Genomic DNA, 57237 nt, shown 5'->3' with positions numbered 1-57237 from the left:
CGGCGGTGGCATGGGGCTGGTCTGGCGCGCCCGCGACAACGCCCTGCACCGTGAGGTGGCGCTCAAGGAGGTCCGCGCGCTCGACCCCGCGACGGAGGCCGCCGACCCGACGGCGGCGCGCGAGACCCGCGAGCGGGTGCTGCGCGAGGCGCGCGCCCTCGCCCGGCTGCAGCACCCGAACGTCGCGGTCATCCACCACATCGTGGACAGCGCCGAGCACGCCCACCCCTGGCTGGTGATGGAGCTGGTGACCGGCGGCAGCCTCGCCGACCGGCTGGCCCAGGGGCCGCTCGGCGTGCCGGAGGCGGCCAGGACGGGCCGCGGCGTACTGGCCGCCCTGCGCGCCGCGCACGCCGCGGGCATCCAGCACCGCGACGTGAAGCCCGCCAACGTCCTGCTGCGCACCGACGGCACCCCCGTACTGACCGACTTCGGCATCGCGGCGATGCACGACGCGACCGCGCTGACCGCGACGGGTTCGCTGATCGGCTCGCCGGAGTACATCGCCCCCGAACGGATCCGCGGCGAGGAGGGCAACCCGGCCTCCGACCTGTGGTCGCTCGGGATGATGCTCTACGTGGCCGTCGAGGGCCACCACCCGCTGCGCCGGGCCACCTCGCTGGCCACCCTCGCGGCGGTGCTGGACGAGCCGCTGCCGCCACCGGTCAACTCCGGGCAGTTGGGCGGGCTGCTCTCCGCCATGCTCGCCAGGAACCCCGCGCAACGGCCGGACGCCGGGACGATCGACCGGATCCTCGCCGCGGCCGAGTCCGGCACGCCGGCCCCGGGCACCCCGGTCGCGGGCTTCGGCGGCGCACCGGCACCGGTCGAGACCCCGCAGTACTTCACCGGACCGCTCACCCCCGCACACCCCCACCCCGGCGGGCAGCCCGGCGGGGCGTACCCCGCCCAGCCGGGCCAGCCCTACGCCGGCGCGCCCGGCGGCGCGCCCTACGACAGCGGGGCCCACGACGTCCGGCCGTACGACGCGGGCCCGTACGGTGCCCGGCCGTTCGACACCGGGCCCACCGCGGGCCACCCGTACGGGAACAACCCGTACGCGGGCCCGCCGCACGACCTCGTGCCGGAGGGGCCGACCGGGCCCGGACGGCCGCCGGTGCCCGCCCGCCGGCGCCGCCGCGGCGCGGTCGTGACCCTCTCGGTCGTCGCGGTCTGCCTGACCGGCGTGCTGGCCTGGACGATGCGGCCGGGCACGATCAACCACGCCTCGCCCCGCAACACGGCCCCCGCCAACACCGCCTCGGGTACGCCGGGCACCGGAACCTCGCCCACCGCCGCCACCGACAGCACCCCCACGCCCACCGGCCAGCCCGCGGCCCCGCCGGCCGGCAAGCAGAACCTGCTCACCCCGGACGGCGTCCGGGCCACCATCGACGCGATCCGCCCGCTGATGTCCGGCACCAAGATCAAGCGGCTGGTCGTCTACCCCGAGTACGCCATCGCGGAGGCCCCCACCGCCTCGGACCCCAAGGTCTACGACCGGATCACCTACCGTGACGGGAAGACGACCCGCACCCCGGGCGCCACGCTGACCTCCCGTGACAAGCTGGCCGACCTGCAGCTCTACAACTGGGACATCCTGCCGGACCTGATCAAGAAGGCCGAGCAGACCCTGAACGTGGCCAACCCGACCAGCCGCTACCTGATCATCGGACCGGAGATCATCGAGGAGAAGCCGTCGATCGCCGTCTACCTGTCCGACGACTACGGCGGCGGCTACCTCTCGGCCGACGTCAAGGGCGGCATCATCCGCACCGTCCCGCGCGGCGCCTGACGGCCTGCCCCCGAAGGGCGGCGCCCCTGACACGGCTTGACGACCCGTCGGGACCGGCGGCGCCCACCCCCTGGGGGACCGACGGACGGCGCCCCCCGGGGGGCGGAGCGGGGTCGCGACCCTGGCCGCCCGAGGGCACCTGACCGTGGCGCGCCGCGTCGCCCTGCCGACGGGCCGTCAGTACGTCGGCCGAGAGGTGCGGTCGGCCGTCGGCCGCTCCTTCGACCAGGTCCGTCCGGGGCGGCCGCAGGAGCGGGACGACCTGCTTCTGGTGGTCAGCGAGCCGGTCACGAACGCCGTCCGGCACGCGGGCGGAGCCGGCACGCTGGATCTCGCCCTGCTGCCGGACGCCGTCGACATCGCGGTCTCCGACCCCAGCCGCACCCTTCCGCTGCCCCGGCTCCCCGATCCGGGCGCGGGCACCGGCGGCCTGGGACTGCACCTGGTGGCCACGCTCTGCGGGCCGGTCCGGGTCACGCTCGACCCGGGCAGCGGCAAGACCGTCCACGCCCGGCTCCCGTACCGCCGGCCCCCGGCCCCCGAGGCCGCGCCCGCGACCGCGCCCACGCCCCGCCGGCGGTGCTGGTGAGGCCGGGCTACAGCCAGTCGCGTCGCTTGAAGACCACGTACAGCCCCGCGCAGACCAGCCCCATCAACCCGATCGCGAAGGGGTAGCCGAAGACCCATCGCAGTTCCGGCATGGTCTCGAAGTTCATCCCGTAGACGGTGCCGATCAGGGTCGGCGCGAACAGGATGGCCGCCCAGGCGGAGATCTTCTTGATCTCGTCGTTCTGGGCGTGCCCGGCCTCGGCGAGCTGCTTCATCTCCTCGTTCTGGGCCTGCGAGACCAGGGTGGCGTTGACGGTGAGGATGTTCTGCAGCATCTGCCGGAAGCCGTCCACCCGCTCGGCGGCGTAGGTGGCGTGGTCCGCGACGTCGCGCAGGTAGCGCTGGAGCTCCCCGTCGGTGCCGTACTTGCCGAAACCGGCCTCCAGGTTCTTCATGATGTCCAGCAGCGGCCGGGTGGCCCGCTGGAACTCGATGACCTCGCGTGAGAGTTCGTAGATGCGCCGGGAGACCTTGGGGTCGCCGCCGAAGACCTCCGTCTCGATCTCGTCGATGTCGTGCTGGAGCCCGGCGATCACCGGCGCGTAGCCGTCGACCACGGCGTCCAGGACGGCGTACAGGACGGCCTCGGGCCCGAGGGCGAGCAGTTCGGGGTCGTCCTCCAGCCGCCGGCGCACCGCGGACAGGTCCGGGGACTGGGAGTGGCGGACGGTCAGCACGAAGTCGGGCCCGACGAAGAGGTGGATCTCCCCGAAGTCCACCTCCTCGACGTCGTCGAGGTAGCGGGCGGCGCGCAGGACGACGAACAGGGTGTCGCCGTAGCGCTCCAGCTTGGGACGCTGGTGGGCCACGATGGCGTCCTCGACGGCCAGCTCGTGCAGGCCGAACCGCTCCGCGGCCTCCAGCAGTTGGGCGTCCGCCGGGCGGAACAGGCCGATCCAGGCCATGGTGCCGGGCTTGCCGGGCAACTCACGGTAGATGTCCGCCAGGGTGGCCGGGATCCCGGTCCGGCGGCCGGCCCGGTAGACGGCGGCGTCCACCACGGAGCGCTCCAGCGAGACGGTGTCCGCCTTGGGCTCCGGCCTCGGGTCCATCGAGTGCTCAGGTGCGGGCGCGGGTGGCCCGCCGGCCTCCCCGGCGGCGGGGCGGGAGAACGGTCGCTTGCTCGCGCGCACGGCGCGCACACGCCAGTCGGACATGGCGGGAACCTCCACAGGTGGGTGTCCGCCGGGAACCCGGGCACGGCCCGCCCTGCGGCAGACGGCGCCGGACACCGGCGGGGCAGCGCCGCCACCGTCCGGCGCCCGCCCGGGCACCCTCCGCCGGCCGGGCGCGGTCAGCGCCGGACGGTGCGGGAGGGCCGGAGGGCGGACGGGGACGGGCGCGCGATGCGGGGCGGAACGGTGCACGTGCCGGGGCGGGGCCGACTTCGGCCCGGACTACTGGACTCCACCGCTCTCACCTCCCTGCCGTCGGGCACTGTCACGGGGTGCCGGAGCGAGGCTCTCAGGGGAGGCCCCGCCGCCCGCGCGCACAGGTGCGCCGGGAGACGGGCCGGCACCCCTGAACTCGTCAGAGCTTTGGCACGCCACGGCGTAGCACCCGAGCGGTGCAGCCACTTGGGGTCACCCCTTAGGCCGGGGAGACCTGTCCTGAACCTGGGCGTCTCTCGACGTCGTGGGGTCAGTGGCCTGTGTCCGTGGCGACGCCTCACCGAACGAGGTGCCTTCACAACTTCGCCCAGCTTAGCCCCGCCGGGCGCCGACGGGGTGCAGGAGGGCGCGCGGCCGCCGCCCCGGCGCCCCCGCACCGCCTGCCTGCTTGCCCCGGACCGGAGCCTTCGCACCGGGCACACCGCCGGCGACGGCACGGGCGACGGCACGGGCGACGGCACGGGCGGGGGCACGGGCGCCCGAGATCGGCGGCCCCGAAGGAAGCGGAACCACCCGGGACGCCCGTTTCGTCTTCCCAGGTACAGCGACCCGGACCAGCGGCAGCCCCGCCCGCGATCCGTCGCCGCTGCCCGGAGGTGACCGTGCAGATGAAGGTCCTCGAACGCGTCCTGGGCGGCTGGCGGTCCCTCCCCCTAGCCCACCGGGTCGGCGCCGTCCTGCTCGCCGGGGCGGCCGTCGCCCTGGCGGTGGTGCTCACCCTGGCCGGCGGCCCGTCACCACTCCCGGCGGGCACCGGCCCACCAGCTGTTCCCACCGGCCCGCCCGACACCTCCGCACCACCCGGCACCTCCTCGGCGTCGCCCGGCCCGGGGGCCTCCGGAGCAGCGGTCTCGCCGCTGACCGGGCTCCCCGGCGGGACGGGCCGGATCATCGCCGTGAAGATCGACAACATCGTGAACGCGCGCCCGCAGACCGGCCTGAACGCGGCGGACGTGGTCTACGCGATCGAGGTCGAGGGCGGCATCTCGCGGTTCCTGGCGGTCTACGACTCCGGCCACCTGCCACCGGGCGACACCGTCGGCCCGGTCCGCAGCGCCCGGGAGAGCGACCTCGAACTGCTCCAGCAGTACGGGAGGGCGGCCTTCGTGTACTCCGGGGCGCAGAGCAGGTTCCTGCCGGTGCTCGACCGCGCCGACGTCCTCAACCGATCCCCGCAGCAGAACGGCTCCTTCTTCCGCGGCACGTCCAGGCCCGCGCCCTACAACGAGTACGTGGTGCCCTCCGGCATCCTGCGCGCCTCGCCGGACGCGGCCACGGCCCGGGACATCGGCTTCCGGTTCGGCGACCCGCCGGCCGGCGGCGTGCCGGCCGACAGCTTCACCGCGCGGATGCCGGCCGCCTCGTTCACCTTCAGCTGGTCCGCGGCCACCGGCAGGTACCTGGTGGCGCTGGACGGCCGACCGGCCCGGACGACGGACGGCGGGCAGGCGGGGGCGCCGACCGTCGTGGTGCAGCGGGTGGACGTACGCCCCTCGCCGCTCGGGCTCCGGGACTCCGCCGGCCGCCTGGTGCCCTTCTCCCCGACGGTGGGCAGCGGCGAGGCGGTGGTCCTCCGGGACGGCCGGGCCTACCAGAGCACCTGGTCCCGGCCCGGCCCGGACACCGGCACCACGTTCTCGTACGCCGGGCAGCCGATGACCTTCCACCCGGGCCAGGTGTGGGTCGTGCTGGAACCAGGCTGAACCCGGTCCGGCCCTTTCGGACCTCGGCCGATGAACGTCCGGCCCTTTCGGACCTCAGCCGATGAACCCGAGCGCGCCCAGCGCGGCGACCCCGCCCAGCCCCATGAAGACCGGCATCAGGACCTTCATCTCCACCCAGCTGCCGGCCCGGAAGCGCATCCCCTTCGGCGGGCCGATCGGGTACCAGCGCTTGCGTCCGATCGGGATCGGCCACAGGACCGGGCAGCCGGAGACGGTGAGCGCGTCGCCGAGGCAGTGCACCAGCGCGCCCAGCACGATCGGCAGGCCGATCCACAGGTACTGCTGACCGGGCTCGGTGAACAGCCAGCCGGAGCCGTTGCCGGGCTTGTCGAGGGTCTCGGCGAGCATCCAGGCGCTGACCGCGCCGAGCAGCCAGACCAGCACGTCGCTGGAGGCCCGGGCGTGCCGCCAGAGCAGGCCCTCGATGGCCAGCACCATGTGGACGAAGAGCACCGCGAGCACGCCCCAGCGGCCCCCGTACACGGCGACAGCCGCGGCGCCGGCCCCGCAGAGCACGGCCCAGACCCAGGTGTGGGTCAGCGTGCGGTGCCCGCCGTTGCGCCGGGGGTCGCCCTTCCCCCTGGTCGACTTGTAGGCCGCGTACGACAGCTTGTCGACCACCTCGCACAATGTGCGCGACACGGGCCCGAAGGCCCGCGATATGGTCGCGGCCTTGTGGTCCAGGTCAGGGGCCAGTGCCGCTCCGGCGCAGATCAGCGCGCCCGCGAGTAGCACGGGCCAAGGCATCGGCCGGTCCAGCGCGGCCGATGCCGCCCCCGCCATCAGCCAGGCCGCTGCGCCGGACAGCGCGTGCGCCGGTCCCATCATGGCGTTCTCCACCCCTCAAGTAGGTCGCAGGGGCCGATCGGCACCTGACGGTGCGGCAGCCTATCCCTCCGTGATCATCCTCGGCACACGCCCCCGGCCGGCCGGCTTCCCCTCCCGCGCCGGGCCCGCCCCGCTACCGCGCCGACGCCGTCAGGTCGGCCGCGCCGAACCCCACCGAGAAGCGCGCGCACCAGATCACCGCACTGCGCACGCGGGTGAGATCGGTGCCGGACGGCACCGCGTAGTTCTGGTTGCCGAGGTTCCCCTTCAGCCGCCCGAGTTCGACCGGGGCGTCGCCCAGCGTGTCCAGCTTCGACCGGGCCGCCGGCGCGGCCGACAGGTAGACCCGCACGTCGGGGCCCTCGGAGGTCCGCAGGTCCTCCAGGCGCAGCACCGTACTGCCGTCGGCGAGACGGACCAGCCGGGCGGTCCCGGTGGTGGGGTGCTCGCCGGACTGGAAGGCCCCGGCGGCCCCCTCGGCCGGCCCGGGCCCGGCCGGGGACGGCGAGGGCGGCGAGGGCGGCAGCGCGGCGCCGCCGGCGGGGGTGCCCGCGGCCGGCGTGGCGAGGGGTGCGGCGGCGGCCGGCGTGGCGAGGGGTGCGGCGGCGGCCGGCGGCGCCTCGTCGACCCTGGTGCTGGTGAACGCCTTCCAGGGCTCGAAGAGGTACAGGCCGAAGCCGCCGGCCAGCAGCACGAGGACGGCGACCGGAACCGTCCACCGGCGACGACGACGGCGGGCGGACGGCGACGGGCGAGCGGACATCTCAGCCTCCAGGAGCAGGCAGCCCTATGCTGCCTCCGCCCCTGGATACACCGCGCACGGCGGCCGCCGGGGCCGCCGTGCGTCGCCGTAATGATTCGGCAATGCCTGACCGTCAGGCCGTCCGGGCCTCCGCCGCCGCTGGTGGTCCCACCCCGGCGCGCGAGCCCCCGCGGGTGCCGGTCAGCCGCCCACGGACGCCGCCGGCAGCACGTGGTCACCGACCTTGTCGGTACTGAGGCAGAGCGAGCAGACCACCGCGTCGTGGGTGAGGCAGGCCGCGAGGTCCGGCCGCTCGAACTCCTGCCGGCAGACGTGGCACTCGTACGTCGCGGCACTGGGGTTGCCGTCGGCGTCCAGGTGCGGTGCGTCGATCCCGTCGGTGGTGCGCCGCAGGTAGTAGCGGCCCCCGGTCAGGGCGGCCGTCAGCGGGGTGAGGACGAAGGCGATCAGCGCCGCCGCGACCGGAGAGTACGGCTGGAGGGTGTCCCCCAGGGCGTGGAAGTACATGGCGATCGAGAGTCCGGAGGCGGCGACGAAGGAGACCAGCCCCACCGGGTTGACCGGGTGGAGCATGCCCCGGCGGAACTCGGGTGCCTGCGGGGAGAGTTTCAGCAGGTACTTGTTGACCATGATGTCGGTGGCCACCGTGACGATCCAGGCGATGGCGCAGTTGGAGTAGAAGCCGAGGATGCTGTTCAGGAAGCTGAACATGTCGGCCTCCATCAGGATCAGCGCGAAGGCCAGGTTGACCAGGACGAACACCATCCGGCCGGGGTAGTGCCTGGTGACCCGGGTGAAGGAGTTGGTCCACGCCAGCGAGCCAGAGTAGGCGTTGGTCACGTTGATCTTGATCTGACTGATCACCACCAGGGCCACCGCCAGCGGGACGACCAGCCAGGACGGCATCATCGCGTCGAAGGCCCCGGTGAACTGCCGGATCGGCTCGGTGGCCGCCGTCGGCCCGGCCTCGGCCAGGACGTAGACCGCGAGGAACACCCCGATCGCCTGCTTCAGCGCGCCCAGCACCACCCAGCCGGGGCCGGCCATCACCACGGCCGTCCACCAGGCGCGCCGGTTGGCCGCGGTCTTCGGCGGCATGAAGCGCAGGTAGTCGATCTGCTCCCCGATCTGCGCGATCAGCGACAGGCACACCCCCGCACCCAGCAGCACCTGACCGGTGCTCATCCCGCCGCCGCCGCCGTCCGAGCCCCCGTAGGAGAGGAAGCGGTCCACCGTGCCCGGGTCCGAGGCGACCAGGTACACCAGCGGGCCGACCATCAGCAGCAACCAGACCGGCGTCGTCCACACCTGGAGCTTGCTCAGCGCCTTCATCCCGTAGACCACCAGCGGGATCACCATCAGGGTGGAGACCAGGTACCCCAGCCAGAGCGGCAGCCCGAGCCCCAGCTTCAGCCCCTGCGCCATGATCGAGCCTTCGAGGGCGAAGAAGATGAAGGTGAAGCTGGCGAAGATCACACTGGTCAGGACCGAGCCGTAGTAGCCGAACCCGGACCCCCGGGTGATCAGATCGAGGTCGATGTTGTAACGGGCGCCGTAGTAGGCGAGCGGGAACCCGGTGACGAAGATGACCACCGCCGCCACCAGGATCGCCGCCAGCGCGTTCCCGGTGCCGTGGGTGAGGCCGATGCCCGCGCCGATCGAGAAGTCGGCCATGTACGCGATGCCGCCCAGGGCGGTGGTGGCCACCACCATGGGCGTCCAGCGGCGGTAGCTGCGGGGCGCGAAGCGCAGGGTGTAGTCCTCCAGCGTTTCGTCGGCGGCCGCCCCGGCCCGCTCGGCCGGCCGGCCGCCGTCGGTGGTGGTGGTCGGTGGTGGCTCGGTGCGCATGCCAGGCCTCCTGAGGTGCCGTGGGTCGTCTGCTGCGGACTGTGCGGGGCCGCGCGGCCGGCGCGGGCCGGTTCCATGATCAGGTGCGGCCGGGCCCCGGGCGGGGACGCGGCGCCGGGCCGTCCGTACGCCGTACCGGTGGCCGGCCCCGGGCCCCGGCGGCCCCTCCTCGGCACGCCTCCCCGCGCCGCCCCCGGGGCCGTCCGTACGCGGCCCGCACTGCTGGCGGGAACGCTAGGCAGCGGGTGTTTCCGGCCGGTCCCCCCGGCATGAAGGGAAGGTTTCGGCGTTTCGGCCCGCCGGCCGGGGACTTGATGCAGCGTCGGCGGCGGGCACGGCTCGACGGACCTCTCGCCGGAGCGTCGGCGCGCAGCGGTCGGCGCGGATCGGGCTGCAGATGAGCACGGCCACCGTCTACGCCCACCGGTCCGACGCGCCCAACGACGAGGCCACCGGCCTGATCGGCGGCACCGAGCCGGACGCCCCGGCCCACTGGGCGAACAGCATCCGCATCGCCGAGGCCTGGGAGCGGACCCAGGAGCTGGCCGCCACCCCGCACACCCGCAAGGTCGCTCTGCGCACCGGCATGGTGATGAGCCCGGACCGGGGCGGCGCCTTCGACTCGCTGCTGCGGCTGGCGCGATCCGGCCTCGGCGGACCGCTCGCGGGCGGCGGCCAGTACATGTCGTGGATCCACACGAGAGCGACTTCGTCCGCGCCGTCGAGTTCCTGACGGACCGGGAGGACCTCACCGGGCCGGTCGACGTCACCGCGCCCACGCCCCTGCCGCAGCGCGAGTTCATGCGGGCGATCCGCGTGGCCCGGGGCATCTCGGTGGGCCTGCCCGCCACCCGGTGGATGGCCGAGATCGGGGCCTTCGTCCTGCGTTCGGACACCGAGCTCCTGCTGAAGAGCCGCCGGGTGACCCCCGGCCGGCTGCTCGAAGCGGGCTTCGGCTTCTCGTACCCCGAGTGGCCGGCGGCCGCCGCCGACCTGGTGCGGCGGGCGCGGCACGGCGGGGCGCCCTTGCCCCGGGGGTGGGACGGGGACGGCGCCGCGGCCCGGGCGGGGCTGTTGACGGAAATTCTCACAAGGGGGTGACCCGCCGGTAACTTGGCCCTAGGCTCCTCACCATGGACCTTGTACACGAGCGCCGGGGCGACGGCCCCCCGCTGCTGCTCCTGCACGGCATCGGACACCGCCACCAGGGCTGGAAGCCGGTGCTCGACCTGCTCGCCCGCGAGCGTGAGGTGATCGCCGTCGACCTGCCCGGCTTCGGCGCCTCCCCACCGCTGCCGGCCGGGATGCCCTACACCGTCGACAGCGCCATGACGGTGCTCGGCGACTTCCTGGCGTCGATCGGGGTCGAGCGGCCGCACGTGGCCGGGAACTCGCTCGGCGGGCTCTTCACCCTGCACGCCGTGCGGCACGGGCTGGCCTCCTCGGCCACCGCGCTGTCACCCGCCGGGTTCTTCCACCGCGCCGGCTTCCTGTACGCCTCCGGGGTGCTCAACCTGCACCGGCTGGCCGCCCGGACGCCCGAACCGCTGCGCGCCGGGCTCGCCCGGCACCCGCTCGGCCGGAAGGCCATGTTCGGCATGATCTACGGCCGGCCCGAGCTGCTCGACCCGCACGAGCTGATGCTGGACACCCGGGCGCTGCTGGAGGCCCCGGGCTTCCGGCAGACCCTGCACGCCGGCGGCGGCGAGCTGGCCTCCCGGTTCCCGGCCGACCTCCCGCCGGAGGTCCCGGTGACCATCGCCTGGGGCACCCGGGACCGCCTGCTGCTCAACGGCCAGGGCCGCCGGGCCCGCCTGCTGCCGCCGGCGGCACGCTTCGTGCCGCTGGTGAACTGCGGTCACGTCCCGATGGGCGACGACCCCGAACTGGTGGCCCGGGTCATGCTGGCCGGCAGCGACTCACCACTGCTGGCCCCGGCCGCCGGACCGGGAACGGGACCGAAGACCGTCCACTGAACCGGCCGGCCGGGCCGGACGCCCCCGGCGGGTGCCCGCGGGCGTCCGGCGCCCGGTCACGCCCCGGCGGCCGCCAGGGCCTCGCGGTCGTGCGCGGCGTTCCAGTCGGGCAGCGCCGCACCCGGGCGGGCGAAGGTGGCGAAGTCCGTGGTGCCGGCGAAGGCCGGCCGCTGGTAGAGGTCCCGGGCGTAGGCCCAGAGGTTCGGGTAGGCGTCCAGGGCCGGCCCGATCGCGCGGCCGGCGTTGGACGCCACGTCGTAGCGGGCCAGGGTCACCCAGAGCCGCACGTCCGCCTCGGTGAGCCGCTCGCCGAGCAGGTGGCGCTGCTGCCCGAGCAGCTTGTCCAGTTCGGCGAAGGCCGCCAGCAGCTCGGCCCGGGCCGCCTCGGCGGCGGGGCCCTCGCCGGCGGCGGCGCCCACCCCGCGGTTGACCGCCGGGCCGAGCCAGGAGTCGAGCTCCTCGATCCGCGGGCGCAGCTCGGCCGGGTAGTGGTCCGCGCCGTTGCTCCACCCGCCGAACTCGGTGGCGAGGTCGATCCCGATCCCGGCGAAGTCGTTGCTGACGATCCGCCCGGTCTCCCGGTCCCACAGCGTCGGCACCGATATGTGCCCGTCGAACCCGGGCTCGGTCGCCTCGTAGGCCTCCCGGAGCAGGGTGAAGCCGTTCACCGGGTCCGGTCCGTGGGTCTCGCGGAAGGCCCAGCCGCGACCGTCCCGCGCGCCGTCCACGTACGAGACGGAGACCACGTCCTCCAGGCCGTTCAGCGCCAGCTGGATGGTGACCCGCTGGGCCCAGGGGCAGAACCAGCCCGCGTAGACGTGGTAGCGGCCGGGTTCGGCGCGGAACCCGCTGCTCCCGTCCGCGGTGATCCGCCCGGTGAAGCGGTAGAGCGGCCGCTCGTCCCCCGGGGTCCGGTTGATCCGGTACTCACCGTGGGTGGTGGTGTCGACGGCGTCGGCGTAGCGCGGTGTCAGGCTCATCGGTGTGCTCCTCGTCTTGGGCTGTTCAGGTGGTGGTCGGTGGCCGGCTCGGGTGCCGCCCGGGTCAGCCGGTGGGCGTGCCGGGGACTCTGACGGCGAGGAAGTTGGTGTCGCGGCGCAGCCGGAAGCCCAGGGACTCGTACAGCCGGATCGCGTTGGTGTTGCTCGCGGCCGCGTGCAGGAAGGGCGTCTCGCCGCGGGCCCGGATGCCGGCCGCGACGGCGTGCACGAGCCGGGTGGCCAGCCCCTCGCCCCGGTGCTCGGCGTCCGTGCAGACGGCGCTGATCTCGGTCCAGCCCGGCGGGTGCAGGCGCTCGCCGGCCATCGCGACCAGCCGTCCGCCGCGCCGGATGCCGAGGTAGCTGCCGAGTTCGACGGTGCGGGGCAGGAACGGGCCGGGCTGGGTGCGCGCCACCAGGTCCAGCATCTCGGGCACGTCGGCGTACCCGAGGGGCACGGCCTCGGCATCGGGGGCGGCGGCCACGCCCTCGTCCACCAGTTGGACCCCGCCTCCGTCCATCAGGACCTCCCAGTCCGGCGGCGGGGTGCTGCGGACCCCGGTGACCACGGCGACGGTGCCCGGGCCGAGCAGGGTCGCGACGTCCCGCCAGACCGACTCGTCGGAGTGCTCGGGCAGGGCGATGAACGGCGAGACGTCGGCCGGGTAGCGCAGCACCTGGCCCTGCCGCTCCGCGAGGTGCGCGTGCGGGCCGAGCAGGGCGGCCCGCACGGCGTTGTCCAGCGGATGGGTCCCGGTGCCGTTCCGGGGGCGGGACGGGGGGACGGCCCCGTCGGACGGCAGGGGCCCGGACGACGGCGGACCGGCGACGAGCGCGTCAGGGACGAGAGCATCGGGAACAGGCATGCGGACTTCTTCCTCGATCTGGTGCGGGCGCCGGTTCCGGGGCGCCGTGGGCCCGGCGACCCGGTCCGACGACGCGGCCTGCGCCGCCGGACCGGAGGCGGACGGGACGGTCGGGGGAGGCGGGCCGCGGCGCGCCGGGGCGTGGCGGCCCGGCGGAACCGGCGGTGTTCGCTAGCGGGGTGTCCCGGCGAAGAGGTGACGGGGGGTCACGGGCGACAGAGGCCGGTCGGTGAGCCGACCCCGTCGATCCAGCGCCGGCGCACGAGCGCCGTCCCCCCGGTGGAGCGGCGGGGACGGGCAGCCGGACGACCGTTCGCGGCGTGCGGCAGCGGCGGGTGCCCGAAGGGGGCCCGCTCGGAGCGCTGTGCGCGAGTTCGCATGGTCGACCTGTCTCAACTGCCGTGACGACGAAGGTCCAGAGTACATCGCGGCCCCGGCCGGGGGCAGTTCCCGATGATGAACAGGGCGTGGCAGATCCACCGGGCCGGCCGGGTCCACGAACCCCGGCGGGTCGACGCCCAGACTGGTCGACGCCCCGGCCGGCCCGGGGCTGGCCGGGCGGGTCAATGCCGCCCGGCCGTCCTCACCTGATCGTGTGGCAGGTCCGGCAAGGCGTTCCGGCGGAGGCCCGGCGCTCCCTACGGTGACGGTGTCCGACCACACTCCCGTACGAGGGCGGAACAGATGTCCATCTCATCCGACCAGTTGTCCGCGGCGGCCGCCGACCACCCGGAGCCGGGGCCGGCAACGGCGCCCGGCGCGGAGCCAGGGCCGGTGCTCCCCGCGACCCGGACCTCCCCGGCCGGACCGTACCGTGCCGGGATCGGCCTGCACCTGGTGATCGTCGACGACGGCCTGGTCCTGCTCGGCCGCCGCCGCAACTCCTCCTTCGCCGACGGCTGCTGGCACCTGCCCGCCGGCCATCTGGAGCCGGGCGAGAGCATCACGGCCGGCACGGCGCGCGAGGCCCGGGAGGAGCTGGGGATCGGGATCGACCCCGCCGGCCTGGAGCTCCTGCACGTGCTGCACCAGCTGGACGCCGACGACACCGAGGGCCGGCTCCAGTTGTTCTTCCGCCCGGTGGTGTACACCGGGCAGGTGAGCAACCGCGAGCCGGAGAAATGCCACGAACTGCGCTGGTGGCCGCTGGACGGGCTGCCGGAGCAGGTCGTCCCGTACACCGCCCGGGCCCTCGGCGAGATCGCCCTCGGCCGCGGGCTCTCGACGCCCGGGTGGCCGGGGTGAGCGACCGGCCCGCCGGAGGTCCCGCCGACCGGACGGAGGCGGGGCCCCGGTCCGCCTTCGACCCCGTCGCGTACCGGGAGCGGGCCCGGTCGGGGCCCTGCTTCATCTGCGCGATGCTCGCCGGCGAGCCGGGCTACGAGCACCGGATCGTCTACGACGACGGCACCCATGTCGCCTTCCTCGACCGGTACCCCACGCTGCCCGGCAAGCTGCTGGTCGTGCCCCGGGCGCATGTCGAGGACGCCGTCCGCGGCTTCAGCGAGGAGGCCTACCTGGCCCTCCAGGCGGCCGTCCACCGGGTCGCGTCCGCGCTGGCCCGCGTGGTCCCGGCCGAGCGCCTCTACCTCCTGAGCCTGGGCAGCAACCAGGGGTACGCGCACGTGCACTGGCACGTCGCGGCGCTGCCGCCCGGCGTCCCGTACGAGCGGCAGGAGTACTACGCCTTGATGACCGGGACGCAGGGCGTGCTGGCCGTCGACGAGGAGGAGGCCGACCGGCTCGCGGCGGCGCTGCGCCACCGGTTGGGCCGGGCGGCCGACGGAGCGGCCCGGCCGGCCCGCGGGGGTGGCTGACCCGCCGTGGCGTCCGGTACCGGCCCCGGACGGCACGCGGCGGGGCACGGACGACCGGTCAGGACGGCGGGCCGACGGGCCGGCCGGTCGCCGGGGTCAGCAGCACCAGCGAGTCGCCCGGCCCGGGCAGCGGCCGCTGCGCCTCCGTCACCGGGTCCAGCCGGCCGTTGCGCCGCACCACGAACAGCACGTCCCACCCGTCGGGCACCTCGGGACCGGCCGGCCTGGTCACCACCACCGCCCCGGCCTCGTGCCGCCGCATCAGCGCCGAGGCCGTCAGGCCGGCGCCGAACAGCACCTCGCCGCCGATGAACGGCGCCACCACGCCGAGGCTGTCGCGCGGGGCGCCGACGCGGTGCACGGAGGCCTCGACGCCCGCCCGCAGGACGGCGGTGGCCAGGGCGTTGAAGTCGTCCTCGGTGGTCAGCAGGTAGACCGCGGTGATGCCCTCCAGCTCGGCGCCCTCCCCGGTGGCCGCGGCCAGCAGCTCCCCCGGCGCGAGCTCCAGGCCGGCCCGCCCGATGCGTTCGCGCTGCTGCTCCAGGCCCGCCCACATCAGCACCTCCAGACCGGCCGAGCGCAGCGCCAGCCCGAGGTCGACCACCCACGGGTCGCCGCCGACCAGCAGCGGGCGCGACCGGGACGGCCGGACGACCCGCAGCCGGCGCGCGACGGGCGAGGCGGTCAGACCGTACAGCGTGACGGTCGCGACGATCACCACGAAGGTCGCCGGGAGGATCCGCTGGGCGCCGCCGATCCCCTTGGCCACCAGTCCGGCGGAGAACGTCGAGGCCGTCGCCGCGGCGACGATGCCGCGCGGTGCCATCCAGCCGACGAAGGCCCGCTCGGCGCCCGGCAGGTCGGTGCCGAGGGTCGACAGGAACGCCACCATCGGCCGCGCCACCACCACCAGCACCACGGCCAGGAGCAGCGCCGGGAACGCGACGTCCCGCAGCGAGTCCGGGGTGACGGTGGCCGAGATCGAGATGAAGAGCAGCCCGAGGATCAGGCTGACCAGCGTCTCGAAGAACGGCCGCCGGGCCGGGCCGTCGAAGGCCCTGATGTTGGCCACGGCCAGGCCCATCACCACCGCGGTGATCAGCCCGGTGTCGTCGCGCAGGACGTCGCTGACGGCCGCCACCCCGATCACGGCGGCGAGCTGCGCCGTGGTGCCGAGCACCTCGCCCAGCCTCAGCACCCGCAGCAGCACCCAGAGCAGGGCGGCCCCGGCGATCCCGCCGGCCAGCCCGGTCCCCACGCTGGCCAGGAACTGCAGCGCGCCGGTCCGGAACCGGACGCCCGACCCGGTGGCGACCACGTGGAAGACGAGGGCGCCGAGGATACCGCCGACCGGGTCGATCAGGGAGCCCTCCCAGACCAGGATGTGCTGCAGCCGGTCCTTGGGGCGGACGAAGGCGAGCAGCGGCCCGACCACGGTGGGCCCGGACACCACCAGGATCGCCCCGAGCATGAAGGCGGACCGCCGGTCCAGGCCGAGCAGCGGCATCGCGACCGCCGTCCCGATCAGCCAGGTGACCAGCACGCCGACCCAGATCAGCCGGACGACGACCCGCGGGATGTGTCCCTTCAGCTTTCTGAGGTCCAGGCCGAGGCCGGCGTCGTAGAGGATCACCGCGACGGCCAGCGAGACCAGCGGTGAGAAGGCGGTGCCCAGCAGCCGCTGCGGGTCCAGGTCGTCGAACAGGGCGCCGGCGGCGAACCCCACCGGGAGCAGCACCACCAGAGCGGGGACCCGCAGCCGGCCGGCCAGGATCTGCGACCCGACGGCCAGCGCCAGGGTCAGGCCCACACCGATGAGGACCTCGTCGGTGGTCACGTAGGGCCTCCGCGCGCCCGCGTGGTCGGACGAACCGGCCGGGACGGACGCGGGCCCGGCCCGGCGGTGGCCCGGCCCGGCCCGGACGCCTTCTCCGGAGCGTGCGGGCCCGGGTCGGCCGAGTCAAGGAGGACACGTCGGTACGGCAGGATTACCCGGCCTGCCCGGCCTGCACGGGCCCGGCCGATGGGTCGAACGGGTGACGGGCAGGCCCCTCGGCCGGGCGGGCCGAGAACTGCGGCCCGGGCCGGCCGGGAGTTACGGGCCGACCCGGCCGCGGGCTACGGGCCGGTCGTCCGGCGGCGCGGTTGTCGGGCCGCTCGGCCCGGTCGTCCCGGGCCGGGTGCGGGCCGGGTGCGGGCCGGGTGCGGGCAGGGTGCGGGCAGGTCAGGCGTACTCGGTGAGGTCGATCGCGTGCACCTGCAGCGGGTGGCCGGACTCGGGGTCCCTGGTCTCGGAGACCAGTTCCATGCCCAGCTTGGCGACGACGCTGCGGGAGGCCTCGTCGCCGGAGCGGACCACGGCGAAGACCCGGTCCAGGCCCCGGTCCTCCAGGGCGAACTCCAGCGCGGCGTGCGCCGCCTCCGAGGCGTAGCCCTGCCCCCAGAACTGCCGGCCGAGCCGCCAGCTGAGCTCCACCACGGACCCCAGCTCGGGCAGGCGGTCGGGCACCGAGAGGCCGGTGAAGCCGGCCAGTTCGCCCGAGGCCAGCAGCTCGACGGCGAACAGGCCGAAGCCCTCCTCGTCCCACTCCTCCTCCCAGCGCTCGATCGCCTCCGCCGTCCGCTCCAGGTCGTACCCCGAGCCGTCGCCGATCCAGCGCATGACCTCCGGGTCCGCGTTGATCTCCGCCATGGGTACGAGGTCGTCGTCGGTCCAGCGGCGGAGGACGAGCCGGGGGGTGTGGATCTCGGTCATGACCCCATCCTGTCGACTGCCGGGCGGATCCGGTAATCCGGACCCGCCGCCGCGGCCGCTTACCGGGCGACGGCCCGGTGGGACCGGGCCACGAGGGGCCGGCCCGGGGCCGGCGGCCCGGGGCCGGGCACGCGGGCCCAAGGCGAAGGCCCGGCTCTCCGGCCGGGCCTCCAACCCCTCCGCCCCCGGCGGAGATGGTTCACGGGGCCGTGACAGCGGTCCCTGCCGGAGCTGCGGGCTCCCGCCCTGGATGTCCGGCGCGGCTCCGCCTCGGCGGAGCTCCTGCTCTTCTGCTTCGGGCCTGCTCTGCTGTGTCAGGCCTTCAAAATACTTCTGTTTCAGGCCTTCAGGAACTTCGTAACCTTCAGAACTTCGAGAAATTTCGTACTTTCACCTGGACCTCGACGGCCGCGCTCTCGGCCGGCCACCGGGTCGGCTCCGTCCTCGCGGAGCGCGCTGATCAGCTCCCTCCACCATCTCTCCGCCCGCCGGATCACGCAAGCACCCGGCCCGGGAACCCCCGGCCCGCCGCGAGCGCCGCGGCGCTCCCCCGGCCGCCTGCCGGCCCGAGGACGCCGGCCCGAGACGTGCGACCCGAGACGTCCGACCCGAGACGTCCGACCTGATCGGCGGCGCCCCGGCTGCGGCGCGGCGCGCCGGGATCCCGAGGCCTGTTGATCACACTGGTCACGACGGTGGGAGCAGCAGTCTCCCCGGCCCCGCTCGACCCGGGAGTACGTGTGCAGATCGATCTGGCCGGCCGGACCGCGGTCGTCTCCGGCTCCTCCCAGGGCATCGGCCTGGCCATCGCGACCGGGCTGGCCGGGGCCGGGGCGCGGGTGGTGCTCACCGGGCGCTCCGAGGCACGGCTGCGCCGGGCGGAGGAGCGGCTGCGCGATACCGTCCCGGCGGCGGCGGTGTCCGCCGTGGCGGGCGACCTGACCCTCGCCGAGGGCGCCGAGCAGCTGTGCGAGGCCGTCCCGCAGGCCGACATCCTGGTCAACAGCCTGGGCATCTTCGGCCCCACGCCCGCCCTGGACATCGACGACGGCCTGTGGCGCGAGTACTTCGAGACCAATGTGCTGAGCGCCGTCCGGCTGATCCGCGCCTACCTGCCGGGGATGACGGAACGGGGCTGGGGCCGGATCCAGAACATCGCCAGCGACTCCGCCGTGGTGATCCCCACCGAGATGATCCACTACGGCATGTCGAAGACCGCCCTCCTCGCGGTGTCGCGAGGCTTCGCGAAGGCGGCGGCCGGCAGCGGGGTGACGGTGAACTCCGTGATCGCCGGCCCCGCCCGCACCGAGGGCATCGAGGACTTCGTGTACTCGCTGGTCGACCGGGACCTGCCCTGGGAGCGGGCGCAGCGCGAGTTCATGCGGGAGTACCGTCCGCAGTCGCTGCTGGGCCGGCTGATCGAACCGGCGGAGATCGCCAACCTGGTGGTCTACCTCAGTTCGCCGCAGGCGTCGGCGACCACCGGCGCGGCGGTCCGGGTCGACGGCGGGTACGTGGACGCCATCCTGCCGTGACCGACGGCCGGGCCGGCGGCGAGCGGGCCGGTCCTCCGGGGTGGGCGTACCCGGGCGTGCCGGCACCGAGGTGGCTAGCCTGGCCGGATGGCGCTGCAGGGTTTCGGGACGACGCAGTTCCAGCTGGTGCTGCTGCGGCGGATGGCCGACTTCAACCCCGGGCTGGTCGAGGAGGCGGTACGCCGGCTCGGCTGCTCCCGGGCCGAGCTGCGGGAGGCGAACAGGCGCTGGCAGGCGATGACCCGCGCGCCCCGCTTCCCGCGCGGGGCGCGCCGTTTCGCGCTGGTGCTCGGTCCGGCGGAGTCGAGCCGCCCGCTGCGGATCGGTGACCTCGCGTACACGGCCCGGCAGTGGCTGCTCCCGCTCTGGCCGGACTTGCGCTTCGAGGTGCTGCTGGGCCCGGGGAGCCCCGGCGGCGGGGTCGGCCCGGTCCTGAACGAATGGCTGGTCCGGGCCGGCGGCTCGGCCCCGCCCGGACTGCGGACCGTCGCCGACCTGACCCCGTGGAGTTGCGTGGTGTCGGACGTGGCCGGGGCCTTCCCGCCCGCCGTGCCACGTGAGGGCAGCGCGCCGACGCGGTGGCGGCTGGACTTCACCGCCCCCGGTCCGACGGGCGCCCCGCGCACCCTGACGGCGGACTTCACCTGGGGCCTGCTGCAGGAGGTCCGGCCCGCCGACGGGTCGTGAGGCGGGGCCGGGGACGCGGGCGGCGGCCGGGGCGCCGGGCCGGGCGAGCGGCGGCCGACCGGGGTGGCGGGCGGGCTCCAAGGCCGGCCCGCCGGACCGGGGACAACCGGGGCCCGGTTCTGTACGATGCCGTGCAGCATGGTTACCCACCAGTAACTCCGTGGGCGCCGTGCTGCCCGCCACGCCCCGGACCGAGGAGCAGTCATGCCCACGCTCGACCGTCAGGACGGCGTCTTCGTCCTGGACATCGGAGACACCGAGAACCGCTTCCACCCGGACTGGCTCGCCGCCGTCAACGCGCTGCTGGACGAGGTCGAGAAGGCGGAGGGGCCGCGCGCCCTGGTGACCGCCGCGAGCGGCAAGTTCTTCTCCAACGGACTGGACCTGGAGTGGCTGTTCGCCAACGCCGACCGGGCCGACGAGTACGTCGGCGGCGTGCAGGCCCTGCTCGCGCGGGTGCTGACCCTCCCGATGGTCACCGTGGCGGCCCTGCAGGGGCACACCTTCGCCGCCGGGGCCATGCTCTCGCTCGCCCACGACTTCCGGGTGATGCGAGGCGACCGGGGCTTCTGGTGCCTGCCCGAGGCCGAGATCAACATCCCGTTCACGGCCGGCATGTCGGCGCTGATCCAGGCCCGGCTGGCCCCGCGGACCGCACACGAGGCGATGGTCACCGCCCGCCGCTACGGCGGCCATGACGCCCTGGCCGCCGGGGTGGTCGACCGCACCGCCGAGGAGGACGCGGTACGCCGGACGGCCGTCGAGCTCGCCGCCGCGCACACCGCCAAGGCCGGCCCGACCGTCGGCACCATCAAGACCCGGATGTACGCCCGGGCGCTGGAGGCGTTGCAGGAGAAGGAGTTCACGCTCAACTGAGCCCGGACCCCGGCCACCCCCGCCCGGCCACCCCGGCCCGGACCGCCCGGCCACCCCGGCCCGGACCGCCCCGCCACCCCGGCCCGGACCGCCGCGCCACCCCGCGCCCGGACCGCCGCGCCACCGCGCGCCCCGATCGGCGCAAGGCTCTGGCCAACACCGGCGCGGCCCTGATAGGACGGCGGCATGCACACGGCACCCGAGCTCCCGTCCCGCTCCTCCTACGACGTGGTGATCGTCGGGGGCGGGCACAACGGCCTGGTGGCCGCCGCCTACCTGGCCGGCGCCGGGCGCAGCGTGCTCCTGCTGGAGCGGCTCGGCCGGACCGGCGGGGCGGCGGTCTCCACCCTGGCCTTCCCCGGCGTGCCGGCCCGGCTGTCCCAGTACTCGTACCTGGTGAGCCTGCTGCCACGAAAGATCGTCACCGAGCTGGGGCTGAAGGTCGAGCTGCGCCGGCGGCGGATCTCCTCGTACACCCCGACCACCCGCGACGGGCGCCCCACCGGGCTGCTGGTCGATGTCGGGGACGACGCCAGGACGGCCGCCGCCTTCCGCGGACTCACCGGCTCGGACCGCGCGTTCGAAGCCTGGCAGGCCTTCTACGGGATGACCGGGCAGGTCGCCGAGCGGGTCTTCCCGACCCTCACCGAGCCGCTCCCGTCGCGCGCGGAGCTGCGTGCGCGGGTGGGCGACCCGGCGGCCTGGGAGGCACTGTTCGAGCGCCCGATCGGTGAGGCCGTGGAGCGGTGGTTCGCCGACGACCTGGTCCGCGGGGTGGTCCTCACCGACGCCCTGATCGGCACCTTCAGCCAGGCCCACGACCCTTCGCTGCGCCAGAACCGTTGCTTCCTCTACCACGTGATCGGCGGCGGCACCGGCGACTGGGACGTGCCGGTGGGCGGGATGGGCGCGCTGACCGGCGCGCTGGACGAGGCGGCGCGTTCGGCCGGCGCCGAACTGCGCACCGGCTGCGAGGTGACGGCGGTCGCCACCGACGGGAGGAGCGCCGAGGTCAGCTTCCGGTCCGGCGACGCCGACCACACCGTCGGCGCGGGCCAGGTGCTCTGCGGCGCCGCTCCGCAGGTACTCGCCCGGCTGCTCGGCGAGGCGCCCGCCGGCCCGGCCCCGGAGGGGGCGCAGCTGAAGGTCAACATGTTGCTGCGCCGCCTCCCCCGGCTGCGCGACCGCGCCGTGGACCCGCGCGAGGCCTTCGCCGGGACCTTCCACATCGCCGAGTCCTACAGCCAGTTGGAGGCGGCGTACCGGGAGGCCGCGGCCGGCCGCGTCCCGGCTGCAGCGCCGTCCGAGATCTACTGCCACTCGCTCACCGACCCGTCGATCCTCGGCCCGGAACTGGTCGCCCAGGGCTACCACACGCTGACCCTGTTCGGCCTGCACCTGCCCGCCCGGCTGTTCCCGGACGACGGGGACGCCGCTCAGCAGGCGGCCCGGCGGGAGGCCGCCCTGCGGGCCGTCCTGGCGCCGCTGGAGGCCCACCTCGACGAGCCGCTCGCCGACTGCCTGGCCACCGACGAGCACGGGCGGCCCTGCATCGAGGCGAAGACGCCGCTGGACCTGGAACGCGAACTGGGCCTGCCGGGCGGCAACATCTTCCACCGGGACCTGAGCTTCCCCTACGGCGAGGACCCGTCGGACCGCTGGGGCGTCGCCACCGCCCACCGCAACGTGCTGCTGTGCGGGGCCGGCGCGACCCGGGGCGGTGGCGTCAGCGGCATCCCCGGCCACAACGCGGCGATGGCGGCGCTCGGCCGCTGAACACCCCGGGCGGGCCCGCCGGGCCGGCGCCCGGCCGCCGAACGACCAGGCGGGCAGCGCGTCCGGACGGAGCGTCAGCCGGATTCAATTGGGGTGCGCGCCCGTCCCCCGGCTGCCTACACTCGCCGACGAAGCACGCACCGCCGGGAACCCCGCGGTGCGCACCCGTGACGAGTGAGGGGAGAGCGGCCGTGCGCCACCGCACCGCTGTCGTCGTCCCCCCGTCCCGGTTCGAGGTGATCCTGGTGTCTTCGTGCGCCCGGTGCCGGCTGCGCGGCCGGTACCGGAAGTCCGCGACGAACACCTGACCCCTGCCCGGCCGTTGCCGGGCCCGCCCGACCCACCGCGAACGGCCCCGGCCGAACGGTGGCCGGCCGGGCCGCACCGCAGCAGGGGTCCGACCGGCCTGCGCCCCAGGCCGTTTCGTCCGGGAATCGCGCCGCCCCCTCCCCGGAACATCCCGAAAGGCCATCGGCCATGCGCACCGAACCGCAGACCCGTTCCACCGGCACCCGTCCCACCGGCACCCGGACGACCACCGGCACCCTGAGCACCGGCGCCCTGAGCACCGTCCGCAACCTGGGCATCCTCGCCCACGTCGACGCCGGGAAGACCACCGTCACCGAACGGATCCTCTACCTCGCCGGCGCCACCCACAAGCGCGGCGAGGTCCACCACGGCACCACCGTCACCGACTTCGACCCGCAGGAACGCGACCGGGGCATCACCATCTTCGCCGCCGCCGTCAGCTGCGACTGGGACGGCCACCGGATCAACCTGATCGACACCCCGGGTCACGTCGACTTCTCCGACGAGGTGGAGCGCTCCCTGCGGGTGCTCGACGGAGCCGTCGCGGTGTTCGACGCCGTCGCCGGGGTGGAGCCGCAGAGCGAGTCGGTGTGGCGCAAGGCCGACCGGCACGGCGTGCCGCGGATCGCCTTCGTCAACAAGCTGGACCGGGCGGGCGCGGACCTCGACTCGGCGGTCGGCTCCATCCGCCGCCGGCTGCACCCGGCCCCGCTCGTGGTGCAGTTGCCGATCGGTCAGGAGGACGGTTTCACCGGTGTCGTGGACCTGCTCCGGATGCGGGCGCTGACCTGGGCCGACGGGCAAGGCGGCGCGGTGGAGGGCCCGGTGCCGGCGGAGCTGGCGGAGGAGGCGCGGCGGCGCCGGCGCCTCCTGGAGGAGGCGGTGGCCGAACTGCACCCCGGCGCGCTGGAGGAGTTCTGCGAGCACTCCGCGCTCTCGGCGGCGACGCTGGCCACGGCCCTGCGCGACCTCACCCGTACCGGTGAGGGCCTGGTGGTGCTCTGCGGCTCCGCCTACCGCAACCGGGGCATCGAACCGCTGCTGGCGGCCGTGGTCGCCTACCTGCCCTCCCCGCTGGACGTGCCCCCGGTACGCGGCACCCACGGCGGCGGCGAGCAGCGGCGGGCCGCCGACCCGGCGGCGCCGTTCGCGGCGCTGGTCTTCAAGGTGAACTCCACCGCCACCGGGCGGCTGACCTACCTGCGGGTGTACTCGGGCACGATCGAGAAGGGAGCGGCGGTGCTGGACGCCGGCGCTCGGCGGACCGAGCGGATCAGCCGGATCCTGCGGGTCCAGGCCGACCGGCACACGGAGGTGGACCGGGCGGTGGCCGGGGACATCGTCGCGGTGATCGGGCCGAAGGCCGCCCGCGCCGGGGCCACCCTCTGCCTGCCCGCCGCCCCGCTGCTCCTCGAACCGCCCTCGGTGGCCGACCCGGTCGTCTCGGTGGCGGTCGAGGCCCGGCGGGGCACCGACACCGACCGGCTGGCCGCCGCGCTGGCCCGGCTGGTGGAGGAGGATCCCTCGCTGGTGCTGCGGACCGACCCGGAGACCGGCCAGACGGTGCTGTCGGGGATGGGCGAACTGCACCTGGAGGTCGCGGTGGAGAAGATCCGCCGCGCCCAGGGGCTGGAGGTCGGCGTCGGCCGGCCGAAGGTCTCCTACCGGGAGACGGTCACCCGCGCGGTGTCCGGGCTGCTCTACCGGCACGTCAAGCAGGAGGGGGGCGCCGGTCAGTTCGCCCATGTCGTGCTGGACGTGGACCCGCTGGCGGCGGCCGCCGCCGGGAGCGCGGGCGGTGCCGACGGCGGCGCGGACGGCGGGACGCTCTTCGAGTTCCGGTCGGCCGTGGTCGGCGGACGGGTGCCGCAGGAGTACGTCCGGGCGGTCGAGGCCGGCTGCCGGGACGCCCTCGCCGAGGGCCCCCTCGGGGGTCACCCGGTCACCGGGCTGCGGGTCACCCTGACCGACGGGGCCACCCATCCCAAGGACTCCTCGGAGATGGCGTTCCGCACGGCCGGCCGGCTCGCCCTGCGGGAGGCACTGCGGGCCACCGCGACGGCGCTCCTGGAACCCGTGGTCGAACTGACCGCGACGGTGCCCGAGGACGCCGTGGGCGGTGTGCTCGGGGACCTGGCGGCCCGGCGCGGCCGGGTCTCCGGCTCGACCACCCGGGGCGGCACCGCGGTGATCACCGCGACCGTGCCGCTGGCCGAACTGTTCGGCTACGCGAACCGGTTGCGCGGCCGCACCCAGGGCCGGGGGACCTTCACCACCCGGCCCACGGGCTACGCCCCGGCGCCGGCCCCGCAGCCGGGCACGGCAGCGGGCACGCCCGCCCGGTAGCGCCGGAGCGCGACCGTCGGGCCCCGCGGAGCCGGGCCGACCGCTGCCCGTCCGAGCGGGCGGGCGGCGGCCGGCCGGCCGGCTACGGAGGTGGTCCCGGCCGGGGTGCGGCGGGAGGGAGCGGTGGGGCCGGGCCGGGAGGACCCGGCCGCACCTCCGGGTGGGACGGGCGACGCTCTCGCGGCGCCCCTCCCCCCGTCCGCCCGTCATCCGTCAGCCGTCAGCCGTCAGCCGTCAGCCGTCAGTTGCACTGGCCCGAGTGCGGCCCGTCCACCGTGTTGCCCGACTGCCGCAGCCCTGGCTCGTTGCCCTCGCACGTCACCGGACCGGTCACCCGGTTGCCCTCGAAGGCCGGCTCGGCCGGAAACGGCGGCAGCAGGCCGCCGCTGTTGCCGGTGATCCGCACCGGCCCGGTCACGGTGTTGGCGGAGACCTGGACGCCCCCGGTGTTGCCGTCCACGGTGAGCGGGCCCTTGGCCGTGTTGCCGCCGCAGGCCGCCGCACCGTCCTGGGCCGAGCCGATCAGCACGGAGCCGCTGCTGTGCCGGACGGTCACCGGGCCGGTGAGGCTCGCGGCGCAGATCTCCACCCCGAGGGCGCCGTCGGCGGAGACCGGCCCGGTGATCCCCGCCCCCGACACGGCCAGGGCACCGCCGGAGCGTACGGTGAGCGGACCGGTCTGGCTGCCGCCGGGGCCGATGCAGAGCGACTCACCGGCGGCCACGGTGAGCGGCCCGAGGTGCGCGCTCGTGACGCACGGCCGGCTGAAGCCGACGATGACCGGGGCCGGCTCCGCCGTCGCGCTCGGCCCGAAGGCCGGCTCGCCGCCGTACGTGGCGGTGATCGCGTGCGCACCGGGGCGCAGTCCGGTGGTGCTGAGGACGGCCCGGCCGGCCGTCAGCGGGACGCTCGCCAGCACCGTCGCGCCGTCCGAGAAGGTGACCGTCCCGCCCGGGACGCCGACGGCCGGGTCGGCCGCGCCGACGGTGGCGGTGAAGCTGACGGCGTGCCCGAACAACGGGGTGGCACTGCCGGCCGCGAGCGAGAGCGACGTCCCGTGGCGGAAGGAGACGACCGCCTTGCCGTCGCCGTGGTTCACCCCGGGGAGAAGGGCGACGCCGGTGGCCGCCGGGGCCGCGAAGCTGCTCCCCCCGCCGCCGCCCGCGCCGTAGAGGTTGCCGGGGTTCCCGCCGCCGGAGCCGCCCGCGCCGCCGAACCAGCCGCCACCTCCACCGCCGCCGCCGTTCCCGCCCCGGCCGCCGTTGCCACCGGGCCCGCCGCTGCCGGGGTTGGCCAGGCCGGTGTTGGGGTCGATGTCCCCGCCGGCCACACCCGGGCCGCCGAGTGCCGAGTTGGGACTGCCGAGACCGTACGCCGACTGGGTCCCGCCGCCGCCGGCGACACCGGACCCCTCGGGGCCGCCGCCCTGGCCGCCGGGTTCCGCGACCGGGCCGCCGCCGTTGCCGCCGCGCAGCAGGGGCCCGCCGTTGCCCGCCCCTCCGCCGCCGCCCGCCACCAGGACCCGGTCGCCGGGGCCGAAGTCGCCGGCGCGGACGTCCGAACCGCCGCCGCCGGATCCGCCGCCGCCGTGCGCCCCGCCGCCGCCGGCCCCGTGCCCGGTGCCGCCCGGCCGGGCGAACTCGCCGTGCCGGGAACTGCCGGAGCTGCCGGCCGCGCCCACGGTGATCTGCAGGCGCTGCCCCGCCCCGACCGCCAGGGTGGCCCGGGTCTCGCCGCCGAGCCCGCCGGGCGCCCCCGTGTTCGGCGGGTTCGGGGCGACGAAGCCGGCGGCGCCGCCGCCCTCGGCGCCGAACAGGTCGACGCTCACCGCGGTCACCCCGGCCGGGACGGTGAAGGTGTCCGTCCCGGCCGTGCTCCAGGTGCAGGTCGGCGGCGCGGCGGTGAAGACGCCACCGGCGCCGCAGGGGCCGGCCCCGCCCGCCGTCGCCGCCGGGGTGGGTGCGGTCCCGGTGGTCGCCGGGTCGGCCGAGGCGGTCATGGGCGTCATCAGGGCCGCCAGCAGTCCGGCCGTGCCGGCCACCGTCATCGTCCGGGATCCGGCCCTGCCGGTCCGGGCGTTCTCGCTGTGCTGCATGGGAGTCGACTCTGCCTCTCCGGGCCGGCGAGGGGCCGGCCCGCGGTGGTCCGCAGTGGTACGGGGTGGGGTGGGGGGAGAGCGGGGTTGGCGTCCGCCGGGCGGGCGGGACGGGCTTGCTCGGCGCCCGTCACGTCCGCCCGGATGTCACGTCCGCCCGGGTGTCACGTCCGGCCGGTGCCGGATCAGACCCCGTCGTCGGCGCAGAGCGCCCAGACGTCGGAGTAGGTGGCGGGCGAACTCGCGCCGCCGGTGTGGGTCCAGGCCGTCCAGTAGGCGGCCGTGGTCGTCCCGTCGGCGACCGGGTTGCCGCCCGAGTCGCTGGGGAAGCTGCCGTTGAGGTGGTCGCCGCCCGACCCCGGGCCGGTGAAGTCGGTGGTCGTGACGCTGCCGCCGCTGATGGCGGCGCCGCCGCCGATCAGCTTGCCGTCCCCGCCGCCGCAGCCGACCGTCACGGTCGTGCCCGAGGTCGCCGAGGTCGGGCCGCTGACCTCACTGTGGCGGACCTTGACGGTGGCACCACCGATGCTGATCCCGCTGCCGCTGCAGATCGCGTAGGCGTACGTGGTGTTGGTTGCTCCGCCGCCACCGCCGTTCCACCCGACCGCGGCCCAGGAGTCGGGGTTGCTCTCCCCGTCGGCCGCCGCCTTCCGGCCGTAGTCGTGGCCGGCGTCGTTGAAGGTGGGGTAGCTCGCGATCGGCTTCAGGCTGCCGACGCTGGCCGGCGTGGTGCGCGCGCCCCCGCCCAGCAGCCGGGTGTTGGCCGGGCAGGTGGCCACCACCAGGCCGACCGTCGAGGCCGTGGTCGGCCCGGCGGTCTTGTTCATCACCACCTGGGTGTGGTTGATCAGGTTGCTGCTGAAGCAGACCGCGTACGGGGTGGTGGAGAAGGCGCTGTCCACGGCGCCGCCACTGCCGCCGATGGCCAGCCAGTGCGTCACGTCGGTGCCGACCACCCCGGTCGAACCGGTGTACTCGGTGCTGCCGTCGGGGCTGGGCGACGTCCCGTTCACGTGGTTGCCGTTCGAGACCGTGCCGGTGCCGATGGCCTGGTTGACGCCCCCGCCGGAGACCAGGCCGGAGGAGCAGTCCGCGTGGGTCGATATCTCGGCGAAGGTCGCAGCGGGCCCGGACGTGGCCCCGGGCGTCTTCACGGTCGCACCGACCGTGTTGGCGTACGCGGTGCCCGGCAGGGCCAGGACCAGCAGGGCGCCGACGGCCAGTGCCTTCCCGGTGCGCAGGCGGCTCAGAAGTCCCGTTCTCATGATGTGCTCCCAGTTCCGGTTCCAGGGCGCGGAGTACGACCTGGCGGTGCGGTACGAAGTGGCGTCGCGCGAGTGCGGCCCGCCACCGGGACGGCGGCCCCGGGGTGGCGGGGGCGACCGTTCGTCCGGCGGGTGGCGGTGAATCGGCCGGCAGGCGGGCACGGCAGGCGGTGGGCGGCTGCACAATCGGCGGCCGGCCGCGGCTGACGGACGCACAGGCATGACGGTGCCCGGGGCGGGTGGCCCACGGCGGATGCCCGACGCCGGAGAGCGGATCCTCAGGTTCGGATCTGCCTTTCGCCGCGCCACCGCGAATTGCGCATGCGGACTCTAACAGCCACCACAGCCCGCATCCACCGGTGAATTCACGAATTTCCACCCGCAGCAGCAATGCCGTGCCCGCATTCGACCCCGCCCGGCACGGCCGCCGGGCGCGAGACGGCCGCCGCACGACGGCGGAGTACGGCGGGGGAGGACACGAACCACCCAACCAGCACTGCGTACAGCACTCCTGACGCTTGGCCCGGGCGGCCGGCCGGCCATGACGACGGCCGGCCCCGCAGGTGACACCAGGCCGCGTCCGGAGGCAGTGCGAATTCCTGTGATTCCCGCCGGAGTTCTGCGGCCACCACCAATTCCCCGGAATCCGCAGCTGTAGAAATCACCGACGGGCATTCCGTATTCCTGGCCGAATGCACAGTCGCGTTCTTCGGGCGTCAGGACTACGCCGGCACCGCGCGGGACGACGGCGGGGCCCGCAAGGCCGGCTGTCGTCCCGGACCGGCTCAGTTGACGAGTTGGTCGATGCTGTTGGCGGTCAGCCAGAGGCCCACCAGGAGGCAGATCAGCACGATCGCCTGCTCCTGGTGGCCGTCCACCCAGAGGCGCATCCTGCCCAGCGCGGCGCCGGCGGCCTCGGGCGAGAACGCCGTGTACAGCTCCATCACCAGCAGGCTCGCGGAGGCCAGCACGCAGTAGCCGAACAGCAGGGCCACGGTGGCGGCGTCGGAGAGGTTCGCCTGCACCACCGTGGCGGCGCCCGCGCCCACCAGCCCCCACGGTTGCAGCAGGAAGGCGAGCCCGGCGGCGGTCCAGACGGAGATGGAGTCCACCCTGGTCATCCACTTGGGCTGCCGGCGGGTGCCCCTCGGCCGGCGGCGCCGGAGCTCGCCGTAGACGACGAGCGCCACGCCGATCGACAGCTTCACCGCCTCGGCCGCCGCGGAGGGGGCGGTGTGCCGGCCCGGCGGTGTGCCCCCCGTCAGCGCGAGCACGCCGGCGATCACCAGGACCAGGCTCGCCAGCCAGGCCAGGATGAACGCCAGCCCCTTGCGGACCCCGCGCTCGGAGGAGAGCAGCAGGATGAACGCGCTGTTGTGCAGCGGCCCCAGCGTGATGCCGGTACCGATGAGGAGAAGATCAAGGACCATCGCCACCGGCCGCCTTCACGGTCGCGACGCAATCCCCGGCCGCACGCGCCGGCCCGCCCGGGGACACCCCGCCCCCGGCGTACGGCTGCCGCCTCCCGCCACCCCGACGCTCGGCCATCGCTGCCCTCCGGTAGTGGCCAGGCCGGACGGACATCGGGCCCGGCAGGCACAGGCGCAGATCGTGCCGGCGCAGGTACGGGTGCGCCGCTCATCGACTCTGTTGGCAGTGGCCGGCCGAGTCAAGCAGGACACGGCCGGGGTAGCCCGATTGCCCGCCGGCCGGCACGGGCCGGACGGCGGCCCGGCCGGCACCGCGTACGCCGGACCCGGCCCTCGTACCGAGCCTCCGGGCAGCCGTTCCCCGGTGCGGGGATCCCTTCGTGCCCGGCGCCCGGACCCGGCTCTCCGGCACCGGAGGGTCCTGCGGTTAGGCTTCCGACGGGTCGGACGAGAGCGGGTTGGACAGATGACTTCGGAGCGGGACCGCCGTCGGACGCTGCGTGACTCCTACAAGGCGGAGCGCAAGCGTGATGAGTGGAACGTGCTCGGGATCGACCGGGAACTCCTCGACGATCTCCTCGATCACGTCGAGGAGCGGCTCGCGGTCACCGGATGTGATCACACGCTGCGCCACTCCCGCACCTGGGCCGACTCCCACTCGGTGGCATGGTCCGCGCTGGAGGCCGGGCTGCAGGCCGGCGGGGGCAGCTGCGACTGCGAGGTGCTCGCGAACGTGGACCCGGACGAGAAGGCCTGACACCGTTCAGGCTCTCCACCGCACCGCCGGTCCGAAGCGGAACTGCCGAGGCCATGAACAGAAGGGCTGTCATGCCGGTCGAACACAGGTGGCCGCCGGACGAGACTCCCTGGCCCGAGGGGGCCTCCCTGGCCTACGGCGAGATGGTGGAGCTGGTGACCCCGGACCCGCCCGTCCCGGAGCTGGGGCGGCTCGGGCCGGGGATCGTGGGGACGCGCGGGGTGGTCGTCGAGTGCGTCCTCGGCGGGGGCGGGCCCGACAGCCGCAGCGGGCCGGTCTACTCGGTGGAGGCCGAGGACGGCAGCCCCTGGGCGCTGGGACCGGAGTTCCTGCGCTCCCGGGGAGAACTCCACCCCGCCATGCCGCCCCGCTCCCGCAGCGACCTGCCGGAGGGGACCAGGGTGCGGATCCGCCCGTACGCCGGACTTCCCGCCGGTACGGCCGAAGCCGTCGGTGAGGTCACCGGACTCTGGTGGACGACGTCCCTGGAGCCGCCGAAGGGCTACACCGTCCAGGTGGGCGACTCCTCCTTCCACGTGACCCCGCAGCAGACCGAAGTCCTGTGACCCGGCGGGACCGTGCCCGGCCGGAGGATGCGGCCGAGGCCGGCAGGTCACGGGAGTCCGGGTGCCGCGAGGGGCCCGGTGCCGCGAGAGGCCGGGTGCCGTCCGGAATGCCCGCGCACCGCCCATGACGAGCCGCAGGCCGCCACCGTGCGGGCCTGTTGTCGGAGCGGTGTGCCAGAGTCCTCGCATGCTCGACATCGTGGTGAAGACGGAGAACTGGGAGCGGCACGTCCGTGTGACGGCCGACGAGCTGACCGCGCTGGTCCGGCGGATCGATGGGGACGGCGATCGGTTCCTGGTGCTCCAGCCGGTCCCCGACCTGCCCGACGTCTTCGCCCAGGTGTGGCACAAGACAGGTGGTGACTACACGCTGGAGCACCGCGACGGCTCCGCGGACCGGCACTTCGAGGCAAGGGCCGACGAGCCGGAGGCCGTCGCGGCGGTACTGGCAGGCTGGGCGGCCCGGACACCCGGCTGGGACGCCGCACTGGAATGGTCACCGCTGGACATGGGACCGACACCCGAGGTTCCGCCGCTGAGCCTCACGGATCACGAGCGCGAGGAGTTGGAGACGCGCGTCCGCGAGGAGTTGGTGGGCGGCTACGCCTCACGCGCCCAACTGGCCGAACTCGCCGAGGAGTACCTGGTCACCAAGGAGCGCCGGCCGGTCTCCCGTGAGCAGGCGCAGGTACTGGCCGACCGCTTGTGGCTCCAGCGTGTGGCGGAGCAGGCCGACTGGCAGGGCGAGACGGACCCCGAGCGGCTCACCCGGGCGTTCAACGCCCTGGAGGCGTCGGGCCTCACCGCCCGGGAGGACTTCACCTGCTGCCGCAGCTGCGGCCAGGCCGAGATCGGCGGCGAAGGCGGGCCCGGCGCCCGCGGCTTCGTCTACTTCCACTCCCGGTGCACGGAATCCGCCGCGGCCGGCCATGGCCTGATGCTCCTCTACGGCGGTTTCGACGGGGCCACGGAGACCACGGCGGCGGTCGGCCGCGAGATCGTGGCCGCGCTCGACGTGGTCGGCCTGCGCACCGAGTGGGACGGTGACCCGGGCCGTGCCATCACCGTCACTCCCTTGGACTGGCGGCGCCGTCTGGTCGGCTGAGGGCCGGCCCTGCGACGCCGCCCGGCCCGCCCGGCCCGACGCCCGCACCGCCGACCCCGTCCGCCCGTCGGTCAGGGCCGCTCGGGCCCCCGGTAGGGCAGGGTCTGGCTGTAGACGACGCTGGTGGTGGTGCTGCCGAAGCCGGCCAGTTCGTCCATGAGCTTCTCCAGGTGCTCCATGGAGGTCGCGGCCACCTTGAGGGTGTAGCAGTCGTCGCCGGTGGTGCGAAGGCACTCCAGGATCTCCCGCCGCTCGGCGAGCAGGCGGCGCAGCGGCTGGTGGTGGTTGCCCGGGTACTTCAGCCGGACGACGGCGAGGACGGGATAGCCGACCTTGGCCAGGTCGACCACGGCGTGGTAGCCGGCGATGACGCCGGCGGCCTCCAGCTGCCGGACCCGCTCCGTGGTGGCCGACGGGCTGAGGCTCACCCGTCGGCCCAGCTCGCTGAGGGAGATCCGGGCCTCCCGTTGCAGCTCCCCCAGGATCGCCCAGTCGACGTCGTCAAGATTCACGGCCATATCGCGATTCTACCGGCAGAACCATGGTTGATCCCGGAGACGACCGGGAGAACAATCTTCCATCCTCCATGATCGCCGAGATAGCCTCGGATCATGCAACTAGGCGTGAACGTACCGAACTTCGGCCCAGGGACCGACCCCGGCGTGCTGCGCGAGTGGGCGCAGGTCGTGGAGGGGCTCGGCTTCGGCCTCCTCATGATGTCGGACCACGTGGTCGTCACCCCGGAGGTGGCCGAGCGGTATCCGGAGCCGTTCTACGAGCCGTTCACCACGCTGGCCTGGCTGGCCGGGGTCACCAGCAAGGTGCGGCTGGGCACGACCGTGCTGATCCTGCCGTACCGGGAACCACTGCTGGTGGCCCGTACGGCGGGCACCCTCAACCGGCTCAGCGGCGGCCGGCTGGTGCTGGGGGTCGGCGTCGGCTGGTCGCGCCAGGAGTTCCAGGCGCTCGGCGTCCCGTACTCGGCGCGCGGCAGGCTGACCGACGAGCACCTGGCCACCCTGCGGAAGGCCTGGGACGAGGAGGCCGACGGCGGCGCCGGCCCGATCCCGCTCTGGATCGGCGGCCACAGCGAGGCCGCCGTCCGGCGCACCATCAGGTTCGGCGACGCCTGGCACCCGCTGCGGGCCACCCTCCCGGCCATGCGCGCCGTCCTGGCGGAGCACGTGCTGCCGGGGTTCGCACCCCGCATCGCGCTTCGGCTCACCGACGCACCGATCGACGACCCCGAGCGGCTCGCCGGCACGGGTACCGTCGAGCAGGTCCTGGACGATCTGGACCAGCTCCGGCAGCTCGGCGCCGAGACCGTTCTGCTCGACCCCTACCACGGGGATCCCGAGGACACCCGCCGGCCGCACGCGGCCTGGCGGGCCATCGCCACCGTGGCCGACCGATGGAGGACCGCACCGTGATCACCCCCGCCGACGAGCAGCTCCTGCGCCGCGCGATCGCCCTGGCGGCGAACGCCGTCAAGCTGGGCGACGCGCCCTACGGCTCGCTGCTGGCCGCCCCGGACGGCACGATCCTGATCGAGGCCCACAACACCGTCCGCAGCGACAACGACATCAGCGCCCACCCGGAGCTGAAGCTGGCGCGCTGGGCGGCCCGCGAACTCGACCCCGAAACGGCCGCCCGCACCACCATGTACACCAGCTGCCAGCCCTGCGGCATGTGCGGCGGCGGCATCGCCCGCTCCGGACTCGGCCGGGTCGTCTTCGCGCTCGCCACCGAACAGCTCGTCGAGCTCAACCCGGTGTCCGGGGCCTGGCCGACGGTCGCCCAGGACGGCCCGGCGCTGTTCGACGAGGCGCGCGTTCCGATCGAGCAGTACTACCGGTCATGACCGTTCCCACGGCCGGCGGACACCGGCGGGGGCCCGCGTGGGGAGGGCCCCCGCCGGTCCGTCCGCACGGGTGAGGGGCGGGCGGTGAGCGGGGCCCGCCCGTACGGCGGCGTCCGGCTGCCCGAGGGGAGCTGGTGGGACTGGGAGGTGATCGGATGGGACGCCGGGCAGTTCCGGCTGGCCGCCGGGCATGACCTCGCCTACCACCACGGCCTGGAACTGGTCTTCGACCGGCCGGCCTTCGTCAGCTGTCCGGCGGAGTTCCAGGATCCGGTCTTCCGTGCGCCGACCCGCGAGGAGTGGACGGGGGTCACCCGTCGGCTCGGTGGAGTGCCGCCCGTCCTGGTCGCCTTCGAAGCGGACGCCGGCGGCCGGGAGCCCGTCTCCTGCCTGGTCGCCGCAGAGGGGTTCGAGGTCGTGCACGGGACGGTGCTGAGGTACTGGCGGGAGGATCTCGCCCCCGGTCAGCGCTTCGCCCCGTGGGTACGGCCGCCGGTGTAGCGGACCGGCCCGCCCGAACTCGCCGCCACCGCACTTCGCCGTGCCGCGGCCGCCCTTCACCGGGCCAGTTCGTCCAGTCGCCGGGCGGCGGCGGCGAGTTCGGGCGGGCCGCCGCGCCGGGCGGCGAGCCGGTCGCGGAGGCCGCGCAGTTCGTGGCCGACCAGGGCGGGCAGGCCGCCGACGCCGACGGCCGGGTCCTCCAGGGCCGGGCGCAGCAGCGCGAGGGCGGCCTGCGGGTCGTCCGCGCAGAGGTGGCAGTCGGCGATCCGAAGCCTGAACAGCAGCCGGGCCGAAGGGAGTTGCTCGGGTGCCAGCAGCTCCAGGGCGGTGCCGGCGGCGTCGAGCGCGCGGCGCGCGAGACCGGGGTCGCCGACCACGGCGGCGGCGTCCCGCAGGGCGGCCGCGGCGCCGGACTCCACCCGTAGGTGCATGGACGCGATGGTCAGCCAGGGGGCGTCGGACTCGTCGCGGGACCCGATGTGGTCGAGGTGCAGGCGGGCCCGGCCGACGTGCCGGACGGTCTCGCGGACGTCCCCGGCCAGGGCGTGCGCGCGGGCCTGGTAGACCTGCGCCATGGCGCCGGCCCAGTGCCGGCCGGGGGCCGCGCGGGTGATCTCGCGGGCGTAGCCGAGGGCGGAGGCGGCGTCGCCCTCCAGCCGGGCCAGGGTGCTCATGTCGCTCAGGGCGGCCACCTGGGTGGCCGGGTCGTCGGCCAGTTCGGACCAGCTGAGCGCGCGGTCGAAGCAGGCCATCGCGGTGGCGTTGCGGCCGCGCTGCATCCGCAGCACCCCGGCGGCGTGCGCGTACTCCGCGGCGAGCCGGGCGAGCGGGCGGCGCGGGTCGGCCGGCGCCAGCGGCAGCTGCCGGACGATGACCCGCAGGGTGTGTTCGACGGCGGCGGCGATGCCCGGGTGGATGTGTTCCTCGCCGGCCCGGATGTGGACGGCGAGAAGGCCGGTCAGGGCGTGCACGGTGTCGGCGTCCGTCCGCGGCGGGCCGTCGGGGGCGGTGGCGCAGAACCCGGCGTGCAGGGCGGCGACGTCGGCGGCCGGGGGGACGACGCAGCCGGTGGCGCCGTGCAGGGGGCAGAGCAGCCCGTAGTCGGGGAGGCGGGCGGGCAGCAGGCCGCCCAGCGGCGGGAGGGCGGTCGGGACGGGCTCGGCCGCGGGCCAGCCGGGCAACGGCGGGCGGACGGGGCCGGACGGGCCCGGCGGGTCGGGCCGGACGGGCTGCCCGTACTGTCCCTGCCGGCCGTGCTCCGCACCTGCCGCGCTCCCCGCGTGCGCCACGCCGTCCGCGTGCTCCGAACGCTCCTGGTGCTCCTGGCGTTCCTCGGCGGCGCGGAAGGCGGTCAGCAGGTCTCCCTCGGCCCCGAGCAGGCCGTCGAGCCGGGCGGCCAGCCGGGGGGTGGCCCGGCGGGTGCCGTGTTCGAGTTTGCTGATCGCCGTGTGGTCGTAGCCGACCAGGGTGGCGAGCCGGGCCTGGGTGAGGCCGGCGCTCCGGCGCCAGTGGCGCAGCCGGGCGCCGAACACCGGCCAGGGGGTGGGGCTCGCGGGGGCGGACGTCGCCGGGGCCGCGGATGCGGGGGCCTGGGGTGGCGCGGCCTGGGCTGCCAGGGCCTGGGCTGCGGGGCGCGCGGGCCCGGCGGTACCCGTGACGGCGCGCGTGACGGCGCGGCTCCCTTGCACGGCAGCTCCCCCCTGGACGCTGGGTCGACGGGCGCGGCGGGGCGCCCTCCGTGCCAGGACGGTACTGGAGGAACGCCGTCCCGTACATGACGTGGTCTCAACCACTTTGCCGGGCAGGCACCTTGACAGAACTTGCCGAAGCGCCGCCGAACATGACTAGACCATTGCTCCGGACATGACGACATGTGAGGGTTCCGGCACCCGAGCGCGGACACCCCGGTACGGCCGCCCTCCCCGGCGGCGTACCGGGGGCACCACCCGCTGCACCGTCCGCGTTCGAGGACCCCCACGTTCGAGGAGCCTCGATGCAGCACGGAACCACCAAACGCAGATTGCTGACGGCCGGGACAACCCTGGCCGTCCTGGCAGGCATGATGGCCACCACCGCCGGATCGGCGTCGGCCAAGCCGGGCGGGCCCACCACTCCCCCGCCCAGCGCCCTTGCCGCCGCCGTGTCCGCCGCCGACCAGGCGGCCGCGGCCGGCCTGGACTCGCTCGCCAAGGGCCCCGGCGAGAGCTACGAACGGCACACCGTCACACCGTGGATCGACGGCATGTACTCGGTGGCGTACGAGCGCAGCTACCGCGGCCTGCCGGTGGTCGGCGGCGACGCCGTCGTGATCGCCGACGGGCAGGGCCGGGTCCGGGCCACCCAGTCCGCCTCCACCGGCCCGGTCGGGGTGCCGACCACCCCCGTGGTCGGCGCGGCGGAGGCCGAGCGGACCTCCCGCGGCGCCCTCGCCGCCGTGGACGCGGTCGACTCGCACCGGCTGGTCGTCCGGGTGAAGGACGGCAAGGGCCGGCTCGCCTGGGAGACCGTGCTCACCGGCCGGACCGCGACCGCCCCCAGCCACCAGCACGTCTTCGTCGACGCCCGGACGGGCGCGCTGATCGACAGCTACGACGACGTCAAGGCCGGCACCATCAACAGCAGGTGGAACGGCCCCTCGCCGCTGACCATCAACACGACGGGCTCCGGCAGCTCCTACTCGCTGCGCGACCCCGGCCGCTCCGGGCTGAGCTGTGCGGACTACAGCAGCGGGCAGGTGTTCTCCAAGTCCAGCGACTCCTGGGGCACCGGCAACCCGACCAGCAAGGAGACCGGCTGCGCCGACGTGATGTTCGCGGCGCAGAAGGAATGGGACATGCTCCGCGACTGGCTGGGCCGCAACGGGCACAACGGCAACGGCGGCAGCTGGCCGGTCAAGGTCGGCCTGAACGACGTGAACGCGTACTGGGACGGCTCGTCGATATCGATCGGCCACAACAACGCCAACGAGTGGATCGCCTCGATCGACGTGGTCGGCCACGAGTTCGGCCACGGCATCGACCAGTACACCCCCGGCGGCGCCAACAACGAGTCCGGCCTGGGCGAGGCGACCGGCGACATCATGGGCGCGCTCACCGAGGCCTACGCCGCCGAGCCGTCGCCGTACGACAACCCCGACTACACCGTCGGCGAGATGATCAACCTGGTCGGCAGCGGGCCGATCCGGAACATGTACAACCCCTCGCTGGTCGGCAACAACCCGAACTGCTACTCGGCCTCGATCCCCAACACCGAGGAGCACGCGGCGGCCGGCCCGCTGAACCACTGGTTCTACCTGCTGGCCGAGGGCTCGGCCCCCGGCGGCGGCAAGCCGTCCAGCCCGACCTGCAACAGCTCCTCCGTCACCGGGATCGGCATCCGCGACGCCGGCCGGGTGTTCTACGGCGGCATGCTGCTGAAGACCAGCGGGATGACCTACAAGCGCTACCGGACGGCCACCCTGACGGCGGCCAAGAACCTCGACCCGGGCTGCACCATGTTCAACCGGGCCAAGGCGGCCTGGGACGCGGTCAGCGTGCCGGCCCAGGCCGGCGACCCGACCTGCACGCCGTCCGGCACCAACGACTTCTCGCTGACCCTCGGCCCGGCCACCGGTTCGGTGCAGCCCGGCGCCTCCACCAGCTCCACGGTCAGCACCGCGGTCACCTCGGGAAGCGCGCAGAGCGTCGGCCTGAGCGCCTCCGGCCAGCCGAGCGGCGTCACGGTGAGCTTCAACCCGTCGTCCGTGCAAGCCGGTTCGTCCGCCACGATGACCGTGTCGGCGTCCGCCGCGGCGGTCGCCGGCAGCTACACCATCACGGTGACCGGCAGCGGCACCGCGACCCACACCGCGCAGTACTCGCTCACCGTGGGCGGCGGCAACCCGGGCGGCAACGCGCCGGACATCAGCGTCGCCAACGTGCAGGCCCACCTCGCCCAGCTGAACACCATCGGCTCGCAGAACGGCGGCAACCGACGGGCCGGCACCGCCGGGCACTCCCAGTCGCTGGCCTACGTCAAGGGCAAGCTCCAGGCGGCCGGTTACACCGTCACCGAGCAGTCCTGCACGTCCTGCACCTACGTCTCCAACAACCTGATCGCCGACTGGCCGGGCGGCCCCGCCGACCAGGTCACCATGTTCGGCGCCCACCTGGACAGCGTCTCCGCCGGGCCCGGCATCAACGACAACGGCTCCGGCTCCGCCGTCCTGCTGGAGAACGCGCTCACCCTCGCGCAGCAGAACCCGACCCTGACCCGGCACGTCCGCTTCGCCTGGTGGACGGGTGAGGAGCAGGGCCTGCAGGGCTCCAACCACTACGTGAGCCAGCTCAGCTCGGCCCAGCGCAGCGCCATCAAGGGCTACTACAACTTCGACATGGTCGGTTCGCCCAACGCCGGCTACTTCATCAACAACATCACCTCCGCGGCCTCCGCACCGATGAAGGCGTACTGGGACTCGCTGAACGTCCAGCCCGAGGAGAACGTCGAGGGCCAGGGCCGCTCCGACGACTACTCGTTCCAGCAGGCGGGCATCCCCACCTCCGGCTACGCGGCCGGCGCCAGCGCCGTCAAGACCGCCGCCCAGGCGGCCAAGTGGGGCGGCACCGCGAACCGGGCCTACGACTCCTGCTACCACTCGGCCTGCGACACCAGCAGCAACATCAACGCCACCGTGCTGGACCGCAGCGCCGACGGCGTCGCCTACACCCTGTGGAAGACCTCGGTCGGGGGGACCACTCCCGCCAACGACTTCTCCCTCTCGGTGAACCCGACGACCGGTAACACCACCGCCGGCGGTTCCACCACCGCCACCGTGGCCACCGCCACCACCTCCGGCAGCGCCCAGACGGTGAACCTGACCGCCTCCGGCCAGCCGAGCGGCACCACGGTCTCGTTCAGCCCGGCCTCGGTGCAGTCCGGCTCGTCGGCCACGATGACCGTCTCGGTCGGCGCGAGCACCGCCGCCGGCACGTACACCATCACCGTGACCGGCACCGGCTCCGCCACCCACGGCACGACCTACTCGCTGGTCGTCGGCGGCGGCCAGGGCGGCGGCACCTGGGCGGCGGGCACCGTCTACCAGGCGGGCGACATCGTCACCTACGGCGGGATCAGCTACCGCTGCCTCCAGGGCCACCAGGCCCAGACCGGCTGGGAGCCGCCCATCGTGCCGGCCCTCTGGCAGCGGATCTGACCCGGCGACAAGCCACCGCGGCCCGTTGGGGGACGGGCCGCGGCCGGAACGCCGCCCGCCCGAGAGGGGTTCAGTGGGCGGACGGCAGGGATCGGCGCGGACCGGGGTGAGGGAGGGCCCCGGGCGGGCGGCCGGCGGGTGACACCGCCGTCCGTCCGCCGGGGGCAACCGGAGCGCCGGCCGGCCTCGGCGTCACGGAGGCGACGGACGAGGCGGGTTGACCCTCCGCCGATCCGGGGAAGGGGGCGGGCGGGGGTGCCGTGTGGCGACACACGACACCCCCGCCCGTCGGCGTGCCCCGTACCCGCACGAAGGACCGGCCCGCCGACCGGGTGACCGTGCGGCTCCGGGCCCCGGCCGGCCGGCCGCCGGTCCGGGGATCACCCGCCGGGCGGTGCGAGACTGGCCCCACCGGCGCTCCCCGCCCGGCGACCCCGTACCGAAGGACAGCCGCCCACGTGTCCCCAGCACCCCCCGTCCGCAGCGACGACCCCGGTTCGTTCCCCTGGAGCGTCTTCCACGAGCGTCACCCCAAGCTCGTCCAGCAGGTGCTCGACGCGCTGCCCTACGGCCCGGCCGAGCGGGCGGCGGTCGAGGACCTGCTCGCGGAGAGCACCACCGGCCTGCTACGGCCACTGACCGACGACGGCGACGACCACGAGCTCTGGCTGGCGTGGGGCCGGGACGTCTGGGGCACCCCGTGGGGCGAGGCGCCGTTCCTCTGGGCGGAGAGCTACTTCTACCGCCGCCTGCTGGCCGCCACCGGCTACTTCGGTTCGGGAGCCTGGCGAGGTGTCGATCCGTTCGCCCCCTTCAAGGACGCCGAGCTGGCCGGGCCGGCGGTGGACGAGGAGCTCGCCGCGCTGGACGGACTGCGGGGGCTCACGGCGGAGCGGCGGACGGAGGCACTGCTGGCCTCGGCCCTCTGGGGCAACCGCGCCGACCTGAGCTTCGGCCTCACGGCCGCCCCGGTGGCGGGCCGCCCGGCAGGGCTGGTCGCGGACGACAGCCGGCTGCTGCTCGCGGCGCCGGCCGCCGCCGGGCCGGCCCGGATCTGCCTGGTCGCGGACAACGCCGGCCGCGAACTGCTGCCTGACCTCGTCCTGGTCGACCACCTGCTGACCGAGGCGCCGGCCACCGAGGTCGTCGTGTACGTGAAGCCGTACCCGTACTACGTGTCCGACGCGACCATGGCCGACGCCCTGGCCACGCTCCGGCGGCTGCGCTCCTCGGCCGAGCCCGAGGCCGGGCGGATCGGCCTGCGGCTCTGGCAGGCCATGAACACCAGCCGGCTGGCCGTCCGCACCCATCCGTTCTTCTGCGCGCCGCTACCGTACCGGGAGATGCCGCCGGATCTGCGGGCCGGATTCGCCGGCGCGACGCTGACGATCCTCAAGGGCGACCTGAACTACCGCCGGCTGGTCGGGGACCAACTCTGGCCCGCCATCACGCCGTTCGCCGAGGTGGCCGGCCACTTCCCCTCCCCCGTGGCGGCTTTGCGCACCCTCAAGTCGGATGTCGTGGTCGGCCTGGACCCCCAGGTGGTGGCCGACCTGGACGCCTACGGCACCCCGTGGCGGACCAGCGGCACCCACGCCCTGATCCAGGTGCACGGCATGGCGTGACCGCGGCCGGACGGCTCCGGACCACCGCGGTGCGGCGGGTGACAGGTCCTCACCCGTCCTGCCCGTCCTGCCCGTCCTGGCCGTCCTGGCCGTCGTGGCCACTGGGCCGGTCGGCCGGTGGCCCAGGCGCTCGGCCCGCCGGTTGCGGCAGCACCCCCGCGAGCACGGTGGCGACGGTCTTCCGGAGCGCCTCGCTCTCCGGCGGCGTGCCGGCCGCGCCGGCGAAGAGCAGGTGGCCGGCCCCGATCAGGGTGGGGGCGAGGGTGTCGACGTCGGCATCGGCCGCGATCCGGCCCGCCTCCCGTTCGGCGGCGAGGTAGCCGGCCGTCATCGTGGTGGCCTCGGCGAGCAGCGGGACGCCGGCCGGCACGCTCGGGCGCAGCCTGGCCCGCAGTTCGTCCCGGGAGATGACCAGGCCGACGATCGCCACCGCGACCGACTCGAACAGCGTGCCGAGCGCCTCGGTGAGGTTGCCGGTGACGGTCCCCGTGCCCGCACGGGCGCGCAGCGCCGCGGCCTGCCCCTCGATCCGGGCGGTGCGGTCCAGCACGAGTTCGGCGAGGAAGGCGTCGAAGTCGGTGAAGTGCCGGTGCAGGACGCCCTTGGCGCAGCCCGCCTCGGTGGTGACCGCCCTGCTGGTGAGGGCGTGCGGACCGCCGCGCAGCAGGACTCGCTCGGCGGCGTCGAACAGCTGCTCGCGCGCGTCGCGGATGGCGACCCCGGTCGGCATGGTGCGGCGCTCCTTCTCGGGTCGGCGGCCGCACCCGTTGACGAGTGGGCACCTGCCCACTATGAATGGGCACATGCCCACCTTACCGCCCCCGGGGGCGATCCCCCCTCAGGACCAGCCGCACCGGCACCGGCCGCTGGCGGAGTCCTTCGGCTCGGACGCCGAGCGCTACGACCGCACCCGGCCGCCCTATCCCGACGCGCTGGTGCGCCGGATCATCGCCGCCGCCCCGGGCCGCGGGGCCCCCGGCGTCCTCGACGTCCTCGACGTGGGGGCCGGCACCGGCATCGAGGCCCGTCAGTTCCGGGCCGCGGGCTGCACGGTGCTCGGGGTCGAGCCCGACCCGCGGATGGCCGGGTTCGCCCGCCGCTCGGGCGTCGAGGTCGAGGAGGCCACCTTCGAAGCCTGGGACGGCGCCGGCCGCCGCTTCGACGCGGTGGTCTCGGGACAGGCCTGGCACTGGGTGGACCCGGTCGTCGGAGCGGCGAAGGCCGCCGAGGTGCTGCGGCCGGGCGGCCGGCTCGCGGTGTTCTGGAACGTCGCCCGGCCGCCGGCCGGGGCCGCCGAGGCCTTCGCCGCGGTCTACGACCGGGTCGCGCCCGACTCGCTGGGGGCCCGCGCCCACCGGCTGCCGACCGCCGCCCTGGCCGGCTACTCGACCGTGTTCGACCGGGCCGCCGACGGCATCCGGCAGGCGGGCGCCTTCGGCGAACCCGAGCGGTGGCGGTTCGACTGGCGGCGGCGGTACTCCCGCGACGAATGGCTGGACCAGCTGCCCACCCAGGGCGACCACGGCCGGCTCCCGCCGGCCGTCCTGGCAGCGGTGCTCGCCGGTGTCGGCGCCGCCGTCGACGCCCTGGGCGGCGCGTTCACGATGGAGTACAGCGCGGTGGTGGTGACAGCGGCACTGGACGGTGACGGCTGACACCGGAGCGGATGCGCCGGAGCGGCTGACACCGGAGCGGATGCGCTCGCCCGGTCGTGCCCGGCCCGCACGGGGGCCGGGCCGGGCACGACCGGGCCGGCACCGGCCCCGTCAGCGGTGGTTCAGCCAACTCATCGCGGCAGTCGGCCGGTTGGCGTAGTCGAACAGGGCCTGGTTCTCCCAGGCGTTGCCCGAGGCGGGATCGGCCGGGTCCCAGCCGTTGCCGGGCACTGCCGTCCAGGCCGGCTCCCAGTAGAAGGCCCCGAGCCCCTTGCCGCCCGGCACGGCCTCCACCACGTTGAGCACGTCGCGCAGCGCGGCGGCCTGGCCGGCCTGGGTGGCCGGGTAGCCGGTCGTCAACTGGGCGGTGGTGGCGAGGTTGTTCTCCAGCGAGTCGTTGTTGGCCAGGGTGAAGGCGTAGGCCGTCTCGGCGACGGCGACCTTCTTGCCGTACCGGGCGGCCATGTCGTCGAGCGTGGTCTGCAGGTCGTTCAGCGGGCCGTGCCAGTAGCTGTAGTAGGAGAGTCCGATCACGTCGAACGGCACGCCGCGCGACACCGCGTTGTCGAAGAAGGTGCGGGCGCCGGCGTCGTCCCCGCCCTTGGCGAGGTGCAGCATGACCTGGGTGGAGGAGCTGACGGCCTTCGCGGCCGCGGCGCCCTGGGTGAGGAAGGAGGCCAGGTTGGTCCAGTTGGCCGTGGAGCCCTCCGGCCAGAGCATGCCGCCGTTGATCTCGTTGCCGATCTGCACCATGTCGGCGGTGGTGCCCTGCGCCTTGAGGGCGTTCAGCACGTCGTAGGTGTGGTTGTAGACGGCGGTGCCGAGCTGGGCCGCGGTGTACGAGGCCCAGGGCGAGGGCTTGGTCTGGGCGCCCGGGTCGGCCCAGACGTCGGAGTAGTGGAAGTCGATCAGGGTCTTCATGCCGAGTGCCTTGGCGCGGGCGGCCATGGTCAGCACCCTGGCCTTGGAGTTGTAGCCGTCGGCGGGGTTGACCCAGACCTTCAGCCGGGCGTAGTTGGCGCCGGCCGCGTGCAGGACGGTCAGGGCGTCGGCGGGGGTGCCGTCGCCGTACGCGTAGGTGCCGCCCTTGTCCTCGCTCTTCTTCAGGGTCGAGACGTCGACGCCGCGGGCGGCCACGCCGGTGCTGCCCGAGGTCAGTGTGATGTCGTCGACGTTGAGCCAGTTCCCGGCGTTGGCGTCGGAGTTGATGCTGATGGTGCACTGGCCGTTGGTGACCGCGACCGGGGTGACCAGTCGGATCCAGCCGCCGTTCGGGGTGGCCGGGAGGTCGGTGCGCTGTTCGGCGCCGCCGCAGCCCTTCAGTGCGAGGTAGGCGGCGTTCTGCCCGCCGCTGGAGCGGACCCAGGCCGTCAGCGTGTAGCTGCCGTTGGTCAGGCCGGAGAGGTACTGGTAGGTCTCCACCTTGTAGGCGGCGGCCGCCCAGTGGGTGAGCCGGTAGGAGCCGCTGTGGCCGCCCGCCTCGGTGTAGGAGGCGGCGCTCTGGCCGCCGGCGGAGTAGGTGGACCATCCGGTGGGGGTCGCGGTGCCGGCCGAGCCGGTCTCGAAACCGGGGTTGGCGACGGTGACGGCCGCCTGTGCGGAGGTGGTGGGGAGCGCGACCGTGGTGGCGGCGGCGATCACGAGCGAGGCGGCGGCGCCGGCGAGCAGGCGCTTGGTTCCCTGGGGCATCGTCGTCCTTGGCGATGAGGTGGGGTGGGGGAGGTGGAGCCGTGGGGGTGCGGCCCGGCGGCCGTGTGCTGGGGACACGGCCGCCGGGCCGGGGCGGGGCACCTGCCCGGGCCGACCCTCGGCGGGCCGGGCAGGAGTCAGAGCCGGACGACCCGGGTGGTGCCCGCGGGGACGTCCAGGGCGCCGGAGACGGCTGCGTCGGTGAGCAGTTCGACGCCGTCGCCGGGCAGCGGCACGCGGGCGTCGGCGCCGCTGTGGTTGACGGCGAAGAGGTACCGGCCGTGTGCGCCGGCCCGTTCCACCACCTCGACGTCGCGGGGCAGTCCGCGCTCCGGCAGGCCGGCCCCGGCGGCCGCCCGGGCGAGCACGGTGTCCAGGCCGGCGGCGTCCAGGCGGCTGGAAACGTACCAGGCCGAGCCTGGGCCGAGGGCGTGGCGGGTCACGGCGGGGTGCCCGGCGGCCGGTCCGTCGGCGTACCGCCAGAGGGTCTCGGCTCCGCGCGGCACGACGAACTCGGACCACACGTCGCCGGTGAGGTCCGCCCCGCCGCCGGTCAGCCGGACCTGCTGACCGGCCCGCAGCGGTGCGAACTCCTCGACGGTGAGGCCGAGGACGTCGCGCAGCGCGCCGGGGTGCGGGCCCGGGTGCACGGCGTCGTGCTCGTCGACGATGCCGGAGAAGCAGGAGACCACCAGGGTGCCGCCGTTCTCGACGTAGCGGCGCAGGTTGCGGGAGGCCGCCTCGGTCATCAGGTACAGGGCGGGGACGAGCACCAGCGGGTAGCCGGCGAGGTCGGCCTCGGGGTGGGCGAAGTCGACGGTGAGGTGGCGGTCGTAGGCGGCCGCGTACCAGCTGTCGGCCCGCTCGCGGGCGTCCAGGTCGACGCTGGGCCGCCACTCCAGCTTCTGCGCCCACCAGGACTGCCAGTCCCACAGGACGGCGGCGTCCGCGACCACCCGGCTGTCCCGGACCTCGCCCAGGGAGCCGAGCGCGGAGCCGAGTTCGACGACCTCGCGCCAGATCCGGCTGTCCGTGCCGGCGTGCGGGAGCATCGCGGAGTGGAACTTCTCGGCGCCGTGCCGGGAGGCCCGCCACTGGAAGAACATCGCGCCGTCGGAGCCCCGCGCGACGTGGGCGAGGCTGTTGCGGGCCAGCTCGCCCGGCTGCTTGGCGAGGTTGCGGGGCTGCCAGTTGACCGCGCCGGTGGAGTGCTCCAGCAGCAGCCAGGGCCGCCCGCCGGCGACCGAGCGGGTCAGGTCGGCGGACATCGCGAGGTTGATGTGGTTCCGCTCCCCCTCGGCGACCAGGTAGTGGTCGTTGGCGACCAGGTCGACCTCGCGGCCCCAGGCCCAGTAGTCGAGGGACTCGCACTGGGAGAGCGCGGTCATGAAGTTGGTGGTGACCGGGATGCCGGGTGCCAGGCGGTGCAGGATGTCCCGCTCGCGCCGGAAGTTGTCCAGCAGCGCGTCGCTGGTGAAGCGGGCCCAGTCGAGCTGCTGCGCGGGGTTGCCGGCGGTGGGGGTGAGCCGGGGCGGGCGGATGTCGTCCCAGCTGGTGTAGTGCTGGCCCCAGAAGGTGGTGCCCCAGGCCTCGTTGAGCTGCTTGAGGGTGGTGTACCGCTCGGTCAGCCAGCGCCGGAAGTGCTCGGCGGAGGTCTCGCAGAAGCAGGCGCTGACCGGCACACCGTACTCGTTGTGGACGTGCCACAGGGCGACCGCCGGGTGGCCGCCGTAGCGCCGGGCGAGCTGTTCGGTGATCGAGGCGGCGGCCTGCTGGTAGGCGGGTGAACTGTGGCAGATCGCGCCGCGGGAGCCGAACTCGTACCGGACGCCTTCCCGGTTGACCGGCAGCGCCTCGGGGTGGTCCCGGTAGAACCAGGCCGGGGGCACCACGGTGGGGGTGCCGAGGTCGGCCCGGATCCCGTTCTCGTGCAGCAGGCCGAGCAGCCGGTCGAGCCAGCCGAAGTCGTAGCTGCCGCGCTCGGTCTCCAGCAGGGCCCAGGAGAAGATCCCGACGCTGACCATGGTGACACCGGCCTCGCGCATCAGCCGGACGTCCTCCGCCCAGACCTCCTCCGGCCACTGCTCAGGGTTGTAGTCCCCGCCGTAGGCGAGCGTCTCCAGCCCGACGGGCCGGCGGGGCCGGTCACCGGGACCGGCGGCCGCCTCCGGGGTGTTGTCGCGGGTCAGCGGGTGTTCCATGGATGCTCCATCGAGAAGAACTGTGAACGTACACAGCCTTGGGCGCTCTGTGTTTCGGCAACATAACCGTATGAGGCTGGGGATTGACAAGTGTCCGCTGCGTTTCCGTACTGTGAACGTGCACAGCGACGGTGGTGGCCCCGGGAGCACCGGAGGCCCGCACCCGTACGTCGTGAACCCCCACCCTTCCCCCGCTCCCCCAGCCGTGATCCCGGGAGGATCCATGCACCGTCGCCTTGCCCTCGCCACGGCCGCAACGCTCTGCGGCGCGCTCGCGCTGACCGCCTGCGGCAGCAGCGGCAGCGGCTCCGACGCCGCCGGGCCCGCCGCCGGGCCGGTCAAGCTGACCTTCTGGTCCTGGACGCCGAACATGGACAAGGTGGCCGCGATCTGGAACGCCGCCCACCCGGACATCCAGGTCAGCGTCCAGAAGCAGGCCTCCGGCGACGACCTGGTCACCAAGACCATCACCGCCGCGAAGGCCGGCAACGCCCCCGACCTGCTCCAGGCCGAGTACCAGGCACTGCCCACCCTGGTCAGCAACGACGTGCTCGCCGACATCGCCAAGCAGACGGCGGGCACCAAGGACAGGTTCGCCGCCGGGGTCTGGCAGCAGGTCACGCTCGGCTCGGACGCCGTGTACGCCGTCCCCGAGGACACCGCGCCGCTCGCCCTCTACTACCGGCAGGACCTCTTCCAGCAGTACGGGCTGAAGGTGCCCACCACCTGGGCGGAGTTCGCCGACGCCGCCCGGCAGCTCAAGCAGAAGGACCCGGCCAAGGCCCTCACCACCTTCTCGGCCAACGACTCCGGCCTGTTCGCGGGCCTCGCCCAGCAGGCCGGCGCCAAGTGGTGGACGTCCTCCGGCGAGACCTGGAAGGTCGGCATCGACGACGCGGCCGGCAAGAAGGTCGCCGACTTCTGGGGCGGCCTGGTGAAGGAGGGGGCGATCGACAACCAGCCGATGTACACCCCGGCCTGGAGCAAGGCGCTGAACGACGGCAGCCAGATCGCCTGGGTCTCCGCCGTCTGGGCGCCCGGCGTCTTCACCTCCTCCGCCCCGGACACCAAGGGCAAGTGGGCCATCGCCCCGCTGCCGCAGTGGAACGCCGGCGAGTCCGTGACCGGCAGCTGGGGCGGCTCCACCACGGGCGTCACCACCGGCGCCGCCAAGGCCGGCCACGCCGACGCCGCCGCGCAGTTCGCCACCTGGCTGAACACCGACCCGGAGGCCGTCGCCGCGCTGGTCAAGGAGGCCGGCATCTACCCGGCCGCGACCGCCGCCCAGAGCGGTGGCGCACTCGCCGCCGCGCCGGAGTTCTTCGCCAACCAGCCTGACTTCTACACCCAGGCCGCCGCCATCGCGAAGAACACCGCCCCCGCCGCCTGGGGTCCCAACGTCAACGTCGCCTACTCCACCTTCAAGGACGCCTTCGGCAAGGCCGCCCAGGAGAAGGGCGACTTCTCCGCCGCGCTGACCGCGATGCAGCAGGCCACCGTCGCCGACCTGAAGAAGAACGGCTTCAAGACCGAGGGCTGACCGCCCGCCAGCCCGGCCCGGGGGCCGCCGCCGCACGGCGCGGCCCCCGGGCGCCGAACCCCCCACTCCCTAGGACCGCCATGGCGTCCCACCAGTCCCGCCCGTCCCGGCGCCTCGCCCCGTACGCCTTCCTCTCCCCCGCCGTCGTGCTGTTCGCGCTGTTCTTCGCCCTGCCGATCGGCTACGCGCTGTACCTGAGCTTCCGCTCCGTCCAGGTCAAGGGCCTGGGCCTCGGCTCGCACGCCCGTACCGAGGTCTGGGCGGGCCTGTCCAACTACGCCTCCGCGATCAGCGACCCGGAGCTGCTCGCCGGGTCCGGACGCACCCTGCTGTACGGCGCACTGCTGGTCCCCGCCATGCTCGGTGCCGCCCTGCTGCTCGCCCTGCTGCTGGACACCCCCCGGGTGCGGCTCGGCGCCCTGTCCCGGCTGGCGATCTTCCTGCCGTACGCCGTGCCGGGCATCGTCGCCTCGCTGCTCTGGGGCTTCCTCTACCTGCCGACCGTCAGCCCCGGCTACTTCCTGCTCGACCGCGCCGGCCTCGGCGGCCCGGACCTGCTGCACGGCAACGGGCTGTTCGTGGCGCTCGCCAACATCGCGGTCTGGGGCGGCACCGGCTTCAACATGATCGTGATCTACACCTCGCTGCGGGCCGTCCCCGCCGAGCTGTACGAGGCGGCCCGCCTCGACGGCGCGTCCGAACTGCAGATCGCCCTGCGGATCAAGATCCCGATGGTGCTGCCCTCGCTGGTGCTGACCTTCTTCTTCTCGATGATCGCCACCCTCCAGGTGTTCAGCGAGCCGATGACCCTCAAGCCGCTGACCAACAGCATGAATTCCACCTGGAGCCCGCTGATGAAGGTCTACCGCGACGCCTTCGTCCAGGGCGACATCCACTCGGCCGCCGCCACCTCGGTGGTCATCGCGGCCGCCACCCTCGTCCTGTCCTTCAGCTTCCTCAAGCTGGTCAACAACCGCTCCGACGGAGGCAGCTGAGCCATGAGCACCACCCTGACCGACCGCCGCCGCACCGCCCCCGCACCGGGCACCACCCCCGGCGACGCCGTCGCCCCGCCCCGGCGCACCGCGTGGATCCCCACCCTCGTCCTGCTGCTGGGCGCGGTCTACTGCCTGATCCCGATCCTCTGGGTGGTGATGGCCTCCACCAAGAGCAGCGGCGAGCTGTTCACCACCTTCACCTTCGCCCCCGGCAGCGGCCTGCTCGACAACCTCGCCGAGCTGTCGCACTACCGCGACGGCGTCTACTGGCAGTGGATGGCCAACTCGGCGCTCTACGCCGGCGCCGGCGCCCTGCTGTCCGCCGCGCTCTCCGGCGTCACCGGCTACGCCCTGGCCAAGTACCGGTTCCGCGGCCGCACCGCGATCTTCAACATCCTGCTCGCCGGCGTGCTGATGCCGCCGATCACGCTGGCCGTCCCGCAGTACCTGCTGATGGCGCAGGCCGGCCTGGCGGACAGCTACTGGTCGGTCCTGCTGCCCAGCATCGTCAGCCCGTACGGCATCTACCTGGCCCGGATCTACGCGGCCGCCGCGATCCCGGACGAGGTGGTCGAGGCCGCCCGGGTGGACGGCGCGAAGGAGTTCCGGCTGTTCCGCAGCGTGGCCCTGCCGATGATGGTGCCCGGCCTGGTCACCGTCTTCCTGTTCCAGTTCGTGGCGATCTGGAACAACTTCCTGCTGCCGTACATCATGCTCGGCGACGACCACAAGTTCCCCGTCACGGTCGGCCTGTACTCGCTGCTCCAGCAGGGCGCCAACGCGCCCGCGCTCTACACCCTGGTGATCACCGGCGCGCTGCTCTCGGTGATCCCGCTGATCCTGCTGTTCGTGGGACTCCAGCGCTTCTGGCGCATCGATCTGCTCTCCGGGGCCGTAAAGTCCTGACCGTCCGCCACTGCCGCGCTTGTCGGCAGCTCCCCCGCAAGGAACGCTTAGCACCATGACGGAACCAGCACCCCAGGGCCGGCCCGCCGGCAAGCCCCGCCGCGCACCGACCATCCACGACGTCGCCGCGGTCGCGGGTGTCTCGCGCGGCACCGTGTCGCGGGTGCTGCAGGGCGGGCACAACGTCAGCCCGGCCTCCCTGGAGGCGGTGAACGCGGCGATCGGCAAGCTCGGGTACGTGGTCAACCGGCACGCCCGCAACCTGGTCACCCAGCGGTCCAACTCGGTGGCGTTCCTGCTCACCGAGCCGCAGGAGCGCTTCTTCGAGGACCCCAACTTCACCACGCTGCTCCGGGGTTGCACGGCCGCCCTGGGCGAGCACGACATCCCGCTGCTGCTGATGACGGCGGGCGACGAGGCGGAGCGCCGCCGGGTCGTGCGCTACCTGGCCGCCGGCCACGTGGACGGGGTGCTGCTGGTCTCCTCGCACCGCGGCAACCCGATGATCGAGCACCTGCGGGAGGCCGAGATCCCGATGGTCTCCTGCGGCAAGCCGCTCGGCCAGCGCGGGCGGGTCGCGTACGTCGCGGCCGACGACCGGGAGGGCGCGAAGGACATGGTCCGCCACCTGATCGAGTCGGGCCGCAGCCGGGTCGCCACCGTCGCGGGGCCGCAGGACACCCCCGGCGGGGTCGAGCGGCTGCTGGGCTACCGCGAGGTGCTGGACGAGTACGGCATCACCTTCGACGAGAGCCTGGTGGCGTACGGCGACTACAGCCGGGCCGGCGGCGAGCAGGCCGCCGACCGGCTGCTGGCCGCCGCACCGGGCCTGGACGCGCTCTTCGTGGCCTCGGACCTGATGGCCGACGGCGCCCTGGCCGCCCTCGACCGGGCCGGCCGCAGCGTCCCCGGGGACGTCGCGGTCGGCGGCTTCGACGACTCGCCCGCCGCCCTCACCACCCGCCCGGCGCTGACCACCGTCCGCCAGCCCTGGGACCGGATCAGCCAAGAGATGGTCCGCCTGCTGCTCGCCCAGATCGCGGGCGAGACCCAGCCGACGGTGATCCTCCCGACCGAACTGGTGATCCGCGAGTCGGCCTGAGCAGAGGACCGGGCGCCCCGGGGACGTCCGGCGCGCCCGGTCCACACCCGAGCCGGCCGGCACCGCGTCAGACGCCGCTACCCGGCGCCGCATCCGATCCGGATTCCGATCCCGGCTCCGGCTCCGGCTCCGGCTCCGGTGCGAGGAGCGTGACGCCGAGTGCCTGCTCCATGCCACGCGCGGCCGCGACGATGCGGGCGCTGCCGACCAGCGGCGCCAGCGCCACCAGCAACCCGCGGACCCGCTCCGCCGGGATGCCGCTCCGCCGGGCCGCCGCGACGTTCAGCAGGTACGAGTCCGGCACGGCCCCCATGGCGACCAGGGCCGCGATCCGGACCAGCAGGTACGTCTCCTCGTCCAGACCCGACGCTTCGAAGGCGCCCAGCGTCATCCCGGTGAGGGTCTCCAGCAGCGGCGGCACGGAGCCGGCGGCCTGTCCCGGATCATCGCTCGCGTCGAAGACGGCCATCTCGCTCGTTCCTCTCGCCGGCTGTCCCTGGGGACCACCGTCTCACGCGTTCCCCACCAACGGCCCGTCGTACGCGCCCGCGCCCGGCGGGACCTCCCGCCCAGACCGGGCGGGGCGCCCGGAAGCGGTCCGACGAGGGGCGGGGGCGGGCCGCACCGGCCCCGCCCACGGGCCCGGCCTCCGTCCGGAGCCCCGCGACCCACAGTCACGCATTCACTGCACGGGCAATTGACCCGAAAGCTCTCGTGACTGCGCGCCATCGGCCATCCCCGGCCGCCCGTATGCGAATTGACACCACTAGGATGGCGAATCCCCTGGAATTCCCCGGGGTCGATCCGGGCATAATCAACCAAAGAGTCGGAGCAATGACAATTCGCACCACCAGGACGCTGGCGGCGTCCACCCTGCTCGCCCTCGCCGTCGGCGCGAGCCTCGGCAGCACGAGCGCCGGCGCGGTCAGCGCCTCCCCCAGCCCCACCGCCACCGCCAGCCCCACCGTGTCGGCCGCCCCCTCCGCCTCCGCGGCCCCGACGGCCTCCCCCGGCGCCACCACGAGTGCGCCGACCGGCCACCCGAGCGCCCCACTGCCGTCCCCGGGCAGCAGCGACCCCCAGTGCGTCAACGGTGTCGGGCACGACAGCCTGAAGGTGACGGGAACCGGCCTGTGGGGCACCACCCTGGTCAAGGGCGGCCCCGCCCAGGAGATCACCACGACCTGGGAGAACACCAGCGGCGTGGACATCGCGAAGTTCGCGACCTACCTCTATCTCACCGAGGAGGAGCCGACCACCCCGATCCGCCCGTTCACCAAGGATCTCTTCGAGGTCCAGGTCCGCACGCCGGGCACCGACTGGAAGCCCGCGTACTTCAACGATTCGCGCTCCGTCGACACCGGCACCCACGCCATCGCCAAGGGCGGAAAGCTCACCGTCTCGGTGCGGATAACCGCGACCACCAAGCTCCCGACCGGCCCGTACGGCGGCAATCAGGGCGGTGCCTCCGAGGTCTTCGACAACAGCGTCATCCCCCACCCGACCAGCACCCAGAAGTACAGCTGCACCCAGTACACCGGCTACTACGAGGGCCGGACGAAGGTCTCCGACACCGCCGACGCCGCCACGGCCACCCCCGGCACGGTCAGGCCGACCACGACCGCCGGCCCCGGCCTGGCCGAGACGGGCGGCAGCTCCAGCACCCTGCCGATCGCCGCCGCGGGCGCCGTCGTCCTGGCCGCCGGAGCCGGGACCCTCCTCGTCCTGCGCCGCCGCAAGGCCGCGCACCAGTAGGAACGGGCAGCGGTGACCCCACCCGGGTCCCGCCGGTCGCGGGCCGCGCCGTCGCCGCCGGGAGGGCGGCCGCGGCGCGGCCCGCACCGGGGGCGGGACGCGCCGGCACCAGGACGGCCGCGGCCGTCCGCAGGCTCCCTCCCGCTCCCACCCGATCCGCACCGCCGGTTGTCCGGCCCGGCGTCAGCACCTGCCTCTCAGGCCTACGAGAACGGGAAGGGCGCCTCACCATGCCGCACTCCACGGCGCACGACCGGAAAAGCTGGACCGCCGTCGCCGTCGGCCGGTACCTGGCCGGGTTCCTCGGCCTCCTGCTCGCGGTGGTGCTCCTGCTGCTGCCGTTCACCGGGCCCGAACACGACCCGGACGGGTTCGCCGGACCGACCGTGAGGAGCCTGGTCGAACTGGTACAGACGAGCTGCCTGTGGATCGCGGTCCCGTCCGTACTGGTCCTGGTCGTCGTCTCGGGGCGGGCGGCCCGTGGTGCGCCGGTGCGCCGGCGGACCGCGGTACTGCTGGTGGCCCCCCTGCTGCTCCCGCTCCTCGCCGGAGCGTTCCCCGTGCTGTTCCTCGCCGGGGCCCACCTGGTGTACGCCCTGCGGATCATGCCGGGGGAACTCGTCGCGCGGGCGCCGGGGAGCTCCGGGAGCGCCGACACGTAGGACGGCCGCCGTGCCCGGTCGGCTCCTACGGCAAAGCCCCGGTCCGCCCCGGCCCGGCCGCCCGTCCCGGCGTCGGCGAAGGCGTACGGGGGACGGGAAGCACCCGGCGCGGCGCCGCCGCGCGGACGAATACGGCCGATCGCGCGGACTTGCTGCCATCATCGGAAAAGGCCCGGCCGGCCGGCGTCCGACGCCGCCGGGCCGCCGCGTACCCCGCCCACCGCATCCCCGTCGAGCGCCGGCGCCCACCGGCCGGACGGCACCGAGGAGCACCTTGACGTCACCGAACGGGCCGGCCGCGGACCCAGCCGCCGCTGCCCTCCTCGCGGACCCCTTCGGCCCGCTGCGGAGCAGGGGCTATCTGATGCTCCTGATCGTGGCCGCCGTGCTCGGCGTCGTCCTGTCGGCGGGCGCGTACGGATTCCTCCGGGCCGTCTCCATCCTCCAGGACGCGGTGTACACGCACCTGCCCGAGGCCCTCGGCTTCGACGGGGCGCCGGTGTGGTGGCCACTCCCCTTCCTGGGAGTGGCCGGTCTGCTGGTCGCGCTGACGGTCCGGTACCTGCCGGGGAACGGCGGGCACCAGCCGGCCGAGGGGCTGAACACCAAGGGCGCGCCGCCGGCGGCCGACCTCCCGGGCATCCTGCTGGCGGCGGTGTTCTCGCTCAGCCTCGGCGCGGTCGTCGGCCCGGAGGCCCCGCTGATCGCGCTCGGCGGCGGCATCGCGCTGTACCTGTTCCGGCTGATCAGGCCCGACGCCGACCGGACGACCCAGGCGGTGGTCGCGGCCTCCGGCAGCTTCGCCGCCGTCAGCGCCCTGCTCGGCTCGCCCCTGCTCGGGGCGTTCCTGCTGATGGAGGCGTCCGGCCTCGGCGGGCCGATGCTCGGCATCGTGCTGCTGCCGGGCCTGCTGGCCTCCGGGGTCGGCTCGCTGGTCTTCACCGGCATCGGCTCCTGGACCGGGGTCGGCAGCGGCTCGCTGGTGATCCCGAGCCTGCCCGCGGTGGGCCGGCCGGACCTCGGCCAGTTCGGCTGGGCGCTGGTGATCGGGGTCGCGTCGGCCTTCCTCGGCACCGCGATCCAGCGGACGGCGCTGCGACTGCAGCCGCGGGTGAACGGCTCCCGGCTGTTCTGGACGCCGGTGATGGGCCTGGTCACGGCCGGGGTGGCGATCGCCTACGCCGAGGGCACCGGCAAGGACTTCTCCGAGGTGCTCTTCTCCGGCCAGAGCCAGCTGCCGGAGCTCCTGCTGCACACCCAGAGCTACACCGCGGGCGCGCTGGCCCTGTTGGTCGCCTGCAAGAGCATCGGCTACTGCGTCTGCCTCTCCGCCTTCCGCGGCGGGCCGATCTTCCCGGCGATGTTCATCGGCGCGGCCGGCGGGATCGCCCTCTCCCACCTGCCGGGGCTTCCGTTCGTGGCCGGTGCCGCGATGGGCATGGGGGCGATGTCGGTGGCGCTGCTGCGACTGCCGATGACCTCCGTCCTGCTCGCCACGCTGCTGCTCGGGGCGGACGGCGTGACGGTGATGCCACTGGTGATCGTGGCCGTGGTGGTGTGCCACGTCACCGCGTCCCGGCTGGTCCCGCCCCCGGCCGCACCGGTGCCCGCCGGGGCCTGACCCGTGGTCCGGGCCCCGGGCCGACGGCGCGTCCGGTGCCGGGCCGGGCCGCGGCCCCGGCCCAGGAGCGGCGGGGGTTGCCCGTCCGGCTACGCCGGTTCGGCGCCCGGCTCGCCGTGCGAGACCGTCGCGCGCACCCGCACCACGGAGGGGTCGTTGAAGAGCGGTTCCAGGGTGAGCTGCGCCCCACCCTGGGCCGCGTTGGAGAGCCCGAGCGTCGAGGCGGCCACCACCACCCGCGGCGCGGCGGGCGAGATCCGGCGCCGGTCGACGAACCGCTGCGCCTCGTCCACCAGGTAGCGGCCGAAGACCGCGAAGTAGCCGCCGAGGACGATCCGCGAGGGGTTCAGCACGTCCACCAGGACACTCAGGCCGAGCGAGAGGTCGTCGGCGATCACGGCCAGCGCGGCGAGGGTGCGGGGATCGCCCGCCTCGGCCCGGGCGAGCAGCTCGGCCAGGCGCTCGGCCAGGTCGACCGAACGGTCGTGCACCCGGTCGGCGGGGTCGGCGGCCGCGTCCAGGAAGGCCTGGAGCCCGACGGCGACCTCCCAGCAGCCGGTCCGCCCGCAGGCGCAGGGCCGGTCGAGTCGGTCGAGCTTCATGTGCCCGATCTCCGAGCCGCTCAGCAGCGTGCCCCCGGAGATGCCGGCCCCGCCGACGCCGATCCCGCCGCTGACGTACACCAGCTCGTGGACGTCGGTGCCCCGGGCGGCCACGTACTCCGCGAGGGCGCCGGACGCGGCGTCGTTCTCGACCAGGACGGGCGGACAGCCGGGCCCGAGCAGGGCGCGCAGTTCGTCCGCCGCCCGGACGTCGTGCCAGCCGAAGTTGGTCGCCACCCGGACCGTCCCGGAGGCCGCGTCCACCGAGCCCTGGCTGACCAGGGTGATGCCCACCGTCCCCATCCCGTGCTCGCCGACGGCGCGCAGGCTCTCGGTGACCAGCTCGGCGACCGCGGTCAGGGCGGCGCGCGGCGGCAGGGAGGCGACGTCGAGCGCCCGGCGGCCCTCGTGGACGACGGCGCCGCGCAGGTTCACCGCCGTCACGGTGATGTGGTCGACCCCGATCTCGGCGCCGATCCCACAGATCCAGCGGCCGTCGAGGTCGACGATCCGGTGCGGGCGGCCGACGGCGCCGGCCCGGTCCAGCTCGCCCTCGCGCACCAGTCCGCGCTGGATGAGGTCGGCCACCAGGACCGAGACGGTCGCCTTGGGCAGCCCGGTGGAGGTGGCGATCCTGGTCCGCGACTGCTCGCCGTTCTCGCGCAGGTGGCGCAGGACCACGCCCAGGTTGTTGCGGCGCAGGGAGGCCTTGTCGGCGGCCTCCGGGTAGCCGGCCTTCCCGCCGCCGGACCGCGTGGTGCTCCGCTGCTCCTGTCGCACGTCTTCTCCTCCTGCCGGGCCCACCACCACTCTGGCCCTCCCCCTCGGGTGCTTCAACGTCGTGCGGGCGCTCTTGGTCCCGGCTGCGCCGGACCTTCTACGCGAGTCATGTTAGTTGGTGCAGTACATAAAATAACCCTTGGCTCGGCTCCGCACAACGCATCGTGAGATGCGGGCCTCGGAGGTCGCTCGACCAGCCACAGCAGGACCCGGAGCACGGTCACGACCGAGAATCTTTCCTCCGCACCTCTTGACGCTCCTCCCTTTAGTTCACACACTAGCTCAACTAAAGGCCCCGTGCGTTCGACGGCCTCACCCCCGTGCACCTGCCGCCGAGCGTCCGGCGGCGCTCCGAGAGGACCCTCCCCCGTGAAGAACCGTGCGTTCAGAACCGTCACCCTCGCCATGGCGATCACGTCGTTGGCCGCCGTCGCGGCCTGCGGATCGGGG

The 57237-nt window shown here is 74.5% G+C and carries 45 protein-coding genes, 1 pseudogene and 1 riboswitch (1 of these 47 only partly in view); of the genes and pseudogenes, 28 read left to right on the top strand and 18 right to left on the bottom strand.

Annotated elements, in window-relative coordinates:
* Nucleotides 1-1795, top strand: the 3' portion of a protein-coding gene (locus IE329_RS23025) for a serine/threonine-protein kinase (protein WP_190212856.1). Its footprint begins 65 nt before the window's first position; the window shows 1795 of its 1860 coding nt (coding positions 66-1860); its start codon lies off the left edge, out of view; the stop codon is at nt 1793-1795.
* Nucleotides 1796-1940: 145 nt separating this feature from the next.
* A complete protein-coding gene (locus IE329_RS23020; protein ID WP_190212855.1) occupies nt 1941-2384 on the top strand; it encodes an ATP-binding protein in 444 nt (147 codons plus the stop codon).
* Nucleotides 2385-2391: 7 nt separating this feature from the next.
* On the opposite strand, the gene IE329_RS23015 is transcribed toward IE329_RS23020, so the two are convergent.
* Nucleotides 2392-3561 carry a magnesium and cobalt transport protein CorA gene (locus tag IE329_RS23015; RefSeq protein ID WP_190212854.1) on the bottom strand — a complete coding sequence of 390 codons (1170 nt, stop codon included), beginning with the start codon at nt 3559-3561 and terminating at the stop codon, nt 2392-2394.
* 355 nt (nt 3562-3916) lie between these two features.
* Nucleotides 3917-4091: riboswitch (M-box (ykoK) riboswitch) on the bottom strand.
* A 312-nt stretch (nt 4092-4403) separates the two neighbouring features.
* Between IE329_RS23015 and IE329_RS23010 the strand changes: the two genes are divergently transcribed.
* A complete protein-coding gene (locus IE329_RS23010; RefSeq protein WP_190212853.1) occupies nt 4404-5498 on the top strand; it encodes a DUF3048 domain-containing protein in 1095 nt (364 codons plus the stop codon).
* A gap of 54 nt (nt 5499-5552) precedes the next feature.
* Here IE329_RS23010 and IE329_RS23005 read toward each other — a convergent pair whose 3' ends face one another.
* The 3 genes from IE329_RS23005 to IE329_RS22995 all read right to left on the bottom strand — a co-directional run bounded on the left by IE329_RS23005 (nt 5553) and on the right by IE329_RS22995 (nt 8958).
* Entirely contained in the window at nt 5553-6347 is a 795-nt protein-coding gene (locus tag IE329_RS23005; RefSeq protein WP_190212889.1) for a metal-dependent hydrolase, read from the bottom strand.
* A gap of 133 nt (nt 6348-6480) precedes the next feature.
* Nucleotides 6481-7110, bottom strand: a complete 630-nt coding sequence (locus tag IE329_RS23000; RefSeq protein WP_190212852.1) for a DM13 domain-containing protein — start codon at nt 7108-7110, stop codon at nt 6481-6483.
* 180 nt (nt 7111-7290) lie between these two features.
* Nucleotides 7291-8958 carry a purine-cytosine permease family protein gene (locus IE329_RS22995; RefSeq protein ID WP_190212851.1) on the bottom strand — a complete coding sequence of 556 codons (1668 nt, stop codon included), beginning with the start codon at nt 8956-8958 and terminating at the stop codon, nt 7291-7293.
* Between the two features lie 382 nt (nt 8959-9340).
* Between IE329_RS22995 and IE329_RS22990 the strand changes: the two are divergent.
* Nucleotides 9341-10059: pseudogene (locus IE329_RS22990) on the top strand (DUF1731 domain-containing protein); the annotation flags it as partial.
* Nucleotides 10060-10091: 32 nt separating this feature from the next.
* Nucleotides 10092-10934 (top strand): alpha/beta fold hydrolase, encoded by an 843-nt coding sequence (locus IE329_RS22985; protein ID WP_190212850.1) that lies wholly within the window; start codon nt 10092-10094, stop codon nt 10932-10934.
* 56 nt (nt 10935-10990) lie between these two features.
* Here IE329_RS22985 and IE329_RS22980 read toward each other — a convergent pair whose 3' ends face one another.
* Nucleotides 10991-11914 carry a glutathione S-transferase C-terminal domain-containing protein gene (locus IE329_RS22980; protein WP_190212849.1) on the bottom strand — a complete coding sequence of 308 codons (924 nt, stop codon included), beginning with the start codon at nt 11912-11914 and terminating at the stop codon, nt 10991-10993.
* Nucleotides 11915-11978: 64 nt separating this feature from the next.
* Entirely contained in the window at nt 11979-12779 is an 801-nt protein-coding gene (locus tag IE329_RS22975) for a GNAT family N-acetyltransferase (RefSeq protein ID WP_190212848.1), read from the bottom strand.
* A 684-nt stretch (nt 12780-13463) separates the two neighbouring features.
* Between IE329_RS22975 and IE329_RS22970 the strand changes: the two genes are divergently transcribed.
* Nucleotides 13464-14024, top strand: coding sequence for an NUDIX hydrolase (locus IE329_RS22970; protein ID WP_190212847.1), 561 nt, complete (start codon nt 13464-13466; stop codon nt 14022-14024).
* Nucleotides 14021-14596 (top strand): HIT family protein, encoded by a 576-nt coding sequence (locus IE329_RS22965; protein ID WP_229927678.1) that lies wholly within the window; start codon nt 14021-14023, stop codon nt 14594-14596. The genes IE329_RS22970 and IE329_RS22965 overlap by 4 nt, the downstream gene beginning before the upstream one ends.
* 58 nt (nt 14597-14654) lie before the next feature.
* On the opposite strand, the gene IE329_RS22960 is transcribed toward IE329_RS22965, so the two are convergent.
* Both IE329_RS22960 and IE329_RS22955 read right to left on the bottom strand, forming a co-directional pair.
* The gene (locus tag IE329_RS22960; protein ID WP_190212846.1) at nt 14655-16433 is read right to left on the bottom strand and encodes a cation:proton antiporter; all 1779 of its coding nucleotides are present in this window, start codon (nt 16431-16433) and stop codon (nt 14655-14657) included.
* Between the two features lie 387 nt (nt 16434-16820).
* Nucleotides 16821-17351: a GNAT family N-acetyltransferase gene (locus IE329_RS22955; protein ID WP_190212845.1), complete on the bottom strand. Its 531-nt coding sequence runs from the start codon at nt 17349-17351 to the stop codon at nt 16821-16823.
* 740 nt (nt 17352-18091) lie between these two features.
* Here IE329_RS22955 and IE329_RS22950 point away from each other — a divergent pair.
* The 5 genes from IE329_RS22950 to fusA all read left to right on the top strand — a co-directional run bounded on the left by IE329_RS22950 (nt 18092) and on the right by fusA (nt 24880).
* Nucleotides 18092-18886: an SDR family NAD(P)-dependent oxidoreductase gene (locus IE329_RS22950; protein ID WP_190212844.1), complete on the top strand. Its 795-nt coding sequence runs from the start codon at nt 18092-18094 to the stop codon at nt 18884-18886.
* 87 nt (nt 18887-18973) lie between these two features.
* Nucleotides 18974-19573, top strand: a complete 600-nt coding sequence (locus IE329_RS22945) for a hypothetical protein (RefSeq protein ID WP_190212843.1) — start codon at nt 18974-18976, stop codon at nt 19571-19573.
* Between the two features lie 204 nt (nt 19574-19777).
* Entirely contained in the window at nt 19778-20449 is a 672-nt protein-coding gene (locus tag IE329_RS22940; protein WP_190212842.1) for an enoyl-CoA hydratase-related protein, read from the top strand.
* A 186-nt stretch (nt 20450-20635) separates the two neighbouring features.
* Entirely contained in the window at nt 20636-22225 is a 1590-nt protein-coding gene (locus IE329_RS22935) for a phytoene desaturase family protein (protein ID WP_190212841.1), read from the top strand.
* A 477-nt stretch (nt 22226-22702) separates the two neighbouring features.
* A complete protein-coding gene (gene fusA, locus IE329_RS22930; RefSeq protein WP_190212840.1) occupies nt 22703-24880 on the top strand; it encodes an elongation factor G in 2178 nt (725 codons plus the stop codon).
* 241 nt (nt 24881-25121) lie between these two features.
* Here the strand turns inward: fusA and IE329_RS22925 are convergent, their stop codons facing one another.
* The 3 genes from IE329_RS22925 to IE329_RS22915 form a co-directional block, all read right to left on the bottom strand.
* The gene (locus tag IE329_RS22925) at nt 25122-26975 is read right to left on the bottom strand and encodes an Ig-like domain-containing protein (protein WP_190212839.1); all 1854 of its coding nucleotides are present in this window, start codon (nt 26973-26975) and stop codon (nt 25122-25124) included.
* A 185-nt stretch (nt 26976-27160) separates the two neighbouring features.
* On the bottom strand, nt 27161-28240 hold the full coding sequence (locus tag IE329_RS22920; protein WP_190212838.1) for a hypothetical protein: 1080 nt from the start codon (nt 28238-28240) through the stop codon (nt 27161-27163).
* Between the two features lie 785 nt (nt 28241-29025).
* Nucleotides 29026-29670 (bottom strand): GAP family protein, encoded by a 645-nt coding sequence (locus tag IE329_RS22915; protein ID WP_190212837.1) that lies wholly within the window; start codon nt 29668-29670, stop codon nt 29026-29028.
* Between the two features lie 466 nt (nt 29671-30136).
* Between IE329_RS22915 and IE329_RS22910 the strand changes: the two genes are divergently transcribed.
* The 3 genes from IE329_RS22910 (at nt 30137) to IE329_RS22900 (ending at nt 32098) form a co-directional block, all read left to right on the top strand.
* Nucleotides 30137-30427, top strand: a complete 291-nt coding sequence (locus tag IE329_RS22910) for a DUF2695 domain-containing protein (protein ID WP_190212836.1) — start codon at nt 30137-30139, stop codon at nt 30425-30427.
* A 71-nt stretch (nt 30428-30498) separates the two neighbouring features.
* Nucleotides 30499-30993, top strand: coding sequence for a hypothetical protein (locus IE329_RS22905; RefSeq protein WP_190212896.1), 495 nt, complete (start codon nt 30499-30501; stop codon nt 30991-30993).
* A gap of 187 nt (nt 30994-31180) precedes the next feature.
* On the top strand, nt 31181-32098 hold the full coding sequence (locus IE329_RS22900) for a DUF6891 domain-containing protein (RefSeq protein ID WP_190212835.1): 918 nt from the start codon (nt 31181-31183) through the stop codon (nt 32096-32098).
* Nucleotides 32099-32169: 71 nt separating this feature from the next.
* Here the strand turns inward: IE329_RS22900 and IE329_RS22895 are convergent, their stop codons facing one another.
* Nucleotides 32170-32616: an Lrp/AsnC family transcriptional regulator gene (locus IE329_RS22895; protein WP_190212834.1), complete on the bottom strand. Its 447-nt coding sequence runs from the start codon at nt 32614-32616 to the stop codon at nt 32170-32172.
* Nucleotides 32617-32709: 93 nt separating this feature from the next.
* On the opposite strand from IE329_RS22895, the gene IE329_RS22890 reads away from it, so the two are divergent.
* The 3 genes from IE329_RS22890 to IE329_RS22880 all read left to right on the top strand — a co-directional run bounded on the left by IE329_RS22890 (nt 32710) and on the right by IE329_RS22880 (nt 34460).
* The gene (locus IE329_RS22890; RefSeq protein ID WP_190212833.1) at nt 32710-33528 is read left to right on the top strand and encodes an LLM class flavin-dependent oxidoreductase; all 819 of its coding nucleotides are present in this window, start codon (nt 32710-32712) and stop codon (nt 33526-33528) included.
* Nucleotides 33525-33959: a nucleoside deaminase gene (locus tag IE329_RS22885; RefSeq protein ID WP_190212887.1), complete on the top strand. Its 435-nt coding sequence runs from the start codon at nt 33525-33527 to the stop codon at nt 33957-33959. Before IE329_RS22890 ends, IE329_RS22885 begins: the two co-directional genes overlap by 4 nt.
* 84 nt (nt 33960-34043) lie before the next feature.
* Nucleotides 34044-34460, top strand: a complete 417-nt coding sequence (locus tag IE329_RS22880; protein ID WP_190212832.1) for a hypothetical protein — start codon at nt 34044-34046, stop codon at nt 34458-34460.
* 56 nt (nt 34461-34516) lie between these two features.
* Here the strand turns inward: IE329_RS22880 and IE329_RS22875 are convergent, their stop codons facing one another.
* Nucleotides 34517-35992, bottom strand: coding sequence for a helix-turn-helix domain-containing protein (locus IE329_RS22875; RefSeq protein WP_229927677.1), 1476 nt, complete (start codon nt 35990-35992; stop codon nt 34517-34519).
* A gap of 461 nt (nt 35993-36453) precedes the next feature.
* On the opposite strand from IE329_RS22875, the gene IE329_RS22870 reads away from it, so the two are divergent.
* On the top strand, nt 36454-39651 hold the full coding sequence (locus tag IE329_RS22870) for a M28 family peptidase (protein WP_190212831.1): 3198 nt from the start codon (nt 36454-36456) through the stop codon (nt 39649-39651).
* Between the two features lie 458 nt (nt 39652-40109).
* Entirely contained in the window at nt 40110-41276 is a 1167-nt protein-coding gene (locus tag IE329_RS22865) for a damage-control phosphatase ARMT1 family protein (protein ID WP_190212830.1), read from the top strand.
* A gap of 49 nt (nt 41277-41325) precedes the next feature.
* On the opposite strand, the gene IE329_RS22860 is transcribed toward IE329_RS22865, so the two are convergent.
* Entirely contained in the window at nt 41326-42006 is a 681-nt protein-coding gene (locus IE329_RS22860) for a TetR/AcrR family transcriptional regulator (protein WP_190212829.1), read from the bottom strand.
* 73 nt (nt 42007-42079) lie between these two features.
* On the opposite strand from IE329_RS22860, the gene IE329_RS22855 reads away from it, so the two are divergent.
* Nucleotides 42080-42931: a class I SAM-dependent methyltransferase gene (locus IE329_RS22855; RefSeq protein WP_190212828.1), complete on the top strand. Its 852-nt coding sequence runs from the start codon at nt 42080-42082 to the stop codon at nt 42929-42931.
* Nucleotides 42932-43042: 111 nt separating this feature from the next.
* Here the strand turns inward: IE329_RS22855 and IE329_RS22850 are convergent, their stop codons facing one another.
* The gene (locus tag IE329_RS22850) at nt 43043-44620 is read right to left on the bottom strand and encodes a glycoside hydrolase family 53 protein (protein WP_190212827.1); all 1578 of its coding nucleotides are present in this window, start codon (nt 44618-44620) and stop codon (nt 43043-43045) included.
* Nucleotides 44621-44757: 137 nt separating this feature from the next.
* On the bottom strand, nt 44758-46821 hold the full coding sequence (locus IE329_RS22845; RefSeq protein WP_190212826.1) for a beta-galactosidase: 2064 nt from the start codon (nt 46819-46821) through the stop codon (nt 44758-44760).
* A gap of 223 nt (nt 46822-47044) precedes the next feature.
* On the opposite strand from IE329_RS22845, the gene IE329_RS22840 reads away from it, so the two are divergent.
* The 4 genes from IE329_RS22840 (at nt 47045) to IE329_RS22825 (ending at nt 51367) form a co-directional block, all read left to right on the top strand.
* Nucleotides 47045-48361: an ABC transporter substrate-binding protein gene (locus IE329_RS22840; RefSeq protein ID WP_190212825.1), complete on the top strand. Its 1317-nt coding sequence runs from the start codon at nt 47045-47047 to the stop codon at nt 48359-48361.
* Nucleotides 48362-48441: 80 nt separating this feature from the next.
* A complete protein-coding gene (locus IE329_RS22835; RefSeq protein WP_190212824.1) occupies nt 48442-49356 on the top strand; it encodes a carbohydrate ABC transporter permease in 915 nt (304 codons plus the stop codon).
* A 3-nt stretch (nt 49357-49359) separates the two neighbouring features.
* Nucleotides 49360-50265, top strand: a complete 906-nt coding sequence (locus IE329_RS22830) for a carbohydrate ABC transporter permease (RefSeq protein ID WP_190212823.1) — start codon at nt 49360-49362, stop codon at nt 50263-50265.
* A 55-nt stretch (nt 50266-50320) separates the two neighbouring features.
* Nucleotides 50321-51367, top strand: coding sequence for a LacI family DNA-binding transcriptional regulator (locus tag IE329_RS22825; RefSeq protein WP_190212822.1), 1047 nt, complete (start codon nt 50321-50323; stop codon nt 51365-51367).
* A gap of 67 nt (nt 51368-51434) precedes the next feature.
* Here the strand turns inward: IE329_RS22825 and IE329_RS22820 are convergent, their stop codons facing one another.
* Nucleotides 51435-51836, bottom strand: coding sequence for a carboxymuconolactone decarboxylase family protein (locus tag IE329_RS22820; protein WP_190212821.1), 402 nt, complete (start codon nt 51834-51836; stop codon nt 51435-51437).
* Nucleotides 51837-52201: 365 nt separating this feature from the next.
* On the opposite strand from IE329_RS22820, the gene IE329_RS22815 reads away from it, so the two are divergent.
* The 3 genes from IE329_RS22815 to IE329_RS22805 all read left to right on the top strand — a co-directional run bounded on the left by IE329_RS22815 (nt 52202) and on the right by IE329_RS22805 (nt 55405).
* The gene (locus IE329_RS22815; RefSeq protein ID WP_190212820.1) at nt 52202-53122 is read left to right on the top strand and encodes an LAETG motif-containing sortase-dependent surface protein; all 921 of its coding nucleotides are present in this window, start codon (nt 52202-52204) and stop codon (nt 53120-53122) included.
* Nucleotides 53123-53352: 230 nt separating this feature from the next.
* Nucleotides 53353-53784, top strand: a complete 432-nt coding sequence (locus IE329_RS22810; protein ID WP_190212819.1) for a hypothetical protein — start codon at nt 53353-53355, stop codon at nt 53782-53784.
* Between the two features lie 274 nt (nt 53785-54058).
* Nucleotides 54059-55405 carry a chloride channel protein gene (locus IE329_RS22805; RefSeq protein WP_373311259.1) on the top strand — a complete coding sequence of 449 codons (1347 nt, stop codon included), beginning with the start codon at nt 54059-54061 and terminating at the stop codon, nt 55403-55405.
* A gap of 89 nt (nt 55406-55494) precedes the next feature.
* On the opposite strand, the gene IE329_RS22800 is transcribed toward IE329_RS22805, so the two are convergent.
* On the bottom strand, nt 55495-56787 hold the full coding sequence (locus IE329_RS22800) for an ROK family transcriptional regulator (RefSeq protein WP_190212818.1): 1293 nt from the start codon (nt 56785-56787) through the stop codon (nt 55495-55497).
* Between the last annotated feature and the right edge of the window lie 450 nt (nt 56788-57237).

The sequence above is a fragment of the Kitasatospora indigofera genome (assembly GCF_014655955.1).
GTDB classification, from domain to species: domain Bacteria; phylum Actinomycetota; class Actinomycetes; order Streptomycetales; family Streptomycetaceae; genus Kitasatospora; species Kitasatospora indigofera.
Note: the sequence above shows the minus strand (reverse complement) of the source record. Positions and strands in the feature narration are given on the sequence as shown.

Excerpts from the sequence above, each read along its gene's own strand:
- IE329_RS22920 (WP_190212838.1), bottom strand. The coding sequence starts at position 28,240 with ATGAGAACGGGACTTCTGAGCCGCCTGCGCACCGGGAAGGCACTGGCC.
- IE329_RS22925 (WP_190212839.1), bottom strand. The coding sequence starts at position 26,975 with ATGCAGCACAGCGAGAACGCCCGGACCGGCAGGGCCGGATCCCGGACG.
- IE329_RS22900 (WP_190212835.1), top strand. The coding sequence starts at position 31,181 with ATGCTCGACATCGTGGTGAAGACGGAGAACTGGGAGCGGCACGTCCGT.
- IE329_RS23010 (WP_190212853.1), top strand. The coding sequence starts at position 4,404 with ATGAAGGTCCTCGAACGCGTCCTGGGCGGCTGGCGGTCCCTCCCCCTA.
- IE329_RS22890 (WP_190212833.1), top strand. The coding sequence starts at position 32,710 with ATGCAACTAGGCGTGAACGTACCGAACTTCGGCCCAGGGACCGACCCC.
- IE329_RS22895 (WP_190212834.1), bottom strand. The coding sequence starts at position 32,616 with ATGGCCGTGAATCTTGACGACGTCGACTGGGCGATCCTGGGGGAGCTG.
- IE329_RS22940 (WP_190212842.1), top strand. The coding sequence starts at position 19,778 with ATGCCCACGCTCGACCGTCAGGACGGCGTCTTCGTCCTGGACATCGGA.
- IE329_RS22915 (WP_190212837.1), bottom strand. The coding sequence starts at position 29,670 with ATGGTCCTTGATCTTCTCCTCATCGGTACCGGCATCACGCTGGGGCCG.
- IE329_RS22910 (WP_190212836.1), top strand. The coding sequence starts at position 30,137 with ATGACTTCGGAGCGGGACCGCCGTCGGACGCTGCGTGACTCCTACAAG.
- IE329_RS22985 (WP_190212850.1), top strand. The coding sequence starts at position 10,092 with ATGGACCTTGTACACGAGCGCCGGGGCGACGGCCCCCCGCTGCTGCTC.
- IE329_RS22825 (WP_190212822.1), top strand. The coding sequence starts at position 50,321 with ATGACGGAACCAGCACCCCAGGGCCGGCCCGCCGGCAAGCCCCGCCGC.
- IE329_RS22810 (WP_190212819.1), top strand. The coding sequence starts at position 53,353 with ATGCCGCACTCCACGGCGCACGACCGGAAAAGCTGGACCGCCGTCGCC.
- IE329_RS22815 (WP_190212820.1), top strand. The coding sequence starts at position 52,202 with ATGACAATTCGCACCACCAGGACGCTGGCGGCGTCCACCCTGCTCGCC.
- IE329_RS22860 (WP_190212829.1), bottom strand. The coding sequence starts at position 42,006 with ATGCCGACCGGGGTCGCCATCCGCGACGCGCGCGAGCAGCTGTTCGAC.
- IE329_RS22955 (WP_190212845.1), bottom strand. The coding sequence starts at position 17,351 with ATGACCGAGATCCACACCCCCCGGCTCGTCCTCCGCCGCTGGACCGAC.
- IE329_RS22845 (WP_190212826.1), bottom strand. The coding sequence starts at position 46,821 with ATGGAACACCCGCTGACCCGCGACAACACCCCGGAGGCGGCCGCCGGT.
- IE329_RS22835 (WP_190212824.1), top strand. The coding sequence starts at position 48,442 with ATGGCGTCCCACCAGTCCCGCCCGTCCCGGCGCCTCGCCCCGTACGCC.
- IE329_RS22975 (WP_190212848.1), bottom strand. The coding sequence starts at position 12,779 with ATGCCTGTTCCCGATGCTCTCGTCCCTGACGCGCTCGTCGCCGGTCCG.
- IE329_RS22905 (WP_190212896.1), top strand. The coding sequence starts at position 30,499 with ATGCCGGTCGAACACAGGTGGCCGCCGGACGAGACTCCCTGGCCCGAG.
- IE329_RS23000 (WP_190212852.1), bottom strand. The coding sequence starts at position 7,110 with ATGTCCGCTCGCCCGTCGCCGTCCGCCCGCCGTCGTCGTCGCCGGTGG.
- IE329_RS22820 (WP_190212821.1), bottom strand. The coding sequence starts at position 51,836 with ATGGCCGTCTTCGACGCGAGCGATGATCCGGGACAGGCCGCCGGCTCC.
- IE329_RS22830 (WP_190212823.1), top strand. The coding sequence starts at position 49,360 with ATGAGCACCACCCTGACCGACCGCCGCCGCACCGCCCCCGCACCGGGC.
- IE329_RS23005 (WP_190212889.1), bottom strand. The coding sequence starts at position 6,347 with ATGATGGGACCGGCGCACGCGCTGTCCGGCGCAGCGGCCTGGCTGATG.
- IE329_RS22980 (WP_190212849.1), bottom strand. The coding sequence starts at position 11,914 with ATGAGCCTGACACCGCGCTACGCCGACGCCGTCGACACCACCACCCAC.
- IE329_RS22870 (WP_190212831.1), top strand. The coding sequence starts at position 36,454 with ATGCAGCACGGAACCACCAAACGCAGATTGCTGACGGCCGGGACAACC.
- IE329_RS22945 (WP_190212843.1), top strand. The coding sequence starts at position 18,974 with ATGGCGCTGCAGGGTTTCGGGACGACGCAGTTCCAGCTGGTGCTGCTG.
- IE329_RS22850 (WP_190212827.1), bottom strand. The coding sequence starts at position 44,620 with ATGCCCCAGGGAACCAAGCGCCTGCTCGCCGGCGCCGCCGCCTCGCTC.
- IE329_RS22840 (WP_190212825.1), top strand. The coding sequence starts at position 47,045 with ATGCACCGTCGCCTTGCCCTCGCCACGGCCGCAACGCTCTGCGGCGCG.
- IE329_RS22855 (WP_190212828.1), top strand. The coding sequence starts at position 42,080 with ATGCCCACCTTACCGCCCCCGGGGGCGATCCCCCCTCAGGACCAGCCG.
- IE329_RS23015 (WP_190212854.1), bottom strand. The coding sequence starts at position 3,561 with ATGTCCGACTGGCGTGTGCGCGCCGTGCGCGCGAGCAAGCGACCGTTC.
- fusA (WP_190212840.1), top strand. The coding sequence starts at position 22,703 with ATGCGCACCGAACCGCAGACCCGTTCCACCGGCACCCGTCCCACCGGC.
- IE329_RS22935 (WP_190212841.1), top strand. The coding sequence starts at position 20,636 with ATGCACACGGCACCCGAGCTCCCGTCCCGCTCCTCCTACGACGTGGTG.
- IE329_RS22995 (WP_190212851.1), bottom strand. The coding sequence starts at position 8,958 with ATGCGCACCGAGCCACCACCGACCACCACCACCGACGGCGGCCGGCCG.
- IE329_RS22970 (WP_190212847.1), top strand. The coding sequence starts at position 13,464 with ATGTCCATCTCATCCGACCAGTTGTCCGCGGCGGCCGCCGACCACCCG.